Source organism: Methylobacterium sp. WL12 (assembly GCF_008039475.1).
Classification (GTDB): domain Bacteria; phylum Pseudomonadota; class Alphaproteobacteria; order Rhizobiales; family Beijerinckiaceae; genus Methylobacterium; species Methylobacterium cerastii.
Map to the genome: position 1 here is coordinate 56,686 of NZ_VRUW01000011.1, position 46,533 is coordinate 103,218.

Here is a 46,533-nt window from a genome sequence, read left to right on the forward strand (position 1 = left end):
CCCGCGTCCAGAGCCTGGCGATCCAGGGCGACATCATCGCCGGCGCCATCGCCTCGTCCGCCTCGGTCGACACCGGGACGATCCGCATCGACCCCGACAAGCTGCTCCAGCAGCAGGCCGGCGAGGGCAACGGCACCGAGGAGGAATCCTCGCCGCTGGCCTTCTCGCTCAACCCGGAGCAGGTGGCGCCGCTGCTGCGCCGGCTCGTCACCCCGACCGGCAACCGCGCGCGGGTGTTCGACAGCGAGGGCGGCCTGCTGTTCGACACGCGCTCGCTGTTCAACCGGCCCGAGGGCGGGGCCGGCACCGCGCAGGTCCGCAAGCGCTCCCTGCTCGAGCGCGCCTTCGAGGTCGCGCAGGCCTGGAGCTTCGGCCTGTTCGGCGAGCGGGTGAAGCCGCAGGAGGAGGTCGGGCCGACGAACGGCCATTCGCTGCGCGAGGTCCAGACCGCGCTGAACGGTGCCCGCGGCAGCCTCGTGCGCCGCAACGAGCTCGGCGAGACCACGGTCTCGGTCGCCGTGCCGATCCAGCGCTCGGGGGCGGTGCGCGGCGCGCTGCTGCTCTCGACGCAAGGGGACGCGATCGACCGGGTCATCGCCTCGGAGCGCTTCGGCCTGTTCCAGGTCTTCCTCGTCGCCGCGATGGTGATGGTGGTGCTCTCGATCCTGCTGGCCGGCGCCATCGCCGGGCCGGTGCGGCGCCTGGCGGAGGCCGCCGAGAAGGTGCGGATGGGAATCAAGACCCGCGAGGAGATCCCCGACTTCACCAGCCGCACCGACGAGATCGGCCACCTCTCCGGCGCCCTGCGGGACATGACCCAGGCGCTCTACAGGCGCATCGACGCGATCGAGAGCTTCGCCGCCGACGTCAGCCACGAGCTGAAGAACCCGCTGACTTCGCTCCGCAGCGCGGTCGAGACCCTGCCGCTCGCCCGCAACGACGATTCGCGCAGCCGCCTGATGGCGATCATCCAGCACGACGTGAAGCGCCTCGACCGCCTGATCAGCGACATCGCCGACGCCTCGCGGCTCGATGCCGAGCTCGCCCGCGCCGAGGCGCGACGGGTCGACCTGCGCAAGCTCCTGTCCACGGTCGTCTCGGTGGCCAACGAGCGCAAGCGCCCGAAGGACTGCGTGATCCAGCTCGACGTCGACGCGCCCGCCGGCGACCAGGACGCGCCGTTCGCGATCATCGGGCACGACAGCCGCCTGGGCCAGGTGGTCAACAACCTCCTCGACAACGCCCGCTCGTTCTCGCCGACGGAGGCGAAGGTCCGCGTCGCCCTGCGGCGGGTGCGCGGCGACATCGAGCTGATCTGCGAGGACGAGGGGCCGGGCATCCCCGAGCACGCCCTGGAGCGGATCTTCGAGCGCTTCTACACCGACCGCCCCGAGCAGGGCTTCGGCCAGAACTCGGGCCTCGGCCTCTCGATCTCCCGCCAGATCGTCCAGGCGCATCGCGGCTCGATCCGCGCCGAGAACCGCCCCGGCCCGGCCGACGAGGACGGCGAGCCGACGGTCCGCGGCGCCCGCTTCATCGTCCGCATCCCGGCGGCCCCGCGGCAGATGTCGGCGGCGTGACGGGGGTGGCGCGGCAACGGTCCGACCGAGGGCGACCGCTCCGCCTCCCTACCAAAGGCTCCGGCAAAAGCGCGGGTCCCTTCTCCCAGGGGGAGAAGGACAGGATGAGGGGCGTGACATGTCCTGAGAGGGCACGCCCCTCCCCCCTCGGAGCGACCAGGTTCACGCCTGTCGGCGCGCCCGAACCGGACGGATCGCGCGAAACGCGGCGCGCCGGGCACGACCTTGCCATGACGGCGTTCGACGATGCCTGACCCGACAAGCCGACGAGACCGGCCGGGCTTCCCAGATGCTCCGGCGGCCGACCTACGCGAAACCGTCCACGCCACCTGCGTCGTCGTCGGCGAGGCGGGCGTGCTGATCCGGGGCGAATCGCGGGCCGGCAAGTCGAGCCTCGCCCTGGCGCTGATCGAGTGGTGCACCCTTCAGGGCGGCTTCGCGGCGCTGGTCGGCGACGACCGGGTCCGCGTCGAAGCCCGTCACGGGCGCGTCGTGGCGCGCCCGCACCCGGCCATCGCCGGCCTGATCGAGGTCCGCGGCCACGGGATCGTCGCGGTGGACCACGTCCCGGCCTGCATCCTGCGTCTCGTCGTCGACCTCGTGGCGCCCGGGCCGCGCCTGCCCGAACCGCAGGAGCCGGAGGTCGCGATCGTCGGCGTCGCCCTCCCCTGCCTGCGGATCGACCGGGCGGCGCGGAACGTCGGCCTCGCGCCGGGGCTCGTCCTCGCGAAGCTGCTCGCGGCGACGCCTGGCGTGTCTTCGCAGTCGCACACGCCGCCTCGTTGCGGCGAGGCGCCCGCACCCCATAGCGCGGGTGCGGCAGGCGTGGCATGATTGGGACGACGGGCGATCAAAACGTCGCGACGCCTTGAGCCTGTGCGTGCAATGCACAAATTGGCGGACTCGTTCACAGGACACCGGAATACGTGTCGATGATTGGCATGGTGCTCGTCACCCACGGACTGCTCGCGACCGAATTCCGGGCAGCGCTGGAGCACGTGGTCGGCCCTCAGAAGCAGATCGAGACCATCACGATCGGGCCGGAAGACGATATGGAGCTGCGGCGGCGGGACATCATGTCCGCGGTCGGCCGCGTCGACACCGGCACGGGCGTCGTCGTGCTCACCGACATGTTCGGCGGCACGCCGTCGAACCTGGCCCTGTCCTGCATGAACGGCGGCGCCGTCGAGGTGGTGGCGGGCATCAACCTACCGATGCTGATCAAGCTCGCCAGCGTGCGCGACGCGGAATCGCTCGGCGACGCGGTGCTTCACGCCCAGGAAGCCGGCCGCAAGTACATCAACGTCGCCTCGCGCGTGCTCGCCGGCAAATAGTCTTCCCCCCGATCTTGCCGTCCCGACCGCCGACCCGTTACGCACGGTGACGGCCGCGCCGTGCGCGTGCCGGAACAGGCTCGCGCTGCCTACGGCGCGGCGACGGACAGGGAAGCGCGCCGGCGGATGGACGACCTCTTCGAGCCGGACGACGAGCCCCCGACCGTTCCGGAGGGCGGTTTCCTGCGGCGCCTGCCGATCATCAACCGGCGCGGCCTGCATGCGCGGGCCTCGGCCAAGTTCGTCCAGACCGTCGAGCGCTTCGACGCGCAGGTCACCGTCACGCGCGCCGGGGAGACGGTGGGCGGCCGCTCGATCATGGGCCTGCTGACGCTCGGCGCGGCGCAGGGCACCCACGTGACGGTCACCGCCGTCGGCGCCGACGCCGAGGCCTGCCTCGATGCGATCGAAGCCCTGCTCGCCAACAAGTTCGGCGAGGACGAGTAGCGGATCGGACCAAATCCGGTCGATCCCTCCGGGGTGGCGGATCTGGGCTTCGCTCGAGCGCCGCGCGGGCTTGCCCGATACGGCCTCCGCTTGATCGCGCGGCGGCCTATCAGGCCCGGGCCGCGCGGCGCCAGACCACCGCCCGGGCGCCCGCGCCGAGGTGGAGCGTGCCGGCGACCAGCTCGCCGGCGCGGCGTGCGAGCTCGATCCGCATCTGCCCGCGGCGCCCGAACAGGCGCGTCACCACCCGCACCATCGACGCCTCCGACGGGTCGGCGATGATCGGGCGCGCCGCGTGGCGCGCATCGAGCGCCAGGAATTCCTCGACCGCAGCCGGGATCAGGGCCGAGTCGGAGACGTGTTCGACGTCGGCCGCCGCGTCCTCGGCGGACAGGACGCCGACGACGCAATCGGCCGGAACCGTCCGGCGCCCGTCCGCGCGGGCGGCGAGGACCGGGCGGAGGGCCGCGCCGCCCATCGGCAGGCGGGCCGGCGCCGCGAGCCGCATGGGCCGCCGCAGGCCGGCGAGCCGCCCGCGGATCGCGGCCTCGACCTGTTCCGCCCGCGGGCCGTCGATCAGGGCGGCGGCCGGATGCTGCAGGCTCGGCGGCTGCCACAGCTCGGCCCGCGCCCGCCCCCAGATCGCATGCGGCATCGCCATCGGCATCACGCCGCGCAATGCCTCGCGGCCGCTCCCGTCCCGGTCCCAGGCCAGGGCGAAGGCGATGGCCCGGCCGCCGGACTGATGCCGGGCCGCGCTCAGCAGGTAATCCGGGTCGACCCGCGGATCGGTGATCGCGTTGCGCGTCATCAGCGCCCGCCAGGCGGCGACCGCGCCGTCGTCGACGGTGCCGGCGAGGCGCAGGTCCACCCGCCAACCTTCGGTGGCCGCCTCGGTGCCGGTCGAAACCGGGTGGACGTCCACCGCCGCGTCGGGCTGGGCCTGTCCGCCCTGGATCACCGTGAAGCCGTGCGTCATGGCACCTGCGTCCCGCCTTGGCTACGAATCGTCCCGATCCGGGACGTTCGGGCCCCCTCGGGCGCCCTTCGACAGGCTGGTTTCAAGGATGGTGCCGCGGGCTCCGTCATACCAAATCCGGTCGATCCCTTCGGGATGGCGGATTTGGGCTTCGCTCAAGCGCCGCGCGGGCTTGCCTGACACGGCCTCCGCTTCGATTGCGCGGAGGCCGTATCAGCCGCCGGGAATCGCCAGCGGGTTGTTCGTCAGCGCCGCCGCATCCGGCGCGTCGATCCGCGGGCGGCCGAGGAAGGCGTCCCAGAGGCTGACGACGAAGGCCGGATCGAGGTCGCGGACGATCAGCACCAGGCGTGAGGTGCGGTCGTCGTCGGGCCAGGCCGGCAGGGTGACGGGGGCGTGCACCACGTGCTGGACGCCGTGGACCACCACCGGCCGGTCGGGGTCGTCGGCGATCGCGACGAGGCCCTTGAGGCGCAGGAGCTTCGGGCCGTGCCCGCCCCGCAGCAGATCCAGGAACATCTCGAACGCCGGGCGCGGCACCGGCGCGTCGCTGGTCAGCGAGAAGGCGCGGATCGCCGCGTCGTGCCGATTCACGTCGTGGGCGTGGCCGTCCGTCTCGGGCACCGCGCCGAGCCAGGCGCGCACGTCGGCGGCCTTGCCGTCGAGGCCGAAGAAGCCGCCGAGCAGCGTCGCCGCCGGCACGTCGGGCGGATCGATCGGCGCGGACGGGTTGAGGGCGGCCAGCCGCGCCCGCAGAGGCGCGGTGTCCCCGGCCAGATCGGCTTTCGCGAGCACGATCCGGTCGGCCACCGCGGCCTGTCGCATCGCTTCCGGGTGGTCGTCGAACGTCGCGGACCCGTTGACGGCGTCGACGACGGTGACGACGCCCTGGAGCCGGTACCGCATCACGAGATAGGGATGGTAGATCAGCGCGTGCAGGATCGGCGCCGGGTCGGCGAGCCCGGTGGTCTCGATCACCACCCGGCGGAACGGCGTGATCCGGCCGTTGTCGCGCTTGCGCAGCAGGTCTTCCAGCGTCGCGATCAGGTCGCCGCGCACGGTGCAGCACAGGCAGCCGGCGCCGAGGAGGACCATGTCCTCGGTGACGCCCTCGATCAGCAGGTGGTCGAGCCCGATCTCGCCGAACTCGTTGACGATGACGACGGTGTCGGCGAGCGCCGGGTCCCGCAGCATCCGGTTGAGCAGCGTGGTCTTGCCGGCTCCGAGGAAGCCGGTGAGCACGGTGAGCGGGATCGGGTCCGGTCGGCGGGGGGCGTCGGTCATGCGCCCGGCCTAGCGCGGCCGGGCGGCGGGCTCAATCGCTGAGGCCGATCACTCGTCCGCGGTCGCAGCAGACTTCGCAGCGGACGACTTGGCAGCGGACGACTTGGCAGCGGACGACTTGGCAGCGGACGACTTGGCAGCGGACGACTTGGCAGCGGACGACTTGGCAGCGGACGACTTGGCAGCGGACTTTGCCCCGCCGGGCTTGGCCTTCGCCGTCGGCTTGGCGGGCGTCACCTTGGCAGATGTCGGCTTGGCCGGCGCAGGTTTGCCGCCCTTCTGGGTCGCCGTCGTCGCCGGCTTGGTGTGGGCCGGCGTATGCTTGGCCTCCGGCATGCCGGAGGCGTCCACCGCGGTGTAGGCGCTGGCCGAGCGGGGCACGCCGCCGGCGACGGCGGGCTTCGCCTTCCCCTGCGACTTGGCCTGCGCCTTGGCCTCCACGGCCGCGGCCCGCTTCTGCTTGGCCGCCTCCAGCGCCGCCTCGCGCTTGGCCTTGGCGGCCTCGAGCTTCGCGGTGCGGCTCGAGGCGGCGGCGGCCTTCTCGGCCTCGGCCTGCTCGTTGAGCATAATCTGCCCCTCGGCCGGGTCGCGACCGATCCAGACCAGGATCGGCTGCAGCGGCGCGCGCGGCGGCAGGGTCCGGTTCCGCGCGGCCGCGCCGTTCAGCGTCGCCAGGGTCAGCGCGGACGAGGACAGGCCGGCGGCCCCAAGGAACTGCGCGCCGGCGCTGTCGGCCGCGCCGGCGATGGCGCCCGGGCCTTCGTCGATCGGCATCGGCTTCTTGCGGTCGCAGATGTAGGGCCGCATGTCGGGCGGCGCGCCGATCGGCGAGGCCGGCATCGCGTCGAGGGTCTGCGCGGTCCAGCCGGCGGACTGGCCGAAGCCGTAATCGAACAGGTCGGCGGCCTTGAGGTCGCGCTCGCGCGCGCTCGGGCTGCCCATCACGATGGTGAGGATGCGCCGACCGTTGCGGTTGGCGCTCGCCACCACGTTGAAGCCGCCCGCGCAGATGAAGCCGGTCTTCATCCCGTCGACGCCGGCGTAGCGCCCGAGCAGGCCGTTGTGGTTGGCCATCACCGAGCGGCCGAACTGGATCGCCGAGATCGAGAACAGGTCGTGCGAATCGGGGAAGTCGCGCAGCAGCGCGCGGCCGAGCACCGCCATGTCGCGGGCCGAGGTCCATTGCCGGGGATCGGGCAGACCGTTCGGGTTGTACCAGCGGCTCTCGCGCATGCCGATCTTGCGCGCGGTCTCGTTCATCATGTCGGCGAAGCCGTCGACCGTGCCGCCGAGCGTCTCGCCGATCGCGAAGGCCACGTCGTTGGCCGACTTGACCATGATGATCTTCAAAGCGTTGTCGAGGGTGAGCTGCGTGCCCGGCTTGAAGCCCATCTTCGAGGGCGGCTCGGCGGCGGCGGCGGCCGAGATCGTGATCATCGAATCGAGCGAGACTTTGCCCTGCCGCACCAGGTCGAGGGCGACGTAGGTGGTCATCAGCTTGGTGATCGAGGCCGGGTACCAGGGGTCGGTCGCCCCTTGCGCGTAGAGCACCTTGCCGGAATCGACCTCCACCACGAGCACGGGTGCGGTCACGGCGTCGGCCGCCTGCGCACCGAGGAGGCCGGCGAGCGTGGCGAGCCCCAGGGAGAGGCGCCTCAGAAAACGGTTCGACATCGACCCCGACTCAAAGCAATGGAACGCCGCGCCGGCACCGGGCCCGGTGCCGTCCCTCTCGCGGCTGCGAACAAGGGCCCATGGATCGCCGGCCGTTCAACGCGGGCACCGTGGCAAGAGCATGGCGGAGCCTCAGCGTCTCGGCAGGCCCATGGCTGAGCTTCGCGCCTCGGGACACCGATGTGGCGTTGCGGCACGCGGACGCCTATGTGCTGTCGCTCGACGACCTTTTGGAACGGGACGGGGGCCGCGCCGACGGCGCGCGGGCACGGCGGGGCGATGGCGTACGCGGTCAAGGAACTCTTCCACACGCTTCAGGGCGAGGGTGCGCAGGCCGGGCGGGCGTCCGTGTTCTGCCGGTTCGCCGGCTGCAACCTGTGGTCCGGCCGCGAGGCCGACCGGGCCGAGGCGGTCTGCCGGTTCTGCGACACCGCCTTCGTCGGCACCGACGGCGAGGGCGGGGGCAAGTTCGCCACCGCCGACGACCTGGCAGACCGGATCGCGCAGACCTGGGAGGGCGGTCCGCACGGGCACTACGTCGTCTTCACCGGCGGCGAGCCGCTGCTGCAGCTCGATCCCGCCCTGATCGCGGCGGTCCACGCCCGCGGCTTCGCCATCGCGGTGGAGACCAACGGAACGCTGGCGGCGCCCGAGGGGATCGATTGGATCTGCGTCAGCCCCAAGGCCGGCGCCCCCCTGGTGCAGCGGCACGGCGACGAGTTGAAGCTGGTCTTCCCGCAGGCCGGCCTCGCGCCGGAAACCGTCGCCGACCTCGACTTCCACCATCGCTGGCTTCAGCCGATGGACGGCCCGGACCGGGTCGCCAACACCGGCGCGGCGGTCGCCTATTGCCGGGCGGATGCGCGCTGGCGGCTCTCGCTCCAGACGCACAAGATGATCGGGATTCCGTAGCGGGCGCTCTGGAGCCGCGAAAGGTCCTTGCGACTTGACAGCCCCCCGGAATGCTTGGAAGCCCGCTCGATGCGTCCGAGGCGGACGCCGTCGCGTGGGCGACGGTGCGGTCGGGCGCTGAGCGCAGCACCATCGGAGAGCGTGCGATGGACGTGATCGAGACCCGGCTCGCCGGGGTGATGCGGGTGAAGCCGAAGCGCTTCGGCGACGCCCGCGGCTGGTTCTCGGAGACGTTCCGCGTCGACGCGCTGGCGCGGGCCGGCATCACCTGCGCGTTCGTGCAGGACAACCAGTCGTTCTCCGTGCCCAAGGGAACGATCCGCGGCTTGCACTTCCAGGTCGCGCCGCAGCCGCAGGCCAAGCTCGTGCGGGTGCTCTCCGGGGCGATCCTCGATGTGGCGGTCGATCTCCGCCGCGATTCTGCCACCTACGGTCAGCATGTGACGGTGACGTTGGATGCGGAGGGCGGCGAGCAGCTGTTCATCCCGCACGGCTTCGCCCACGGGTTCTGCACCCTGACGCCCGACACGATGGTGGCCTACAAGGTGGACGCGTACTACAGCCCGGCCCACGACCGCGCCCTGGTCTGGAACGACCCCAAGGTCGGCATCGACTGGCCGGTCTCGGCGGCGGAGGCGATCCTGTCGGACAAGGACAAGGCGGCGCCGCGCCTGTCGGACCTCGGACCGGTGTTCTGAGGACCCGGCTTGCGACGACCGTCGACGCATTCAAGGAAAGGCCTGCCATGCGCATTCTGGTGACCGGAGGTTGCGGCTTCATCGGCTCCGCTCTCGTGCTCCATCTCGTGCGCGACCTCGGCCACGACGTGCTGACGCTGGACGCGCTGACCTACGCGGCCAACCCGGTGTCGCTGGACAGCCTCGCCGAGGATTCCCGCCACCGCCTTGTCGAGGCCGACATCTGCGACGCCGACGCGGTGCGCGCGGCCTTCGCAGACTTTGCGCCGGAGGCGGTGATGCACCTGGCGGCGGAAAGCCACGTCGACCGCTCGATCACCGATCCGGGCGCCTTCATCCAGACCAACGTCATCGGCACGCAGGTGATGCTGGATGCCGCGCGCGGCCACTACGAAGCACTGCCAGCGGAGGCGAAGGCGCGGTTCCGCTTCCTCCACGTCTCGACGGACGAGGTCTACGGCTCGCTGCCGCCGGACGCGTTCTTCACCGAGGACAGCCGCTACGATCCGCGCTCGCCCTACTCCGCCTCGAAGGCAGCCTCGGACCACCTGGCGCGGGCGTGGCACGAGACCTACGGCCTGCCGGTGCTGGTGACGAACTGCTCGAACAATTACGGGCCGCGCCACTTCCCGGAGAAGCTGATCCCGCTGATGATCCTCAACGCGCTCGAAGGCCGCAAGCTGCCGGTCTACGGCGACGGCCTGAACGAGCGCGATTGGATCCATGTCGAGGACCACGCGCGCGGCCTCGTGGCGGTGCTGGAGCGCGGCCGGGTCGGCGAGACCTATCTGCTCGGCGGCCGCGCGGTACGCAACAACCTCGCCGTGGTGAAGGCGCTCTGCGCCGCCTTCGACCGGCTTCGGCCCGAGGGCGCCCCGCACGAAAACCTGATCAGCTTCGTCGCCGACCGTCCCGGACACGACCGGCGCTACGCGATCGATCCGAGCAAGGCGGAGGCCGAAGTCGGCTGGGCGCCGTCCAAGACCTTCGAGCAGGCCTTGGAGGAGACCGTGCGCTGGTACCTCGACAACGAGGCCTGGTGGCGCCCGATCCGCGAGGGCCGCTACACCGGCGAGCGCCTCGGCCTCGCGCCGAGCGAGGGCGCGCCCACGACAGGCAAGGGCGCCTGAATGGACATCCTCGTTCTCGGCGGCGCCGGGCAGGTCGGCACCGAGCTGCAGGCCTACGCCTGGCCTGACGGCGTCACGGTGCACGCCCCCGACCGCGGAGCCCTCGACATCACCGACGCCGATGCCGTCGCCCGCCTGCTGGCGGAACGTCGCTTCGCGGCGGTGATCAACACGGCCGCCTACACCGCGGTCGACAAGGCCGAATCCGAGCCGGTTTCGGCCTGGCGCCTCAACGCGCTGGCGCCGGCGATCCTGGCCGCCGAGACGGCGCGCCACGCGATCCCGCTGGTGCACGTCTCCACCGACTACGTCTTCGACGGCACGCGCCCCGGCGCCTACCGGCCCGACGACCCCATCGCCCCGCGCAGCGTCTACGGCGCGAGCAAGGCCGGCGGCGAGCTGGCGGTGCGGGCCGGCAACCCGCGCCACGCGATCCTGCGCACCGCCTGGGTGGTGAGCCCGCACCGGGGCAACTTCGTGAAGACGATGCTGCGGCTCGCGGCCGAACGCGACCGGCTCACCGTGGTCGACGACCAGCACGGCTGCCCGACCTCCGCCGCCGACCTCGCCGCGGCGCTCGCCGTGGTCGCCCTGCGCATGGCGGACGACGCGAACGCGCCGACCGGGACCTTCCACTGCGTCAACGCCGGGACGACCACCTGGCACGGCTTTGCGCAAGCCGTCGTCGCCGGCAGCGTGGCGCGCGGCGGGCGCGAGGTGCCGGTCGCCGGCATCCCGACCAGCGCCTACCCGACGCCGGCGCGGCGCCCGGCCAATTCCGAACTGTCCACCGAGAGCCTGCACGCAGCCTACGGCATCGCGATGCGACCGTGGCAACAGGCTCTCGACACCATCCTCGACCGCCTGATCGGGCCGGTCCCAACGGAGGCGTCCCGATGAAGGGCATCATCCTGGCCGGCGGCTCCGGCACGCGGCTTCACCCGGCCACGCTGTCGATCAACAAGCAGCTGCTGCCGGTCTACGACAAGCCGATGATCTACTATCCGGTCTCGGTGCTGATGCTGGCCGGCATCCGCGAGATCCTGATCATCTCGAGCCCGGAACACCTCGACAACTACAAGCGCCTGTTCGGCACCGGCGAGCAGTTCGGCTTACGCTTCTCCTACGCGGTCCAGCCGAAGCCCGAGGGGCTGGCCCAGGCCTTCATCATCGGCCGCGACTTCGTCGGCGACGACGACGTGGCGCTGATCCTCGGCGACAACCTGTTCTTCGGCGCCGGCATGAGCGACCTGCTGGCGCGCGCCGCCGAGCGCAAGGCCGGCGCGACGGTGTTCGCCTACCACGTCGAGAACCCGCAGGCCTACGGCGTCGTCACCCTGGACGCGGCCGGGCGCCCGTTGCGCCTGGTCGAGAAGCCGACCGAGCCGGAATCGACCTGGGCGGTCACCGGCCTGTACTTCTACGACAACCAGGTGCTCGACATCGCCGCCGCGGTGAAGCCGTCGCCGCGCGGCGAGCTCGAGATTACCTCGGTCAACGAGGCCTACCTCGAGCTGAGCCAGCTCCACGTCGAGAAGATGTCCCGCGGCTACGCCTGGCTCGACACCGGCACCCACGACAGCCTGCTCGAAGCCTCCGAGTTCGTGCGCACGATCCAGAACCGTCAGGGCCTCCAGGTCGCATGCCTGGAGGAGATCGCGTTCGAGCGCGGCTTCATCGGTCGCGACCAGCTCGTCGCCCGCGGCGAGCTGTTCAAGAAGACCGCCTACGGGCAGAACCTCCTCAGGCTGGCGCGCGAACACGCGGCAGAATGAACCGCCGCCCGGGCGGGCGCTATTTCGGGCTGCAGCCGATGCAGATGCCGCGCATGAGCTGGTCGTCCTGCTTCTCGTTCGGCGTGCGCGTCCGGCGGTCGTCGGCGGTGGCCGCGCCGGCCCCGGTCGAGGGCGGCATGGTCCGGCCGACGCGCGAGGTGTTCGGCGCCGTCACCGTCGAGGCCGCGCCGCCGCCGGTCCCGGTCTCGGCCTGGGCGAGGGCTTGCCCCGCGAGGAAGCCTTGCCCCGGGAGGAAGCCTTGCCCCGGGAGGGACGACGCCAGAGCGGCGGCGAGGACGAAGACGGAAATCGGGCGGGTTCTGGACATCGTGCGCTCCTTGGTCCCGGCGTAACGCGGCTCGCGGCGCGGCGGTTCGACCTGTCGTGCGCCTCGTTCGCGTCCAACCTTTGCAGTCGGGCCTGCGCCGCCGTATCAGGACCCGCCTTCGCTGCGTCGCGAAGCGCCGACGCCCGCCGAGCCCGCACGCCGAACTTCCGGAGCCGACACCGCGATGCGGGAACCGAACGCGATCGACTTCTGGCGGGGGCTCGCCCTCGTCACGATCTTCATCAACCACGTCCCCGGCAACACCTTCGAGCGCTACACCTACTCGCAATACGGCATCTCGGACGCGGCCGAGCTGTTCGTGTTCCTGGCCGGCTGGTCGATCGGCATCGCCACCCGCGGCCGCGACGGCACGCCCGAGCCGCGCCTGCGCTCGGTCCTGCGCCTGCTGTCGCGCACCATCGAGGTCTACCGGGCGCAGCTCGCCGTGATGGTGATCGCGCTGGCGATGATCGCCGGCACCGCGCTGGTGTTCGACAACCCGCTCATCCTCGAATGGCACAATGCCGGCGGGTTCTTCGCCGACCCGATCCAGACCGTCGTCGGCATGGTCCTGCTGACCCACCAGCTCGGGTTCTTCAACATCCTGCCGCTCTACGTGGTGCTGCTCGGGATTGCCCCGGTCTTCGTGCTGATCGCCCGGCTGAACCGGCTCCTGGCGCTGGGGCTCTCGGTCGGGCTCTATCTCGCCAGCCTGGTCGAGGAGTGGAACCTGCAATCCTGGCCCGGCCAGGGCGACTGGTTCTTCGATCCGTGGTGCTGGCAGCTGCTGCTCGTGCTCGGCTTCGTGCTGCAGGACTGGAACCGCACCTCGGGCACGCTCCGGCTCTGGTCGCGTCGGCTGTTCCCCCTCGGGATCGCGATCGTCGTGCTCGGGATCGTGCTCTCCGTGCTGGAGATCCGGCCCGATCCGATGCTGGTGCCGGACCCGCGACTGCTGTTCACCTTCGACAAGACCTACCTGACGCCGGCACGCCTGTTACATTTCGTGGGCGTCCTTCTCGCGTTCGGCCCGGTCTACGGTATCATCGCGCCTCGGATCCCCTTGATTGTCGGGTATCTTGCGGGCTTGGGCCGGAATTCCCTGGCCGTGTTCTCCATGGGATCGATCTTGAGCCTCGGCGGCCAGCTCTTGCGGTTTCGGACCGGCGGCGGATTGGTCGTCGACATGATCGTGCTCGCCGTCGGCATCGTCGGCCTCGGCGCGACGGCGTGGTTCGTGGAATGGCGCGGCCGCAAGCCCCGGGTGGCGTCGTGAGGACAAGCGCGATGCACCGGATCGCCGTCGCATGGCTTATCGCCCTGCTCGCGGCTTGGCCGGTCGCGCCTTGGCCGGTCGCAGCTCAGGAGGCGCCCCGTGCGCCGGGCGTCCCGATGGTGGTGTCGCCGCCCTCCGGGGCCGGGAGCAAGGAGGCGGAGCCGGGCGATCCGAGCCTGTCGCCGGAATGCCGCGTCCCGGGCTCGCAGCTCTACACCCTGTCCCAGCTTCCGGCGGTGAAGGCGGCGTTGCAGAAGAACCGCCCGGTGCGGGTGCTCGCCATCGGCGGCAACGCCGCGCCCGGGGCCTCGGCGACCTATCCGGTCAAGCTCGAGACGGCGCTGGAGCGCGCGATGCCCAACGTCGACGTGGTGATGGAATATCGCGGCCTCCAGGGCGAGATCGCCTCGGGCGCGGCCGAGCGGCTGCGCAGCATGGTCGCCGACGTGGAGCCGGACCTCGTGATCTGGCAGGTCGGCACCCACGACGCCCTCGCCCGGGTCGAGCTCGACGCCTTCACCGACGCCCTCACCGAGACCGTGAAGTGGATCAAGTCGCACGACATCGACGTGGTGCTGGTCGACCCGCTCTACACCGCGAGCCTCGCGGCGGACGCCTACTACACCAGCATCGTCCAGTCGGTGCGCACCGTGGCGACGCAGGAGAAGGTGCCGCTGGTGCTGCGCTACGACGCGATGCGCTACCTCGCCGGGCGTAGCGACAAGGGCGAGGGCCACATGCTCGGCCAGCAGTTCCGCCTCAACGACCTCGGCCTGCGCTGCATGGCCGAACACGTCAGCCGCGCGATCACGCTGTCGCTGCAGCAGCCCGAGGCCACCGGAACCGCGGGAGCGACGGCGCCGAAGCCCACCGGTACCGCGGGGGCGACGGCGGTGCCGGCGAGGCCCTGAGGCCGGCAAAGCCGTGACGTTGGTAAGACCCCGACGTTGGTAAGACCCTGACGTTGGTAAGACCCTGACGTTGGTAAGACCCTGACCCTGCCCCATTAACCCCGCCGCAACGGCGGCCGGGTTAGGGCTCGGGGCCGATCCGCGCGGGATCGAGGAGGCGGACATGGCGGCGGCGACCCTCGGCTCGGCCGTCCACCGCCTGCGCGCCGCCGCGACCGGCCCCGCCCGCACCGCCCTCGACGTGTTCGCGATCCGCATCGCCTCGGCCGGCTTCGCCTACGGCGCGCAGGTGCTCACCGCCCGGCTGATGGGCTGGCAGGAATACGGCATCTTCGCCACGGTCTGGGTCTGGACCGCGATGATCGGCCATTCGGTCACGCTCGGCCTGTCGCAGGGCGCCTGCCGCTTCCTGCCGGTCGACCAGGCCCGCGGCGACCTCGACCACGCCCGCGGCTACCTCGTGGCCGGCGCCGTCGCGATCGGCGCGGCGGCCCTCCTCGTCGCCGGGCTCGGCGCCGCGATCCTGACGCTGCGGCCGGATTGGGTCGCCGGGCCCTACCGGGCGCCCCTCCTCGTCGCCGCGCTGGTGCTGCCGCTGTTCGCGCTCCAGGACTTCCTGGAAGGCCTCGCCCGCAGCCAGAACTGGGCGGTGCTGGCGATCGCCCCGCCCTACCTCGTGCGCCAGACCGTGATGATGGTCGCGATGGTCGCCGCGATCCTGCTCGGGGCGCCCGCCCACGCCTGGGTCGCGATGGCCTGCATGCTCGCCGCCGCGATCCTGTCGGTGGCGATCCAGGCGACGATCGTGATCGCGCGGATGGCGCGCACCCTGCCCAAGGGCCCGCGCCGCTACCGCTGGCGCCACTGGCTCGGCGCCAGCCTGCCGATCGCGCTGATCGACCTGGCCAACGCCGGCTTCACCTTCGTCGACGTGGTGGTGCTCGGCTTCCTGATGCCGCCCTCGGCGGTCGGCCTGTACTTCGCCGCGACCCGCATCCAGCAATTCGTGGTGTTCGTGCACTTCGCCGCCGTCGCCGCCACCGCGCAGCGCTTCAGCGCGGCGCATGCGGTCGGCGACCGGGCGACGCTGGCCTGGCTCGTGCGCCTGCAGGGCCGCGGCACCCTGGCGGCCACCGCCCTCGTCGCGCTCGCCGTCGTCGCCGCCAGCCCGCTGCTCCTGGCGATGTTCGGCCCGCAATTCTCCGACAGCATCCCGATCCTCGCCGTGCTCGCCGCCGGCAGCGTCGCCGCGAGCCTGTTCGGCCCGGGCGAGGATTTGCTGACCATGCTCGGCGGTGAGCGGCTCTGCGCCGGCATCACCCTGGCGATGCTGGCGGTGGCCGTCGGCGCCTGCCTGCTCCTCGTGCCGCATCTCGGGGTGATCGGCGCGGCGCTCGGGATGGCGCTGACCACGATCCTGCGCGCCGGCATCCTGGCGCTGGCGGCGCACCGCGTCCACGGCCTCTCGACCCCGGTCTGGACCGGCCTTTTCACGGCGAACCCGCGATGATCCCCGCCGTCCACATGCCCGCGATCGAGGCCGGCCCGTCCGACGCGCCGGATGCGGCCGAATGGGACGACCTGTTCGCGCGGGCGCGGGCGCCGCATCCGCACTACGCCCGCCACGTCGTCGCCGCGCATCAGCGCGCCGGCCTCGCCCCCGAGGCCCTGCGCTTCGTCAAAATCCGCCGCGCAGGACGGCTCGAAGCCGCCCTGCCCTACCAGCTCGCGCGCGACGTCAGCGCGCTCGGGGGCCGAGTCGCGCGGCCCTTCCTCTCGCCCTTCGTCACCGCGACCGCGCCCCTCGTCGCCGACGGCCCGGCACGCGACGCCGTGCTCGACGCCCTCGTCGCGGGCCTCGCAGCCGCCTCCGGCGGCCGGGCCTGGCGCTGGCCGCTGCTGCCCCTCGACGGCCCGGCCGGCGCCGGCCTCGTCGCAGCGATGGACCGCGCCGGCTGGCGGCGCGCCACGGTGGCCGCGTTCGCGCGCCCGGTGCTCGACCGGCGTGCGAGCCACGACGCGTTCCTGGAGGGCCACCCGCACAAGGGCCGCCTGAAGGACCTGCGCCGCCGCGCCAAGCGCCTCGGCGAGGCCGGCGCGGTGACCTTCGCGACCGCGACCGCCGGCCCCAACCTCGACCAAGCGGTCGCGGCCTTCCTCGCGCTGGAGCGCGCGGGCTGGAAGGGCGCGGCCGGCACGGCGATGGCCTGCCGGCCGGAGCACGCGGCCTTCGCGCGCGCGCTGTTCGGGCAGAAGAAAGGGCCGGCGCAGGGGCCGGTCGGCGCCCGCGCGGACATCCTGGCGCTGGACGGCCGGCCGGTGGCGATCAGCCTCGCGCTCGTCGGCGGCGGCGTCGCGACGCTTCTGAAGACCGCCTACGACGAGGTACAGCGCGCCTGCGCCCCGGGGCTGCTGCTGGAGGCCGAGATCGTGCGCGCCTGCCACCACGACGCCTTCGCCGACAGGCTCGATTCGGCGACGCTCGCGGGCTCGGCCCTCGAAGGCCTCTACCGCGAGCGCGAGACCGTGGCCGAGATCATCGCGATGCCGCCGGGGCGCGACGCGCTCTCGCTGGAGCGCCGGGTCGCCCTCGCCCGCTTCGAGCATCGAGCCCGCGACGAGGCCAGGCGGCGGCTCGGCCGCTGACGCGTTTTATGGAAAATCGCGCCGCCGTCACGCGCGCCGGCGGCGCCAGCCGTCGAAGAAGGCGGGGTCCGTGAGCCCCGCGGCGAGCACGCCGAACAGCCCGAGATGCAGGCCGAGCGCCGCGAGCCCGACCCCGTGCAGCGACCACAGGGCGACGGCCCCGCCCAGCATCGACGGCGGCCCCGCCACGTAGGCGAATCTGCGCCAGCCCGCGGCCGGCCGCCCGAGGCGCCAGAGGCAGGCCGCGAGCGCGGCCAACGCCAGACCGCCCTTGATCAGGGCCATGCAGCGGATCACCCGGACGAGATCCGGATCGATCGCAACAGCAGGCGCCCGCACGACCCCGACCGTCCCGGCGACGAGCGCGACGGCGGCGGCCACGACCAGCACCGGGCGCGGCCCGAGCCCGATCGCGACGCGTGCGGGAAACACCGTCGCGTCCGGGGCGAAAGCTGTGGGGACCCGCATCGATGCCTCCGCGTGCGTCCAGGATCGGCTTTGGGCTACCCCCGGCTGGGGTCGCGTCTCAGTGTGAACGTCGGGCAGGCGGTGTGCAACGCATGCATCTCTGCCGGTCCGCTTCGAGCCGAAAAGATCATCGCGCAGGCCCAGGCGGCCCCCACGATCGGACGTTCCACCCGGGCGATCCGATTGGATCGCAGCGCCACCCTCATGCGAGGATGGACGACGGAAGGCGTACCGTGAACGTCGTGCCCTGGGCGTTGGTCGCGGTCGCGAGAATGCCGTCGATCTGGCGCACGAAGGCTTCGACGAAGCGCGAGCCGAGTCCCGAGCCGGATGGCCCACCGCCGGTGACCACGAGACCGGCGCCGTTGTCGCTGACGGTCAGGGCGACCTCACCCTCACGCCGGTCGAACCCGAGGACGATCTGACCTTTCCCGTCAGGGAACGCGTACTTGACCGCATTCGTCGCGAGCTCGTTGACGATCAGTCCGATCGTCACCGCGTGATCGGGATCGATCGACAGCGGCTCCGCGGAGACGGAGATGGTGACGTGCGAGCCCTCCCCCAGAAGACTGGCGCGCAAGCTCGTGGCGATGCCGGTGAGGTAGGTGTCCATCGGGACCGGGCCGAGCGCGGCGGAGCGCGCGATGACATCGTACAGCTGGGCGACCGCACCGATCCGAGCCTGCATGGCCCGGTAGCCTTCCCGGCACGGTTCGGCCGCCCGGCGGGCCTCGTAGGATACGAAGGAGGTGATGACCGTCAGGCTGTTCTTGATCCGATGGGCCAGCTCGGTCGACAGCATCTCGCGATGCCGTTCGAGCATCCGCGCCTCGGTCACGTCCTCGAACACCACCAGCATCCGGGTGACGTGATCGCCGGGGCGGAACACCTTGCGGGCGTTCAGCTTGAAGATTCGTCTTCCGAGGCCCGGAAATTCGTCCTCGATCTCGAAGCCGTCGAAGGCCTCCTCGTCCGGGACCACGCGCGCCAACAGCGCCTGCAGCTTCCCGATCTTCCATTGCCCCTGCGACAGGTCGTGAAGCTTGTGGCCGATCACGGCTTCGGCGGGCACGTCGAAGAGCTGCAGGAAGGCGCGGCTCGCGGTGGTCACCCGCATGTCGCCTTCGAGGATCAGGAGCGGATCCCGAATGGTATCGACGACGTTCTGGGCAAGTTCCCAGGTGCGTTCGCTTTCGCGTCGCGCTTCGCGCGCCTCCGTCACGTCCTCGATGGCCAGCAGAAGCCGCTCTGTGCCGTCGCCCGGGCGGTAGACCTTGCGGGCGTTGAGAAGCATGACCTTGCGACCGATCCCGGGAAAGTCGTGCTCGACCTCGTAGGCCTCGACGACCTGGTCATCGGGGATGATCGTGCCGAGCAGGTCTCGGAGAGCCGGAATGTCCCACTGGTCGTTGCCGAGCTCGAACAATCGCTGCCCGATGGTGTCCTCGACCGTCACGCCGAAGGTGCGGCAGAACGCGCGATTGGCCGACCGGACGCGCAGATCCCCGTCGAGCACCAGAAGACCGGTCGGGATGGTTTCGACGATGTCGTTGGCGCTGATGGCGTTCATGCCAGCCCATCCATCCGGATCTCCGCCGTCTTCCTGCATGGCGGTCGTCCCCGAGTCGTTATGGCTCTTCAAGCAGTAGACCGCGACGGACCGACATCATAGATCCTTCGGCAGACAGCCCCGACGCCAGCCGACATTCCCGATGCCCAGCGCGCGAACGTCGGCCTTTTGCATCCTACAGGTCGATCGCTACGCCACGATCGGGTCGAGACCAGCCGGTCGAGCAGGCTCGCGTTTCAATCCGAGGCTCGACGCCGAGGACAAATTCGCCCCCCCGGCCGGCGCCGCTCGTCCCGCTCAGCCCGGCGGGATCACCTCGATCTGCAGGCCGCCGTAATAGGCCGCGAGGTTGGCGATGTCGGCATCCGACAGGTCTTTGGCCACGACCGACATCACCGGGTTCTGCCGGGTGCCGTCGCGGTACTCGGTGAGCGCCTTCACGAGGTAGACCTCGACCTGGCCGGCGAGGTTCGGCGCCTCGGGTAGCTTCGAGAGCCCGTCCATCCCGTGGCAGGTCTGGCAGGCGGTGGCGCGCTTCCGGCCCGCCGCCGCGTCGCCGGCCTGGGCGAGGGCGGGCGCGAGGGCGAGGATCAGGGCGAAGGCGGCGAGGCGGATCATGCGGGGACCGGGCGGGTGCGAGCCTGTGGACGTTCGAGAATGCGCATCGCCCGCACGCCGCCGAGCCCGGGATCGGCACCCCGGCCGCACGCGCCGGGCGAGCCCGGCGCGTGCGTGTGCAGGTGACTGTGCAAGTGGTTTTGCAAGTGGTTTTGAAAGTGATCCTGGAAGTGATCGTGCAAGTGGCCGTTCAGGTGTCGGTGCGTGTGGCTGTACCGATGGAAGTGTGTTCTATTTCGCGTCGTTTTCGTACGAAATCCGGTAGATCGCGCCGGCCGAGTCGTCGGAGACCAGGAGCGAGCCGTCGAGCAGCACCGCGACGTCCACGGGGCGGCCGAGATACTCGCCGTCGCCGGTCAGCCAGCCTTCCGCGAAGGGCTTCGGCTGGCCGACCTTGCCGTCGACGACGGGCGCGAACATGACGCGCGCGCCGACCGGCTCGGTGCGGTTCCACGAGCCGTGCTCGGCGATGAAGATGCCGCCGCGATAGGCCTGCGGGAACTGGCGGCCGTTGTAGAAGGTCAGCCCGAGGTCGGCCGCGTGCGGCGCCAGCTCGGCCACCGGGGCGACGACGCCGGCCGGCGGGGTCTGGTCCTTGTACTCGACGGTGCGGACGGCGCCGCCGCCGAACCACGGGAAGCCGAAGTTCTCGCCGGCCTTGGTGGCGTGGTTGAGCTCGCCCGGCGGCTTGTCGTCGCCCATGCCGTCGACCTGGTTGTCGGTGAACCACAACGACTTGTCGGCGGCGAAGTCGATGCCGACGGAGTTGCGGATGCCGGTGGCGTAGACCTCGCGGTTCTTGCCGTTGGCGTCCATGCGCACGATCCCGCCGATGCCGTGCGTGCGGTAGAGATCCATCTTCTCGGGCGCCGGCACGTTGTAGGGCTGGCCGAGCGCGATGTAGGTCTTGCCGTCCGGGCCGACGCGGCAGACGCGGGCGGTGTGGTTGTAGCTCTCCTCCGAGGCCGGGATCAGCTCGCCCTGCTTGACCACGATTCCGGCGGCGACGTCCGGGTTCTCGTAGAAGAACTCGGCCGCGGGGAAGGACAGCACCCGGTTCTGCTCGACAACCGTGAGCACGCCGTCCTTCGAGAAGCAGACGCCGTTGGGGATCTTGAAGTCGATGCCCGGCGCGAAGGCGCGGACCTCGTCGGCGACGCGGTCCTTGTCGCGGTCGGTGACGGTGTAGACCTTGGTCTTGCGGGTGCCGACGAACAGCACGCCGGCATTGGGGCCGACGGCGATCGCGCGGGCGTCCGGCACGATCGCGTAGAGGTCGATCTTGAAGCCCTCGGGGAGCTTGATCTTGGCGAGCGTCTTGCGGATCGCGTCGGCCTTGCGGCCGGTCTGCGGGATTTCGGGGGCGGGCGCCGTGTTGGTGCTCTGCATGCCCTGGAGCTTGACCAAGTCGTCCACCTTGGCCTTGGTCTCGGCGGGCGGCGCGCCCTGGGCGAGGGCGGACGTGACGAGGGCGGCGCTGGACAGAAGCGCGGCGAGGAACACCGGACGCATGGGGCTGATCTCCCGAGACCGCCCTTGAGACCGGGCGTTGGCGGGGAGTGTATGCCGCGGGCGGGCGCCGGCAAGGCCGCGTCGTAACGCGGCCCGGCCTCTGTCGCCTCAGGCGACCTTGCGCGGCACCAGCCGCTCGCTGGCGAGGGCGTGCTCCGCGCCGGAGACGCCGGCCTCGGTGTACTCGGCGTCCTCGTTGACCCGCCAGACGTCGTGGCGGCGTTTGCCCGCGACGATGTTCTCGACGGTGAGCATCGCCGTCATCATCGCATGGTCCTGATTGTTGTACTTGTGCATGCCGTTGCGCCCCACAAGATGCAACGTAGGGTAGTCCATCTCCAGCTCGATCCGCACCAGCGCGACGTTCTCGGCATAGGTCTCGTCGTAGACCGGATAGGCCTTGGGCTGGCGCACGACGCAGGCGTCGATCACGTCGGCCGGGTCGATCAGGCCGATCTGCCCGATCTCGCGCTTGGCCAGCGCCACGAGGTCGGCGTCGCTCGCGGTCCAGAGGCCGTCGCCCTCGAAGCAGAAATATTCGAGTCCGAGGCAGGTGTGGGCCTCGTCGGGCACCATCTCCGGCGACCACGAGCGGAAGTTCTGCACCCGGCCGACCTGGACGGACGGGTCGTGGATGTAGATCCAGTTGTCCGGGAAGTACTCCTGCGACTTGGCGATCAGCGCCACCGTGACGAAGTCGCGGTACTGCAGCGCCCGCGCCTGGAATGTGCTGATCGGGCGCGGCGTGATCGCGTCCACGAGCTCGCGCACGGGCGCCGACGAGATCACGTGGCGCGCGGTGAAGGTCTCGCGCGTGCCGTCGCCGCGCAGGGCCGAGACGCGCCACAGGCCGGCGGCGGCGTCGAACGAGAGGCCGTCGACGCCGCGGTCGAGCAGCACCTTTCCGCCCTGCGCGGCGATCTTGTCGGCGGCCGCCTCCCACATCATGCCGGGGCCGCGGCGGGGATAGCGGAACGACTCGATCAGCGTCTTGATCACCGGCTCGCCGGCCTTGCGCTTGGCCTTGATCCCGAGCGATCGCTTCAGCGCGTCGCGGATGGCGGCGCCGAGGTCGAGGCCCTTGATGCGCTGCGCGGCCCAATCGGCCGAGATCGCGTCGCAGGACATGCCCCAGACCTTCTCGGTGTAGGTCTTGAAGAAGATCGAGAACAGCTTCTCGCCGAACTGGTTGCGGACCCAGCCGTGGAAGTGCTTGGGCTCATGGATCGGCTTGGCGCGGGCGTAGAGGTAGGACAGCACGCAGGCGGTGCTGGTGAGGATCCCAAGGTTGCGCAGGGCCTCGAACGCCTTCAACGGGTAGGCGTAGTACTTGCCCTGGTAATAGATCCGCGATAGGCGCGGACGCTCGATGAAGTCGTTGGGCAGGATCTCGTCCCAGAGGTCGACCACGGCCTTCGACTTCGAGAAGAAGCGGTGCCCGCCGATGTCGAACAGGTAGCCGTTGTGGCTCACCGTGCGCGAGATGCCGCCGACCTGATCCGGGTCGCGCTCCAGCACGGTGACGTCGCGGCCCTGCTTCGACAGCAGGTAGGCCGCCGTCAGCCCGGCGGGTCCGCCGCCGATCACCAGCGTCTCGGTGTGGTGACTCATCCGCTGCCCCGGCCTGCCTTCGCGTCGTCGGACCTTGCTCCCGGCGTGGTTAAGGAAACCTGCCAAGCCGGCGGCCTTGACCGCCCGTTAAGCGCGTTCGCGGCAAGGTCGCGCCAGCACGACGAGATCCGTCGCGGCCGGACCCTCCGGCGGACAACCGGAGAGGCGCGATGGCGGCCACAGCTTCGTTTCCGGCCGCGCCGCCGGCGGGCCTCCATGCGCGCAAGCTCCTGTGGCTGCTGGTCCTATTCTGCGTCGTCACGCTGTATCCGCCGGGCGACGTGATCGAGACGATCCGGCACCTGCGCGTGCCCGACACCGACGACGCCATGCGCCTGGTCGAGGCCCGCGACCTCGCCGCCGGCCAGGGCTGGTACGACAACGTGCAGTACCGCTTCCTGCCGCCGGACGGCGTGCCGAGCCACTGGTCGCGCCTGCTCGACGCGCCGCTGGCCTGCCTGCTGCTCGTGCTGACGCCGTGGGTCGGCTCCGGTCTGGCGGAGGGGCTCGTCGCGGCGTTCTGGCCGCCGCTGCTGCTCGCGGTCTACGCGACCGCGCTTTTTTCCGGCGTCCGGACGAGCTTCGGCCCGCGGGCGGCGGTGCTGGCGGTGCTCGCCGCGACGCAGACCTTCGGCGTCACCGTGCAATTCGCCGCCGGCCGCGTCGACCACCACGACGTGCAGATGATCGCGATCCTCGGGATGGCGACGGCCCTGATCCGCGGCGGCGCGCGGGCCGGGGTGGCGGCCGGGGCACTCGCGGCCTTCTCCCTGGCGATCGGCCTCGAAGGCCTGCCCTCCGTCGCGCTCGGGGCGCTGTTCGTGGTCGGCGACTGGGTCTTTCGCGGCCGGCCGGCCCTGCCCTGCTTCCTCGGCTTCGGCCTCGGGCTCGGGCTCGCGGCGCCGCTCCTGTTCGGGGCCCAGACCGCGCCGCATCTCTGGACCGCGACCGCCTGCGACGCGCTCTCGCCGCCCTGGCTCTGGCTCGCGTGCGGCGGGGGCGCGGCCGCGCTCGTCTGCGCCGGGCTCGACCGGCGGCTCGGCTCGATCGGGGCGCGCATCGCCGTCGTCGCGGCGATCGGCGCGGTCCTCGTCGGCGGCTTCGCCCTGCTGTTTCCGATCTGCCTCGTCGGCCCGTTCCCGGGGATGACGCTGCTGGTCCGAGACCGCTGGCTGCTCATGGTCAACGAGATGACCTCGGTGCCGAAGTTCGTCGCCCGCCGGCAGTGGGAGATGCTGGTCTACTATCCCGTCCTGGCGCTGGCGGCTTTCGCCGCCTCCTGGGCGGCGTTCCGCGGGGCGCCCGAACATCGGCGCGCCTACGGCGTCGCCGCCGTCCTCCTCTGGCCGGGCCTCGTCATCGGCTGGTTCCAGTTCCGTGGGATCTACGTCGCCTCCGGGCTGATCCCGTTGGTGGCCGGGCCGGTGCTCGACCGCGCACTCGCGCTGGCGGGCGACCGCGCTGCCGCGCCGCGCCGGCGGGCCGGCCTCGCCGCCCTCGGCATCGCGATGATCAGCACCGCCTGGATGGCCCCGGCGGCCCTCGCCGGCTTGTTCGAAGAAAGCGGGGCCGCCGCGGCGAGCGCCGAGGCCTTCGCCTGCCAGGCCGACGGCGCGGTGAAGCCGCTCGCCGCGCTTCCCGCCGGAACGGTGCTCGCGCCGGTCGTCATGGGTCCGTCGATCCTGATGCGGACGCCGCATGCGGTGGTCGCGGCGCCGTATCACCGGGCGATCCCAGGGCTCACCGCCGCGATCGAAGGTCTCGGCGGCAGCGAGGCCGACCTGCGCCGGCACGTGGCGGCGCACGGCGTCCGCTACGTCGTCGTCTGCCGTGCGCGGCCGAGCCCAGGCCTCGACGGGCCCGCCTTCGCCACGCGCCTCGCCCGCGGCGAAGTCCAGGCCGACTGGCTCGAACCGCTGCCCCTCGACGGCGACGTGCTGAAGGTTTGGCGGGTGCGGTAGCGCGGATCGCGACCGGGTCGCGCCGCCTCGCTCACGATGTCGTAAAGGTCGCGATGCGAAGGCGCGCCTCCGGCTGCCTACTTCACAACCCGGTCGAGCTTGTTGTTGACGAAGAAGTACAGCTCCTTCGCCCCGGGCTCGGTGTAGAGCACTTGCACCTCACGACCCGCGCGGCCTTCACCCACCAGCACGTCCACCGGCGGGCGGCCCTTCAGGCGCACGAGGTCGCACTCGCCGATCCCGAGTTCGATCGCGGCGGCGCTCGTCGGGACCGGCCCGGTGCAGGACCCGTCCGGCGCGAGCACCGGACCGGTGAAGGTCGGCGCCGCGGCCACGCGCGGCGGGATCGGGACGATCTCGGAAGGGGCCGGCGGCGGCGTCCGCTCGGTCACGGTGCAGGCGCCGAGGAGGGCTGCCGCGAACAGGGTGCCGCTGGCGAGCGTTCGCAGGTCGGGCAACGTCACGGCGCCTCCTTGCGCTCCAAGTTGGGTGCGGTGCCCTCGCGGGCCTTCAGCGCGGCGGCGTAAAGGGCCGAGACGTCGCGCTTGAACGCCGCCCGCGCATCGGGGCGGGAATAGAACATGTGCCCGCCAGGGTACACCGCGAGCGACAGCCGCGGCTCAGGCCCATAGGACGGGATTTGGTCGATCAGCAGTTTGGAGGCGAAGTACGGCGTCACCAGGTCGGTGAAGCCGTGCGCCACCAGCACCCGGACGTTGCCGTCGAGCGCCAGCACCCCGCGAAGCGCTCCGACCGCCTCGGGCGCGGAGCGGCCGCCGCCCCAACTCCAGCTGCGGTTCACGGCGGTGTTCAGAAGCTCGTAGCGCAGGTTCGTCACCCGCCAGTTCAGCTTCTTCGCGTAGAGGTCGATCATCGCGCTGGTGAGCGGCGCCTGCAAAGCGGTGAGCAGCGGGTCGTCGAAGCCGGAATGCGCCGCGGTCGGGTCCGGGTCCCAGCCGCTGACGCCGGTGTCGTAGGCGCTGGCGACGCGGCCCGTGGCGCGGTCGACTTCGCGCTGGACGCTGTTCGACGACAGCCGCCCGCCCTGTGCCTTGACGAATGCCGGATCGAGCCCTGTCAGCGCGGCGACGCGCTCGGTGAGGCGCGCCACCGCCGGCGCGTCGTTCGGCCCCTTCAACAGGTCGGCCAGGTAGGCGCCGGTGGCGTAGCGCTCGGTGTCGGCGAGCGTGTCGCGGGTCGGCACGGTGCCGGCCCGCTCGAGGGCGCCGGCCGCATACGAGGGCAGCCGCAGGATGTTGCCCCACGGGTTGGACCGCGGCGGCGACAGGGTGCCGAAATCGAGGACCGGCGAGAGCAGCACGAGGCCCGACAGGCCGACGCCGACATCCTCCTGGAGCTTGGCGGCGATCAGCGGCCCGCGGAAGCCGCCGTAGCTCTCGCCGACGTAGAACTTCGGGTCGCCCATGCGGGTGTTGACGCGCAGGTAGCGGGCGATCGCCGCCGACAGCACCGAGGCATCCGAGTCGACGCTCCAATACGCCTTGCCGTCGCCGTCGGCGGCGCGGCTGTAGCCGGTGCCGACCGGATCGATGAAGACGAGGTCGGTGAAGTCGAGCCAGGTGCCGTCGTTCGGCACCAGCGCCACCGAACGTGACGGGCTGATGCTCGACCCGTCGGCCGGCAGGCGCCACGGGCCGATCGCGCCGACGTTCAGGTAGGCCGACGCCGCGCCGGGGCCGCCGTTGATCGCGAAGGTGATCGGCCGCGCCGTCCCGGCCGCCGCGGGGCGAGTGTAGGCGACGAAGGCGATCTCGGCCTGCAGCTTGCCGGACTCGTCGACCAGCGGCAGGCTGCCGGCGGTGGCGGTGAAGTCGAGCTTCTGGCCGTTGGGGAGCGTGACGCTCTGCTCGGTGGTGGAATCGGGCGGAAGCTTGCGGCCCTCGGCCGGCCGCGATTCGGAGGGGCCGCGCTGCGGCGCCTGGGCGATGGCCGGAAGCGGGGCGAAAGCCATCAGGAGCGCAAACCCGAACGCGCATGCCCTCCCCCCCCTGCGGGAGAGGGTTTGCCTCGCGTCGGCGAGGCTCGGGAGAGGGGTGCGCGTTATCCGGCACTGTCGCTCCCCCCTCCCGGCCCGCTGAGCGGGCAACCTTCTCCCGCAGAGGGGGGAGGGAAGCGCGCGGAGCGCGGCCTCGATCGCATTGTCAAACAAGCGCATGGCGAATCCTGAAATCCGGTCGGGTGCGCGAGGGAACGTCACGCCTTCTTCAGCCAGCGGCCGTCGTCGTCCTGCTGCCAGTAGGCGACCGCGTGGCCGGCGGCCTTGGCCGCCTTCCACTGCTCGCGGGCGCGCAGGAGCGCATCCTGGTCGGTGCCGTCGAACAGCACGCAGATGCGCTGGTAGTCGCCGACATCCGGCGGCAGGTCGGCGCCCTCGACGAGGAAGCGGATGGCGGCGGCGTTGGGGTTGGTCTCGCGCAGCGTCAGCACCACCGGCTGGCTCGCCGCATCCGGCTCGCGATCGGTGCCGTGGGGCAGGAAGCTGTCGTCGCGGAAGGTCCAGAGGTGGTCGTCGAGCGCCTGCAGCCGCTCCTCGGTCGCCGCCTGGATCGCCGCCTGCCAGCCGCGCTCGCGCGACTTCTCGACGAGGTTCGGCAGCACCGCTTCGAGCGGCTGGTTCTGGAGGTGGTAGAAGAGGATGTCCGTCACGTCCGCTCAGATAGGCCGTCGCGCGCGCCTTGCACAGCGCGTCATCGGCGCACTCACCCCGGCAGGATCACGTGCGGGACGAACAGGGCCGCGTTCGTTGTGATCGGCCCATCCGACTCGCGCAGGCACAGCCCGACGCAGTCGTCGCCGACGATCCAGGCGCCGACGAGGGCGTGGCGCCCGTCGAAGCACGGCAGCTCGGCGAGCGCCTGGCGGACGTGACCGCCTGCGCCGTAGGGGCCGTGGTCCTGGGCCAGCACGGCGCCGTCGCACACCATCAGCACGTTGGCGCCCTCGCGCGAGAACAGCGGCTTCTTGACGAAAGAGGTACCGAGCCGCGCCTTCTGGGGGTCGTCCTCGAAATAGGCCGGCAGCAGGTTCGGATGGCCCGGCTCGCGGGCGAACAGGTGCGGCAGCAGCCCCTTGTTCGACAGCACCGCCTTCCACGGCGGTTCGAGGAAGCGCGTCGGCGTCGCGGACAAGGCCGCGCCGAACGCATCCGCGAACGCCCATTCCCACGGATAGAGCTTGAACAGGGTCGTGATCGGCGTCAGCGCCCGGTCGACGAAGCGGCCGTCGGCGGCGAGCCCGATGTCGCCGAGGTCGAGGAAGCGGGTCGCGAGGCCGGCCTGGCGCGCGCAATCCTCGATGTAGGCGACGGTGCCGCGGTCCTCGGGCGCGTCGGCGTAGGCCGTCAGCGCCAGCGACGCGCCGCCGACCGCGCGGAAGCGGGCGATCAGGCACTCGTGCACGGTGTTGAACTGGTCCGACCCGGCCGGCAGCCGGCCGAGCCGCAGCAGGTCCTCGAGCCACAGCCACTGGAACACCGCCGCCTCGTAGAGCGCCGTCGGCGTGTCGGCGTTGTATTCCAAGAGCTTGGCCGGGCCGGTGCCGTCGCCGCCATAGGCGAGGTCGAGCCGGCCGTAGAGCGTGGGGTCGCCGCGGCGCCAGCTGTCACGCACCACGTCCCAGGCGGCTTCCGGGATCGCGAGCGAGGCGAGGATGCGCGCGTCCTCGACCGCGTCGGCGACGAAGTCGAGGCACAGGGCGTGGAGCTCGGTGCCCGGCCCCTCGATGTCGCGCTCGATCTCTTCGAGGGTGAAGGCGTAGGCGTGGCTTTCGTCCCAATAAGGTGCGCCGTCGAGGGTGTGGAAGGTGAAGCCGTTGGCCTGCGCGCTCGCGCGCCAGTCCGGCCGCTCGCCCAACGCGATGCGGCGCATCAGCCGCCGCCCCCGTGGCCCGCCGTCCCGTGCGCGGCGAAGCTGCGGCCCGTGGCGCCGAACCCGCCGAAGGCGGCCGGACGCACCGCGGCCGACGAGACCCGCGCGCTCGACGACGCGCCACCGCTGCCGGTGACGACGCGCCCGCCCCAGCTCGTGCAGTAGCCGCCTCCACCCGCGCCGGACGATGCGATGCCGGCTTGATCGGGGCGATGATCATACAGCGGCTGCGGCGCGAGGGCCTGCTCGGCCAATCGGCCGACCGCGTAGCCGGCGAGCATCGGCACGAAGCTCCCGGCGGCGCTCGCCGCGACGGCGGTACCGTCCACGCAGTGCCCGGCGCCATGATGCCCCTCGCAATCGACGCGTGAGGGATAGCGCGGCGCGCCTTCCGGGTAGGCGGCCAGGGCCGTGGCGTAGGCGCTCCGGCAATCGTTCTCCGTGCGGAGCCCGCCGCGGATGCAGGCGTCGGGATCGCGGTAGACCAGCACGTCCTCCTCGCGCTGCGAGGGGTCGCAGCGGCCGAGCGCGAAGGCCGTGGCCCCTGCGCCGGCGACGAGGACGAGCGCGACGGTGGTCGAGCGCTTCGAAGACCGTTCGATCGGCGAGGACATGATCGTTCGGACCGTCTCGGACGGCCCGGCTCCTGGACGGCAGAATGCCGCAAGGCCGAGACGTAAGAACTCCGGCCGCGCTTGAGAAGGTCGCAGGCCGACGATCGGACGGCCGCGACCGGCCGCGTTCAGTAGGTCATGGACGCGGCGTCGATCACACCGCCAGCGAGCGAGGCGGCGGCCAGCAGGATCGCGGCGGCGCTTTCCCCATCTGCGATCCGCCGCGACAGGTCCGGCAGGACGAGCCGGACCAGGAAGTAGATCAGGATCTGCACGACCAGCGCCACGAGGCCCCAAATCACGCAGTCGAGGACAGACTGCGCGTTGTAGATCGCCACGGCGAGCGGCAGTGCGTAGCCGACCAGGCTGCCGCCCAGCGCGATCGCGGCGGCGACGTTGTTCGCCCGGATCAGCGCGATCTCGCGGTGCGCGGTCGCCGTCAAGTAGACGCCGAGGTAGAGCGCCACCAGCCCGCAGGCGACGGCGCCGTAGCCGAGGAAGGCGGGCAGCCCGGAGATCGACGTCATCGCGGGCACCGCCGCCTCACACCAGGCGGCTCTGCTCGATCGCGGCGCCGACGAACCCCTCGAACAGCGGATGCGGCGCGAACGGGCGCGACTTCAGCTCGGGATGGAACTGGACGCCGATGAACCACGGGTGGCCGACATGCTCCACCGTCTCCGGCAGCAGCCCGTCCGGCGACAGGCCGGAGAAGCGTAGGCCCTTGGCCTCGAGCCGCTCACGGTAGGCCATGTTGACCTCGTAGCGGTGCCGGTGGCGCTCGGAGATGTCGGTGCTACCGTAGATCGCAGCGATCTTGGTGTCGGGGTGGAGCGTCGCGCCGTAGGCGCCGAGCCGCATGGTGCCGCCGAGGTCTCCGGCGGCCGCCCGCTGTTCCAGCTCGTTGCCGCGCAGCCACTCGGTGAGGAGGCCGACGACAGGCTCGGGCGTGTCGCCGAACTCGGTGGAGTTGGCGTCGGGCACGCCGGCGAGCGACCGGGCCGCCTCGATCACCGCCATCTGCATCCCGAAGCAGATCCCGAAATACGGGATCTTGCGCTCGCGCGCGAAGCGGGCCGCGCGGATCTTGCCCTCGGCGCCGCGCTGGCCGAACCCGCCCGGCACCAGGATGCCGTTGATCCCCTCCAGGAACGGGGCCGGGTCCTCGCGCTCGAACACCTCCGCCTCGATCCATTCGAGGTTCACCCGGCAGCGATGGCTGATGCCGCCGTGGGTCAGCGCCTCGGTGAGCGACTTGTAGGCGTCCTTCAGCCCCGTGTACTTGCCGACGATGGCGATGGTGACCTCGCCCTCGGGGTTCCGCACCCGCTCCGAGATCGTGCGCCAGCGCGTCAGGTCCGGCTCGCCGTCGTGGGCGAGCCCGAAATGCGCTAGCACCTCGCGGTCGAGGCCGGCCTCGCGGTAGGACAGCGGCACGTCGTAGATCGAGGCGACGTCGCGCGCCTCGATCACCGCGGTCTCGCGCACGTTGCAGAACAGCCCGAGCTTGCGCCGCTCGTCGGCCGGGATCGGCCGGTCGCAGCGGCATAGCAGGATGTCGGGCTGGATGCCGATCGAGCGCAGCTCCTTCACCGAGTGCTGCGTCGGCTTGGTCTTCAGCTCGCCCGCGGACGGGATGTAGGGCAGCAACGTGAGGTGCACGAAGGCGGTCGAGCCGCGCGGCAGGTCGTTGCCGAGCTGGCGGATCGCCTCGAAGAACGGCAGGCCCTCGATGTCGCCGACCGTGCCGCCGATCTCGACGAGCACGAAGTCGAAGGCGTCGTTGCCGTCGCGGACGAAGTCCTTGATCGCGTTGGTGACGTGCGGGATCACCTGGATCGTCGCGCCGAGGTAGTCGCCGCGGCGCTCCTTGGCGATGATGTCCTGGTAGATCCGGCCCGTGGTGATGTTGTCGGCCCGGGTCGCCGGCACGCCGGTGAAGCGCTCGTAATGCCCGAGGTCGAGGTCGGTCTCGGCGCCGTCGTCGGTGACGAAGACCTCGCCGTGCTGGGTCGGGCTCATCGTGCCCGGATCGACGTTGAGATAGGGGTCGAGCTTGCGCAGGCGCACCGTGTAGCCGCGCGCCTGGAGCAGCGCTGCGAGCGCCGCAGAGGCCAAACCCTTGCCGAGCGAGGAGACCACGCCGCCGGTGATGAAAACGTACCGCGTCATGGGCCTCGGTCCATAGAGAAGGCTGGGCGATTCGCCAAACGGCATGACACCCGCATCGCGCGATCCCCACGGAAATCGCGCAACGCTGGATTGGGCAGGCCTAGGGCGGGAGCGTTAAGTTTCTTTTGTCCGATCGAACGGCGCGGCTGCGCCGTCCAGGGTGCGACGCGGCGTTCAACGCGACTGCGGCGCGTCCGGAACGGCAGGCTGAGCCGGAGCGGGAGCCGGAGCGGCGGGCGCCGTCGGAGTGCCCTCGGCCGGGGCGTTGTTCTGGCGGCGCAGAGTGTCGAGCAGGTTGTCGGCGCCCGCGGGCTGGCCGGTCGGCTGCGCGGTGCCGCCGGCGCCGTCGAGGATCGACTTCGGCGCGGCGGAGCGGTGCGACATCACCGCCAGAGTCAGGCTGGTGACGAAGAAGAGGGCGGCGAGGATCGCGGTCGCCCGCGTCAGCGCGTTGGCCTGGCCGCGCCCGGTCATGAAGCCGGAGACGCCGCCGCCGCTGCTGCCCGCACCGAGGCCGAGGCCGCCCTCGGAGCGCTGCAGCAGCACGACGCCGATCAGCGACAACACGATGATGAGGTGGACGACGATCAGGACGGTCTGCATCGGGTTTCCGGAATCGTTTTCAGTGCGTGCGCCGGTCCCGCGAGCCGCCCGCTGGGGTGGGAACCGGACGCGGCGGCCGGCGCTGCGTCGCACCGGCTGCCCATCTGGCGGGGGCATACACCACAAGCGGGCGGGCGCCAAACATGACGATCGCCGACGCGATGTCAGCCGTCCGCCTCGCCGCACGTGGGCTCCGCATGCTCAAAGACGGCGTCGGAACCTGGCGCGGCCAACGCGCCCCGACCGGATCGGAAGGAAGACGCCATGCCCATCGCACGCCGCCCCCTGCTCGCTCTCGCTCTCGCCGCAGCCCTCCTCGCCTCCAACCCTGCAGCATCCGCCGGCGCGGAGGCCGAGGTGGAGGCGGCGGTCGACGCCCTGACCGCCGCCCTGCTCGCACCGGACGCCGCCGCCCTGGACGCGCTGGTGCTCGACGGCCTGAGCTACGGCCATTCCGGCGGCGCGGTGCAGGACAAGGCCGCCTTCGTCGACGAGCTGACGAGCCGGCGCTCCGCCTTCCCGAGCATCGTCCTGTCGGACCGCTCGGTCTCGGTCGTCGGGGAGGACGCCATCGCCCGGCACGTCTTCAGCGGCGAGACGACCTCCGGCGGCAAGACCGTGCCGGTGCGCATCGGCGTGATGCAGGTCTGGCACCGCGACGGCGGCCGCTGGCGGCTGCTCGCCCGGCAGGCCTACAAGATCTGAGCGAGGCGCCGCTCAGGCGTAGGCCGCGCAGATCCCCAGAAAGTCCTCGGCGACGAGGCTCGCGCCGCCGACGAGCGCGCCGTCGACGTTCTCCACCGAGAGCAGCTCGCGGGCGTTGCCGGGCTTGACCGAGCCGCCGTAGAGGATGCGGATCTTGGCCGCCTCCTCGCCGACGAGCTTGTCGAGCATCTCGCGCAGGGAGGCGTGGACCTCGGCGATCTCGCGCGCCGTCGGCGTGCGGCCCGAGCCGATCGCCCAGACCGGCTCGTAGGCGATCACGGTGTCGGCCGCGGTGGCGCCCTTCGGCGTGCCGATCGCGAGCTGCGCGCGCACGATGTCCAGCGCCCGGCCCTGCTCGCGCTCCTCCATGGTCTCGCCGACGCAGATGATGCCGCACAGGCCCGCGCGCCGGGCGCCGAGCGCCTTGGCGTGGACGCCGTCGTCGGTCTCGTGGTGGTAGGCCCGGCGCTCGGAATGGCCCACGATGACGTAGGTGGCGCCGAGGTCGGCCAGCATCTCGGCGGAGATCGAGCCGGTGAAGGCGCCGCTCGGCTTGGCGTGCAGGTTCTGGCCGCCGATGGCGATCGGCGAATCGTAGGTCGCGGCCACGCAGGCCGAGATCAGCGTCGAGGGCGGGCAGATCAGCAGGTCGATGGTCTCGGCGAGCGCCGGCGACAGCCCGGTCCGCACCGCGTCGACCACGGGGATCGAGGCCCGCGTCCCGTTCATCTTCCAGTTGCCCGCAACCAGGGGCCGCCGTCCCGAACGCATCATCGATGTCCCTGCCGTCCCTTGCGCCGCCCGTCGCATGCGGGGGCCGGGGCTACCAGAGCCCGCCCGAGGGCGCAAACCGGATCGGCGCCCGCGTGAGACGATCGCAGGCGAAGATCATGCGACGCTCGCTGTGAGCCAAAGCAGCCCGAAAGGGGCGCATCGGGAAATGGCCCGCGAACCGCGCGGAATGCCGTCCAGGCGACGGGGCATTAGGCCCGAAAAGACTACACTATGTTAGACTGGCCTTAATTCCTGCCGTGCCATGACAGGGCATGCGCGGTGCACGGCAATTGCTACAGGGTCGAAGTGGGGCGACGGCGGTCGAGTTCGCCCTCGTGGCGCCGATGCTGCTGTTGACGATCACGTTCGTCATGGTCGCCGCCCTGGTTCTGTTCGTCAACCAGCGGCTGGATTACGCCACGAGCCAGGCCGCGCGTCAGGTCATGACCGGCAAAGCCCAGTTCGGGTCCACGGATCAGGCCACCTTCAAGACCGCGCTCTGCAGCAAGCTTCCGAGCGTGATGTCGTGCGCGAACGTCGTGGTGAACCTCTACATCGTCCCGCTGCCTTCCGCGGGCGGATACTACAATTTCGTCAAGCCGGACGGCAGCGGATTGCAGATCCCGTCGCAGAGCAGCGGCCCGGGCCAATACAATCTCGGGAATGCCGGCGACTACCAGTACCTGCAGGTGATCTATCCGATCCCCGTCCTGCCCGCGGCCTTCGCGTCCATGCTCGGGAACGGCGGCACCAAGAGCTACCTCGCGGTCTCGACCGCGGCGTTCCGCAACGAGAAGTTCTGATGGCGCGCGGCCCGACAGTTCTGGCGCGACGCTTTCGTGACGACGGACGCGGCGTGTCGATCGTCGAGTTCGCGATCGTCTTCCCGATCCTGCTCATGCTGATGCTGGGCGGCATCCAGGTCATCACCTACGTCAACGCGACGCGAAAGGTCGAGCTCGTCGCGCAATCGATCAGCCAGATGATTTCCCAGGCCGTACCGCCGCAGGGCTCCACCATCGCGACGGTCAACGCGACCGACCTGCATTTCAGCTTCGACGCGGCGCTCGTCCTGTTCCCCTACGTGATGAAGGACGCCCAGCGGCAAGGTCTGCTGTGGTGGCAGGACATCCTCATCAACTACACCAGCGTTGCCTTCTCTCAGAAGTCTGCCGGTTGCACCAACAGCGCCGACATGAGCGCCTGCTACAACGCCAACGTCGTCTGGACGAGCACGGGGACCTACGGCGGCAACAAGCGGCTTTGCAGCACTCCGCTGCAGCCCGCCGACAACACGGCGGCGCCGAGCACCGGCACCCTTCCACGCTCGGTCTACGGCCCAGGCTCGCTCATCGTCATCGACGTGGTCTTCACGTTCAAGCCGACCTTCGGCGCGAAGTTCTTCCCGGCCAGCCAGATCGCCCGCTCGGTCTACGTCCAGCCGCGCTACGCCGACCTCATCAACTACGACACCACGAACAACGACGGGATCGGCTCGAAATGTCCTGGCTACTGACGAACCTTCGCCGGGTCGGCCGCCCCTCCGCCTCGCGCCCGAGCTTCGCTGCGGCGCGTGACGGCAACATCGCGATGATCTTCGGCCTCAGCCTGATCCCGATGATCGGCCTCATCGGGCTCGGGGTCGATTACGGCGTCTCGATGACCAACAAGACCAAGCTCGACAACGCAGCGGATGCCGCCGCGGTCGCGGCCGTGGCGACCGCCAAGGCCTACATCGCCGCCAATCAGGGCCAAGCCAACCTCACCGCCAAGGCGATCGCGGCGGGCATCAACCAAGCCACCAACATCTTCAACGTGAACGCGGGCACCGTCCCCTACGCCACCTACACGCTCCAGACGCCGCAGCTGGTATCGAGCGGCCAGACCCTGACCTCGACGGTCGCCTACACGGCCACGGTGACGAACAACTTCGGCCGGATTTTCCGCGCGCCGACGACGAATCTCGCCAACACCGTCACGGCCTCGACCGACCTCGCGAGCTACCTCGACTTCTATCTGATGGTCGATGTCTCAGGGTCGATGGGGCTACCGACCTCGACAAAAGACATGAAGCGGCTTGCCGACATAAACATCGAGTCCGACTCCTCACAGGGTTGCATGTTCGCCTGCCACTTCCCCTCAAAAAACGGATGGAACAAGGCAGTGAATGCCAAGCCGCAGATCCAGTTGCGTTCGGACTCGGTCAACAACGCCGTCTGCCTGCTCCTTCAGCGCGCCGCGAACCAGTTGGTCCCGAACCAGTATCGGGTCGGCATCTATCCGTTCATCAACCAGTTGGCGACACTCTCCCCGCTCTCCAGCAATCTCGCCACCGCAAGCACCGCGGCCGACTGCGCGAAAACATGGCCGATGGCGCTCACGAACCTCCTTGATACCAACACCACCCAGCTCTCGATAAACGGCGATCCAAGCACCGGCACGGGGAGCGGCGGAACGCATTTCGAGGTCGCCCTACCTCAAATGAAGTCGGCGATCTCGGCCTTCGGGGACGGCTCGTCCACTGGCAATCCCAAGCCGTTCCTGTTTCTCATCACGGACGGCATGCAGAACGGTCAACATTATTACGTTTCGAAGAACGGCAAGTATACGTATCCCGGCAATCCGTCCAAATTTTCTGGTTACGCGAACGCCGACTGGGATGGCTCGAGCCCAGCCAAGATCGACCCTGCAAATTGCAGCGCGCTGAAGACTGCGGGCGCGACGATTTCGATCCTATACATTCCTTATATCTTCATCAACTCTCCGGACGACGGTAGCTATACGGCCGGTGAAAACACCCGGGTAAACGGCATCAGCCCAACACTCGCGACGCCCCTGAAGAGCTGTGCCTCGCCGGGTTACTTCTTCACCGCCAACACCTCGGACGATATCGCCACCGCGCTAAGCACGATGTTCGACCGCGCCGTGAAGATGACCCGCCTGACGCAGTAGGCGGTCGCGCGCCCGCCTTTGCCTGCCGGGGCGGACTAGGCTATCGCGGGCGGATCGAAGGACGGCGCCTCGCGGCGCCCGCCCCGGCGATCCGAGCGCGCGCGAGCCTGCAAGAGAGTCAAGCCACCAGCATGCTGCAGAACATCCGCAACGCCAGCCAGCACTGGCTCGGCAAGATCGTGCTGACGGTGATCTTCACGTTCCTGATCGCGGGCGTCGCGGTCTTCGGCGTGGAGGAGTTCTTCCGCGGCGGCTCCTCGACCCCGGTGGCCACGGTCGGCAAGACGCCGATCACCGCCGAGGCCGTGCGCACCGCCTACCAGAACCAGCTGCAGCGCTACCAGACGCAGATGCGGCGCACGCTGACCCCGGACCAGGCCCGCGCCCTCGGCGTCGACCGGCAGGTGCTGTCGCAGCTCGTCACCGAGGCGTCGCTGGACCAGAAGACCCACGACCTCGGCCTCGCGGTGCCCGACACCTCGGTGATCCGGGCGATCCACGACGAGAAGAGCTTCCAGAACGCGCAAGGCCAGTTCGAGTCGGCGCTGTTCTACCAGACCCTCCAGCGCGCCGGCCTGAACGAGGCGATGTTCGTGCGCGAGCAGCGCGCCGTCATCGCCCGGCTGCAGCTCGCCGAGGCGGTCTCCGCCGACCTGCACGTGCCGGAGGCGATGCGCTTGGCTGTGCACCGCTACGCCACCGAGCGCCGCAAGGCCGCCTACCTGATGCTGCCGCCGTCCGCCGCCGGCGACATCGCGGCGCCGAGCGAGGATGCGCTGAAGGCCTATTACGAGGGCAATCGCTCGGCCTACCGTGCGCCGGAATACCGCGCCGCGACCCTGCTGGTCCTCGACCCGACGGCGATGGCCAAGCCCGACGCCGTCACGGCCGAGGAGGTGCAGAAGGTCTACGACCAGGAGAAGGCGCGCTTCGGCTCGCCCGAGAAGCGCACGATCCAGCAGATCGTGTTCCCCGACGCCGCCGCCGCCGAGGCGGCGCGCAAGGCGATCACGGAGGGCAAGGGCTTCGATGCGGTGGCGCAGGAGCGCGGTGCCGACGGCAAGGACCTGACGCTGGGGACGCTGACCCGGGCCGAGCTGTTCGACCCGGCGGTGGCCGACGCCGCCTTCGGCCTTGAGAAGGACGGCACCAGCCAGCCCGTGAAGGGCCGCTTCGGCACGGTGCTCCTCCACGTCACCGCGATCGAGCCGGCGACGGTGAAGACGCTGGCCGAGGTCGAGCCGGAGATCCGCAAGCAGATCGCCCTGGCGCGTGCCCGCGAAGGCGTCGACAAGATCCACGACGCGATCGAGGACCAGCGCGCCGGCGCCAAGCCCCTCGCCGACATCGCGAAGGAGCGCGACCTGCCGATCGTGACGATCCCGGCGGTCAACGCGCAGGGGAAAGACCCGGCGGGCCAGACGGTCTCCGGCATCCCCGATTCCGAGACGACGCTGCCGGCGCTCTACCGCGCCGAGATCGGCGGGGACAACGAGCCGCTGCGGACCAAGGCCGGCGGCTACGTCTGGTACGACGTGACCAAGATCGACGCCGCACACGACAAGCCCCTCGACGAGGTCCGCGACGCGGTCGCCGCCGGCTGGCGCGAGGCCGAGGTGTCGCGCATGCTCCAGGTCAAGGGCAAGGCGCTGGCCGAACGGCTCGACAAGGGCGAGACCATCGAGGCGCTCGGCACCGAGGTCGGCGTCAACCCGCAGGACGGCGAGGACCTCGCCCGCAACCAGGCCAAGGACGCACTGACCGTGGACGTGGTCAACCGCATCTTCGCCACCGCCGTCGGCAAGGCCGGCTCGGCGGCGGCGGGCGAGTCGCGCGCGGTCTACAAGGTCGAGGCCGCGACGATGCCGGCCTTCGTCGCCGGCAGCCCGGCGGACAAGACGATCGAGGGCAACTTCCGCACGGCGCTCGCCGACGACGTGCTCGGCGAATACATCGCCGAGGTGCAGAAGAACGCCGGTGTCAGCGTCAACCAGGCGGCCCTGCGGCGCGCGATCGGCGGCGAGTCCTAAGGCCGGTGGCGGACGCGTCCGACTACGCCGCCTACGAGGCGGCCTACGAGGCCGGACGGCCGGTCCTCCTCGACCTGACGCTGGTGGCCGACCTCGAGACGCCGGTCGCCGCGTTCCTCAAGCTCCGCGCCCGCCATCCCGGCCCCGCCTTCCTGCTCGAGTCGGTCGAGGGCGGCGTGGTGCGCGGGCGCTACTCGATGATCGGCCTCGATCCCGACCTCGCCTGGCGCTGCCGCGACGGCCGGGCGGCGCTGGCCCGCGGCGACCTCGCCGACTTCGCCGACGACGACCGGGCGCCCCTCGATTCCCTGCGCGCGCTGATTGCCGAAAGCGCGATCGTGGAGCGCGAGGGGCCCGAGCTACCGCCGATGGCCGCCGGCCTGTTCGGCTATCTCGGCTACGACATGGTTCGCGCCATGGAGCGGCTGCCCGAGCCCAATCCCGACCCGCTCGGCGTGCCCGACGCCATCCTCGTGCGCCCGCGGGTGATGGTGGTGTTCGACTCCGTGCGCGACCTGATCACGGTCGTCTGCCCGGTGCGGCCGGCCGCGGGCGTGATGGCGCGGGCCGCCTACGAGGCGGCGCTCGCCCGCCTCGACCGGATCGCCGAGGCGCTGGAAGGGCCGCTGCCGATCGAGGCGCGGATCGACCTTGCAGCGGTGGCGCATCCCGAGCCGGTCTCGAACACGACGCCGGAGGCCTACCTCGCGATGGTGGCCAAGGCGAAGGAGTACATCGTCGCCGGCGACGTGTTCCAGGTGGTGCTGTCGCAGCGCTTCGAGGCGCCGTTCACCCTGCCCGCGATCGCGCTGTACCGCTCGCTCCGGCGCACGAACCCGGCGCCGTTCCTGTGCTACCTCGACTTCTGCGACTTCCAGGTGGTCTGTTCGAGCCCCGAGATCCTGGTGCGGGTACGCGACGACAAGGTCACGATCCGCCCGATCGCCGGCACCCGCCCGCGCGGCGCGACGCCGGCCGCGGACCGGGCCCTGGCCGAGGAGCTCCTGGCCGACCCGAAGGAGCGCTCCGAGCACCTGATGCTGCTCGACCTCGGCCGCAACGACGTCGGCCGCGTCGCCAAGCTCGGCACTGTCACGGTCACCGGCTCATTCTTCCTCGAATACTACAGCCACGTGATGCACATCGTCTCGAACGTCGAGGGCGACCTCGACCCGCGTCACGACACCCTCGCGGCTCTGGCGGCCGGGTTCCCGGCCGGCACGGTCTCGGGCGCGCCGAAGGTGCGGGCGATGGAGATCATCGACGAGCTGGAGCGCGAGAAGCGCGGACCGTACGGCGGCTGCATCGGCTATTTCGGCGCGCAGGGCGAGATGGACACCTGCATCGTCCTGCGCACCGCGATCGTGAAGGACGGTCGCATGCACGTCCAGGCCGGCGCCGGCATCGTCTACGACTCGAACCCGGCCTCCGAGCAACAGGAATGCGTGAACAAGGCCCGCGCCCTGTTCCGCGCCGCCGAGGACGCGGTGCGTTTCGCGGCCCAGGCGAAGCGCGGGCAGTAGGTCCGGCCGACGCGCGGGCCGCCTCAGGCGAGCGCGCGCAAGCCCGTCCGCAGCATGTCGGCGTCGACGCCGCCGAGCGTCGCCTCGACGGCCGCGTGCGTCGCGCGCCAGACCGGAACCGCGGCCGCGAGGCCTGCGCGGCCGGCCTCGGTCAAGGACAGACGCCGCCCGCGCCGGTCCTCCGGGTCCACCGCCACCGTCGCGAGGCCGCGCCGCTCCAGCACCTTCAGGGCCGCGGTCAGCGTGGTCCGGTCCATGGCGAGGAGGCGCGCCACCGCGGACATCGCGGCGGGCTCGGGCCGGTTCAGCGCCATCAGCAGCGAGAACTGGCCGCTCGTCAGCCCGAGGGGCCGAAGCGCGTCGTCGAACCGGCGGCCGAGCGCGCGGGCGGCCCGTTGCGCGTGCAGGCAGAGGCAGGCGTCGCGGATGTGGGCGGTGGTCGCGAAGGAGACGGCCGTTGACATGAATCGATCTACGTTGATATCAACATAGATCGCAATGCGACAAACCGGCCCGTGCAAAGGATCGAAGGCGATGGCGGATCACGCGGGCACCTTCGTCTGGTACGAGCTGACCACCCCCGACGTCGCGGCGGCGCAGGCCTTCTACGGCGCGGTCGCCGGCTGGGCGATCGTCGATGCGGGGATGCCCGGCATCGACTACCGCCTCGCGACGGTCGGCGACGTGCGCATCTGCGGGATGATGGCGTCGGCCGGATGCGAGGCGCCCGCCGGCACGCGGCACGGATGGCTCGGCTATGTCGGCGTCGCCGACGTCGACGCCTCCGCCGAGCGCGTCACGGCGGCCGGCGGGCGCATCACCTTCGCGCCGCGGGACATCCCCGGGGTCGGCCGGTTCTGCATGGCCGCCGACCCGCAGGGCGCGGCCTTCGCGCTCTTCCGCGGCGACGGCCCCCCGCCACCGATGCCGCCGCGGGGCACGCCCGGCCCCTTCGCCTGGCACGAGTTGCACGCCCGCGACTGGGAGCCGGCCTTCGCTTTCTATGCCGGGCTGTTCGGCTGGGAGACATCCATGGCCGTCGACATGGGGCCGATGGGCACCTACCAGGTCTTCGCCCGTTACGGCGTGGACCTCGGCGGCATGATGAGCGCGCCGCTTCCGACGGCCCCGTCCTGGTTGTTCTACATCGCCGTCGAGGCGATCGACGCCGCGGCCGAGCGCGTCGCGGCGGCAGGCGGCACGGTCCTGCAGGGTCCTCACCCGGTGCCCGGCGGCGACTGGATCGTCCAGGCCCAGGACCCGCAGGGCACGCCGTTCGCCCTGGTCGGGCCGAAACCGGCGGCCTGATCCGCGACGCGAAGGGGGACGCTCGCGGCGTCTTGACCGACGCGGCCCGCCGGGCCAGATCGTCGGCCATGAGCCCTGCGCCGACGCCCTCCGTCCTCGTCATCGACAACTACGATTCCTTCACCTGGAACCTCGTCCACCTGATCGGCCCGCTCAGCGGCGCGATCGAGGTGGTGCGCAACGACCAGGTGACGGTGGACGAGATCCGCGCGCGCGCGCCCGACGCCCTGGTGCTGTCGCCCGGCCCCTGCACCCCGAACGAGGCCGGCATCTGCCTCGACGCGGTGCGCCAGCTCTCGGGCGAGATCCCGATCTTCGGGGTCTGCCTCGGCCTCCAGGCGATCGGGCAGGCCTTCGGCGGCGACGTGGTGCGGGCGCCTTCGCCGATGCACGGCAAGGTCTCGACCATCCGCCACGGCGCGACGGGCATCTTCCGCGGGCTCAACGACAGCTTCGACGCCACGCGCTACCATTCTCTCGTGGTCGACCGCGCCGGCTGCCCCGAGGCCCTGACCGTGACCGCCGAGGCCGACGGCCTGATCATGGGCCTGGAGCACGCGCACCTGCCGGTGCACGGGGTGCAGTTCCACCCCGAGAGCATCCTCTCGCATCACGGAACGCGCATCCTGCAGAACTTCCTCGACATCGCGACGGCGTGGAACCAGGCGCACGGCCGCGGGCGAAACCCGGCAGGTGACAAGGCCCGCCCCGGCGTGCATTGACGCGGCATCCCGCGAACGCGCCGCCCGTCGAGCCGATGGAATCCTTCAAGCCCCATCTCGCCAAGGTCGCCGCCGGGTTCTCCCTCGACCGGGCCGAGGCTCGCGCGGCCTTCGACGACCTGCTTTCCGGGGAGGTCACCCCGGTCCAGGCCGGGGCCTTCCTCGTCGGCCTGAAGGTCCGCGGCGAGACGCCGGAGGAGATCGTCGGCGCCGTCGAGGCGATGCGCGCCCGCATGGTCCGGGTCGAGGCGCCCACCGGCAGCGTCGACGTGGTCGGCACCGGCGGCGACCATTCGGGCAGCTACAACGTCTCCACGCTGGCCGCGATCCTCACCGCGGCCTGCGGCGTGCCGGTGGCCAAGCACGGCAACCGCGCCGCGACCTCGCGCTCGGGCGCGGCCGACGTGCTGGCAGCGCTCGGCGTCAAGCTCGGCCTCGACCCCGCGGGCCTGAGCCGGTGCCTCACCCAAGCCGGACTGTGCTTCATGTTCGCCCAGACTCACCACGGCGCGATGCGGCACGTGGCGGCGGTGCGCTCGGAATTGCCGGTCCGCACCATCTTCAACCTGCTCGGGCCGCTCTCGAACCCCGCCGGCGTCGAATGCCAGCTCCTGGGCGTCTCGCAGGGCGCCTGGGCCGAGCCGCTGACGCGCGTCCTCGCGGAACTCGGCAGCCGCCGGGTCTGGACCGTCCACGGTTCGGACGGCCTCGACGAGATCACCGTCACCGGCCCGACCCAGGTCGTCGCGCTGGAGGACGGGCGGACCTCGACCTTCGCGATCGACCCGCGCGACGTCGGCCTGCCGCTGCACGATCTCGAGGCGCTCCGCGGCGGCGACCCCGAGCACAATGCGCAGGCGCTCGGCCAGGTGCTCTCGGGCGCGCGCAACGCCTACCGCGACATCGCGGTTCTCAATGCGGGCGCCGCGCTCGTGGTCGCAGGTTCGGCGCATGCCCTCGCCGACGGCGTCGCGCGGGCGCAGGATGCGATCGATTCGGGGGCGGCCCGCGCGACGCTGGCCCGCCTCGTCGCGGTCTCGAACGGATAAGGGATACCGATGGCCACCGACGCCCTCGCCGAGCCGCCGCCTCCGACCGAGCCGCCGGCCACCGACCGTTCGAGCGTGCTCGCGCGCATCGAGGCCTACAAGCGCCGCGAGATCGCCGAGGCGAAGCTGCGGGTGCCGCTGACCAAGCTGGAGACGCGGGCCGCCAAGGCCTCGCCGCCGCGGGGTTTCGCCGACGCGATCCGCGCGCACGTGGCGGAAGGCCGCCCGGCCCTGATCGCCGAGGTGAAGAAGGCATCGCCGTCGAAGGGCCTGATCCGCGCGGATTTCGACCCGGCGACGCTCGCCGCGGCCTACGAGAAGGGCGGGGCCACCTGCCTTTCGGTGCTCACCGACGAGCCCTCGTTCCAGGGCCGGCCCGAATACCTGACCCAGGCGCGGGACGCCTGCGGGCTTCCGGTGCTGCGCAAGGACTTCCTGTTCGAGCCCTACCAGGTCTACGAGGCGCGGGCCTGGGGCGCCGACTGCATCCTGGCGATCATGGCCTGCCTCGACGACGACGAGGCTTTGGCCCTGGTCGAGACCGCGAAGGAACTCGGCATGGACGTGCTGGTCGAGGTCCACGACGCCGCCGAGCTCGCCCGCGCGATCCCCCTCGGCACCGCCTTGATCGGCGTCAACAACCGCAACCTGAAGACCTTCGAGGTCTCGTTCGAGACCGCGATCAAGCTCGGCGCCGCGATCCCGCCCGACCGCATCGCGGTGGCCGAGAGCGGCATCGGCGGACACGACGACGTGGCGCGGCTCGGCCGGCACGGGCTCAACGTGGTCCTCGTCGGCGAGAGCCTGATGCGCCAGCCGGACGTGACGGCGGCGACGCACGCGCTGCTGTTCGGCGGCAAGCCTTTCAACGCCAAGCCCGCGAAGAAGGCGAAGGCGTGAGCGTGGACGAACCTCGCCTCACCCACCTCGACGCCAGCGGCGCGGCCAACATGGTCGACGTCGGCGACAAGCCCGCGACCACCCGCACCGCCCGCGCCGAGGGGCGGGTGGTGATGCTGCCGGCGACCCTCGCGCTGATCCGCGAGGGCGACGCCAAGAAGGGCGACGTGGTCGGCACCGCGCGGCTCGCCGGCATCATGGCGGCCAAGCGCACCCACGAGCTGATCCCGCTCTGCCACCCGCTCCTCCTTACAAAGGTGCGCGTCGAGTGCGAGATCGACGACGCGCTGCCGGGCCTGCGTCTCACCGCGGAGGTCCGCGTACAGGGGCCGACCGGCGTCGAGATGGAGGCGCTCACCGCCGTCTCGGTGGCCTGCCTCACGGTCTACGACATGGTGAAGGCGGCTGACCGCGGCATGCGGATCGAGGGCATCCGCCTGCTCGCCAAGGACGGCGGCCGCTCCGGCGCCTACCGGGCGGAGGACGCGGCGTGATCGGGCGCCAAGTGACCGGGCACGCTAAATGAGCGGACTGATCCCCGTCGCCGAGGCGCTGGCGCGCATCCTCGCAAGCGTTCCCGGCGCGACCGCGGCCGAGGACGTGCCGCTGGCCTCCGCCGTCGGGCGGACGCTGGCGGTCGACGTCGTCGCCACCCGGACGCAGCCGCCCTTCCCCGCCTCCGCCATGGACGGCTACGCCGTGCGCGCCGCCGACGCGACCGGGGGTACTCGCCTGCGCCTCGTCGGCACGAGCGCCGCCGGCCACGGCTTCTCGGGGACGATCGGCCCCGGCGAGACGGTGCGGATCTTCACCGGGGCCCCGGTCCCCGAGGGCGCCGACGGGATCCTGATCCAGGAGAACGCACGCGCCGAAGGCCCGACGATCCACGCTCTCGAAGCGGTGACGCCCCACAGATTCGTCCGCCGCGCCGGCCTCGACTTCTCGGAAGGCGACGTGCTCCTGACGGAGGGAGACACCCTGGACGCGCGCCGCCTGGCCCTCGCCGCCGCGGCAGGCCGCGGCCGGGTCGCGGTTCGGCGCAAGCCCCGCGTCGCGATCCTCGCCACCGGCGACGAGCTGGTGCAGCCCGGCGAAATCCCGGCCTGGGACCAGATCGTCGCCTCGAACGCGCTGGCGCTCGCCGCCCTGGTGAACGGCGCCGGCGGCGAGCCGATCGACCTCGGCATCGCCGGCGACACGCTCCCGGCGCTGGAGTCGGCGTTCGCGCGGGCGCGTTCGGCCGAGGCCGACCTGCTGGTGACCCTCGGCGGCGCCTCGGTCGGCGACCACGACCTCGTCCAGACCGCGCTCGCCGCCGAAGGGCTGGAGCTCGGGTTCTGGCGCGTAGCGCTGCGCCCCGGCAAGCCGCTGATGCACGGGCATCTCGGGGACATGCTGGTGATCGGGCTCCCGGGAAACCCGGTCTCCTCCATCGTCTGCGGGCTGCTCTTCGTCGTGCCGGCAATCCGTGCGCTGCTCGGCGATCCCCGCGCCGGGGCCGACCGCAGCGAGCCCGCCACCCTCGGCCGGGACCTCGACGCCAACGACGGGCGCCAGGACTACATGCGCGCCGTGCTCGACACCGCCCCCGACCGGCTGCCGGTGGCGCACCCGGAATCGCGACAGGATTCGTCGATGCTGGCGGTGCTGGGCCGAGCCGAGGCGCTGCTGGTCCGCGCACCGCACGCGCCGGCCGCGCGCGCCGGCGCCCCGTGTCGGATCATCCGGCTCGACCGGGCTTTGATTTAGGTCACCGCGAGGACCGAATGGACTTCCACATCGACCACGTCCACCTGCGCAGCCGCGACGCGGCGGCCGCGGCCGCCTTCTACGTCGACACGCTCGCTGCGCGGGAGATCCGCCGCGAGGGCACGCCGCTCAGTCGGGTCGTGCTCGACCTCGGCGGCCTGAGGGTGTTCATCGAGCAGGCGCCGGCCGACCTCGCGCCGCCCGCGACAGCACCGCATCTCGGCATCGAACATATCGGGCTCGGCGTCGCCGACATCGACGCGACGATGGCCGACCTGCGGGCGCGCGGCGTGACGGTGCTCGTCGAGACGACGGTGATGCGGCCGGGCCTGCGGGTCGCCTTCATCGACGGGCCGGACGGCGTCCGCATCGAGATCCTGGAACGCCGCGACGTCTGATACCAGACCTCGATGAGCCCGACTCATCGAGGTCTGGCCCCCGCGACTGCGGGGCGGCGGCAATCCGCCGGACCTCATGGGTCCTGACCCATGAGACTTAGTATGAACGCCGCCTACGGCCGCCCGGTCTGCTTCAGCCGCTCCATCACGGCGTCCGGTGTGGCGTAGGCTTCCTGGCGCACGGCGCTCCAGTAGCGCAGGTCGTCGAGCAGGATCGGCACGCCGGTGGTGGCGCAACGCACGAAGGCGCCGGGCTTCACCACGCGCATCGTGCCGTCGCCGTAGGCGACCACCGCCTCGCCCCCCGCTCCGCGCTCGTACCGGCCCAGCATCGTCGTCCTCGGGTGATGAATTCCTGGCGACGGTTCTAGAACGTGCCCCCGGCAAGGGAAAGCCGGCGCCGCACCCGCATGCGCCGCCCCGCGCCCCCCTC

At 71.3% G+C, this 46,533-nt stretch carries 47 protein-coding genes (1 of these 47 only partly in view); 27 read left to right on the forward strand and 20 right to left on the reverse strand.

Features of this window, described 5'->3' with window-relative positions:
• The 4 genes from FV226_RS06915 to FV226_RS06930 form a co-directional block, all read left to right on the forward strand.
• Window positions 1–1,580: the 3' portion of a sensor histidine kinase gene (locus FV226_RS06915; RefSeq protein ID WP_187273633.1), read on the forward strand. 190 nt of this gene lie to the left of the window's left edge; the window shows 1,580 of its 1,770 coding nt (coding positions 191–1,770); its start codon lies off the left edge, out of view; the stop codon is at window positions 1,578–1,580.
• Window positions 1,581–1,826: 246 nt separating this feature from the next.
• Window positions 1,827–2,414 (forward strand): hypothetical protein, encoded by a 588-nt coding sequence (locus FV226_RS06920; RefSeq protein WP_147762314.1) that lies wholly within the window; start codon window positions 1,827–1,829, stop codon window positions 2,412–2,414.
• A gap of 98 nt (window positions 2,415–2,512) precedes the next feature.
• Window positions 2,513–2,914: a PTS sugar transporter subunit IIA gene (locus FV226_RS06925; RefSeq protein ID WP_147751901.1), complete on the forward strand. Its 402-nt coding sequence runs from the start codon at window positions 2,513–2,515 to the stop codon at window positions 2,912–2,914.
• Window positions 2,915–3,040: 126 nt separating this feature from the next.
• Entirely contained in the window at window positions 3,041–3,361 is a 321-nt protein-coding gene (locus FV226_RS06930; protein WP_147751899.1) for an HPr family phosphocarrier protein, read from the forward strand.
• 109 nt (window positions 3,362–3,470) lie between these two features.
• Here FV226_RS06930 and FV226_RS06935 read toward each other — a convergent pair whose 3' ends face one another.
• The 3 genes from FV226_RS06935 to FV226_RS06945 form a co-directional block, all read right to left on the reverse strand.
• Window positions 3,471–4,340, reverse strand: a complete 870-nt coding sequence (locus tag FV226_RS06935) for a hypothetical protein (RefSeq protein ID WP_147762315.1) — start codon at window positions 4,338–4,340, stop codon at window positions 3,471–3,473.
• Between the two features lie 213 nt (window positions 4,341–4,553).
• On the reverse strand, window positions 4,554–5,624 hold the full coding sequence (locus tag FV226_RS06940; protein WP_147762316.1) for a GTP-binding protein: 1,071 nt from the start codon (window positions 5,622–5,624) through the stop codon (window positions 4,554–4,556).
• A 48-nt stretch (window positions 5,625–5,672) separates the two neighbouring features.
• Complete coding sequence (locus tag FV226_RS06945; RefSeq protein WP_147762317.1) at window positions 5,673–7,298, reverse strand: D-alanyl-D-alanine carboxypeptidase family protein; 1,626 nt, start codon at window positions 7,296–7,298, stop codon at window positions 5,673–5,675.
• A 279-nt stretch (window positions 7,299–7,577) separates the two neighbouring features.
• Between FV226_RS06945 and queE the strand changes: the two genes are divergently transcribed.
• The 5 genes from queE (at window position 7,578) to rfbA (ending at window position 11,813) form a co-directional block, all read left to right on the forward strand.
• Complete coding sequence (gene queE / locus FV226_RS06950; RefSeq protein ID WP_147762318.1) at window positions 7,578–8,210, forward strand: 7-carboxy-7-deazaguanine synthase; 633 nt, start codon at window positions 7,578–7,580, stop codon at window positions 8,208–8,210.
• A gap of 146 nt (window positions 8,211–8,356) precedes the next feature.
• Window positions 8,357–8,908: a dTDP-4-dehydrorhamnose 3,5-epimerase gene (gene rfbC, locus FV226_RS06955; RefSeq protein ID WP_147762319.1), complete on the forward strand. Its 552-nt coding sequence runs from the start codon at window positions 8,357–8,359 to the stop codon at window positions 8,906–8,908.
• Window positions 8,909–8,955: 47 nt separating this feature from the next.
• On the forward strand, window positions 8,956–10,038 hold the full coding sequence (rfbB, locus tag FV226_RS06960) for a dTDP-glucose 4,6-dehydratase (protein WP_147762320.1): 1,083 nt from the start codon (window positions 8,956–8,958) through the stop codon (window positions 10,036–10,038).
• Window positions 10,039–10,938: a dTDP-4-dehydrorhamnose reductase gene (gene rfbD, locus FV226_RS06965; RefSeq protein WP_147762321.1), complete on the forward strand. Its 900-nt coding sequence runs from the start codon at window positions 10,039–10,041 to the stop codon at window positions 10,936–10,938.
• Window positions 10,935–11,813, forward strand: a complete 879-nt coding sequence (gene rfbA, locus FV226_RS06970) for a glucose-1-phosphate thymidylyltransferase RfbA (protein ID WP_147762322.1) — start codon at window positions 10,935–10,937, stop codon at window positions 11,811–11,813. The genes rfbD and rfbA overlap by 4 nt, the downstream gene beginning before the upstream one ends.
• 19 nt (window positions 11,814–11,832) lie before the next feature.
• Here the strand turns inward: rfbA and FV226_RS06975 are convergent, their stop codons facing one another.
• Window positions 11,833–12,141 (reverse strand): hypothetical protein, encoded by a 309-nt coding sequence (locus FV226_RS06975; protein ID WP_246685554.1) that lies wholly within the window; start codon window positions 12,139–12,141, stop codon window positions 11,833–11,835.
• Between the two features lie 184 nt (window positions 12,142–12,325).
• Between FV226_RS06975 and FV226_RS06980 the strand changes: the two genes are divergently transcribed.
• The 4 genes from FV226_RS06980 (at window position 12,326) to FV226_RS06995 (ending at window position 16,974) form a co-directional block, all read left to right on the forward strand.
• Window positions 12,326–13,417, forward strand: coding sequence for an OpgC domain-containing protein (locus FV226_RS06980; protein WP_147762323.1), 1,092 nt, complete (start codon window positions 12,326–12,328; stop codon window positions 13,415–13,417).
• A 116-nt stretch (window positions 13,418–13,533) separates the two neighbouring features.
• Window positions 13,534–14,328, forward strand: a complete 795-nt coding sequence (locus FV226_RS06985; RefSeq protein ID WP_246685555.1) for a GDSL-type esterase/lipase family protein — start codon at window positions 13,534–13,536, stop codon at window positions 14,326–14,328.
• A gap of 163 nt (window positions 14,329–14,491) precedes the next feature.
• Window positions 14,492–15,838 carry an oligosaccharide flippase family protein gene (locus FV226_RS06990; RefSeq protein WP_147762325.1) on the forward strand — a complete coding sequence of 449 codons (1,347 nt, stop codon included), beginning with the start codon at window positions 14,492–14,494 and terminating at the stop codon, window positions 15,836–15,838.
• The gene (locus tag FV226_RS06995) at window positions 15,835–16,974 is read left to right on the forward strand and encodes a GNAT family N-acetyltransferase (RefSeq protein WP_246691517.1); all 1,140 of its coding nucleotides are present in this window, start codon (window positions 15,835–15,837) and stop codon (window positions 16,972–16,974) included. Before FV226_RS06990 ends, FV226_RS06995 begins: the two co-directional genes overlap by 4 nt.
• Window positions 16,975–17,001: 27 nt before the next feature.
• On the opposite strand, the gene FV226_RS07000 is transcribed toward FV226_RS06995, so the two are convergent.
• The 5 genes from FV226_RS07000 to FV226_RS07020 form a co-directional block, all read right to left on the reverse strand.
• Window positions 17,002–17,442 (reverse strand): hypothetical protein, encoded by a 441-nt coding sequence (locus tag FV226_RS07000; protein ID WP_246691518.1) that lies wholly within the window; start codon window positions 17,440–17,442, stop codon window positions 17,002–17,004.
• 202 nt (window positions 17,443–17,644) lie between these two features.
• Window positions 17,645–19,051, reverse strand: a complete 1,407-nt coding sequence (locus tag FV226_RS07005) for a PAS domain-containing protein (protein ID WP_246686155.1) — start codon at window positions 19,049–19,051, stop codon at window positions 17,645–17,647.
• A gap of 258 nt (window positions 19,052–19,309) precedes the next feature.
• The gene (locus tag FV226_RS07010) at window positions 19,310–19,630 is read right to left on the reverse strand and encodes a cytochrome c (protein WP_147751373.1); all 321 of its coding nucleotides are present in this window, start codon (window positions 19,628–19,630) and stop codon (window positions 19,310–19,312) included.
• Window positions 19,631–19,861: 231 nt separating this feature from the next.
• Window positions 19,862–21,142 carry a PQQ-dependent sugar dehydrogenase gene (locus FV226_RS07015; RefSeq protein WP_147762326.1) on the reverse strand — a complete coding sequence of 427 codons (1,281 nt, stop codon included), beginning with the start codon at window positions 21,140–21,142 and terminating at the stop codon, window positions 19,862–19,864.
• A 108-nt stretch (window positions 21,143–21,250) separates the two neighbouring features.
• Window positions 21,251–22,753, reverse strand: a complete 1,503-nt coding sequence (locus FV226_RS07020; RefSeq protein ID WP_147762327.1) for an NAD(P)/FAD-dependent oxidoreductase — start codon at window positions 22,751–22,753, stop codon at window positions 21,251–21,253.
• Window positions 22,754–22,923: 170 nt separating this feature from the next.
• Here FV226_RS07020 and FV226_RS07025 point away from each other — a divergent pair, with 170 nt between their 5' ends.
• Window positions 22,924–24,714, forward strand: coding sequence for a hypothetical protein (locus tag FV226_RS07025; protein ID WP_147762328.1), 1,791 nt, complete (start codon window positions 22,924–22,926; stop codon window positions 24,712–24,714).
• Between the two features lie 77 nt (window positions 24,715–24,791).
• On the opposite strand, the gene FV226_RS07030 is transcribed toward FV226_RS07025, so the two are convergent.
• The 8 genes from FV226_RS07030 to secG form a co-directional block, all read right to left on the reverse strand.
• Complete coding sequence (locus tag FV226_RS07030; protein ID WP_246685529.1) at window positions 24,792–25,106, reverse strand: hypothetical protein; 315 nt, start codon at window positions 25,104–25,106, stop codon at window positions 24,792–24,794.
• A gap of 68 nt (window positions 25,107–25,174) precedes the next feature.
• On the reverse strand, window positions 25,175–26,686 hold the full coding sequence (locus FV226_RS07035) for a peptidase S10 (RefSeq protein WP_147762330.1): 1,512 nt from the start codon (window positions 26,684–26,686) through the stop codon (window positions 25,175–25,177).
• A gap of 242 nt (window positions 26,687–26,928) precedes the next feature.
• Entirely contained in the window at window positions 26,929–27,381 is a 453-nt protein-coding gene (locus tag FV226_RS07040) for a DNA polymerase III subunit chi (protein ID WP_147762331.1), read from the reverse strand.
• Between the two features lie 53 nt (window positions 27,382–27,434).
• The gene (locus tag FV226_RS07045) at window positions 27,435–28,601 is read right to left on the reverse strand and encodes a glutathionylspermidine synthase family protein (protein WP_147762332.1); all 1,167 of its coding nucleotides are present in this window, start codon (window positions 28,599–28,601) and stop codon (window positions 27,435–27,437) included.
• On the reverse strand, window positions 28,601–29,215 hold the full coding sequence (locus FV226_RS07050; RefSeq protein WP_147762333.1) for a DUF1190 domain-containing protein: 615 nt from the start codon (window positions 29,213–29,215) through the stop codon (window positions 28,601–28,603). Before FV226_RS07050 ends, FV226_RS07045 begins: the two co-directional genes overlap by 1 nt.
• A 128-nt stretch (window positions 29,216–29,343) precedes the next feature.
• The gene (locus tag FV226_RS07055; protein WP_147751382.1) at window positions 29,344–29,742 is read right to left on the reverse strand and encodes a DUF350 domain-containing protein; all 399 of its coding nucleotides are present in this window, start codon (window positions 29,740–29,742) and stop codon (window positions 29,344–29,346) included.
• A 16-nt stretch (window positions 29,743–29,758) separates the two neighbouring features.
• On the reverse strand, window positions 29,759–31,387 hold the full coding sequence (locus FV226_RS07060) for a CTP synthase (RefSeq protein WP_147751383.1): 1,629 nt from the start codon (window positions 31,385–31,387) through the stop codon (window positions 29,759–29,761).
• A gap of 174 nt (window positions 31,388–31,561) precedes the next feature.
• Window positions 31,562–31,990 carry a preprotein translocase subunit SecG gene (gene secG / locus FV226_RS07065; protein ID WP_147762334.1) on the reverse strand — a complete coding sequence of 143 codons (429 nt, stop codon included), beginning with the start codon at window positions 31,988–31,990 and terminating at the stop codon, window positions 31,562–31,564.
• Between the two features lie 264 nt (window positions 31,991–32,254).
• Here secG and FV226_RS07070 point away from each other — a divergent pair, with 264 nt between their 5' ends.
• Window positions 32,255–32,695: a nuclear transport factor 2 family protein gene (locus FV226_RS07070; RefSeq protein WP_147762335.1), complete on the forward strand. Its 441-nt coding sequence runs from the start codon at window positions 32,255–32,257 to the stop codon at window positions 32,693–32,695.
• Between the two features lie 12 nt (window positions 32,696–32,707).
• Here FV226_RS07070 and tpiA read toward each other — a convergent pair whose 3' ends face one another.
• Window positions 32,708–33,469, reverse strand: a complete 762-nt coding sequence (tpiA, locus tag FV226_RS07075) for a triose-phosphate isomerase (RefSeq protein ID WP_147762336.1) — start codon at window positions 33,467–33,469, stop codon at window positions 32,708–32,710.
• A 272-nt stretch (window positions 33,470–33,741) separates the two neighbouring features.
• Between tpiA and FV226_RS07080 the strand changes: the two genes are divergently transcribed.
• The 5 genes from FV226_RS07080 (at window position 33,742) to trpE (ending at window position 39,974) form a co-directional block, all read left to right on the forward strand.
• Complete coding sequence (locus tag FV226_RS07080; RefSeq protein ID WP_147762337.1) at window positions 33,742–34,272, forward strand: TadE/TadG family type IV pilus assembly protein; 531 nt, start codon at window positions 33,742–33,744, stop codon at window positions 34,270–34,272.
• 53 nt (window positions 34,273–34,325) lie between these two features.
• Complete coding sequence (locus FV226_RS07085) at window positions 34,326–34,985, forward strand: TadE family protein (protein ID WP_246685379.1); 660 nt, start codon at window positions 34,326–34,328, stop codon at window positions 34,983–34,985.
• A complete protein-coding gene (locus FV226_RS07090; protein WP_147762339.1) occupies window positions 34,970–36,421 on the forward strand; it encodes a pilus assembly protein TadG-related protein in 1,452 nt (483 codons plus the stop codon). Before FV226_RS07085 ends, FV226_RS07090 begins: the two co-directional genes overlap by 16 nt.
• A 131-nt stretch (window positions 36,422–36,552) precedes the next feature.
• Window positions 36,553–38,451 (forward strand): peptidylprolyl isomerase, encoded by a 1,899-nt coding sequence (locus FV226_RS07095; protein WP_147762340.1) that lies wholly within the window; start codon window positions 36,553–36,555, stop codon window positions 38,449–38,451.
• Between the two features lie 5 nt (window positions 38,452–38,456).
• Window positions 38,457–39,974, forward strand: a complete 1,518-nt coding sequence (trpE, locus tag FV226_RS07100; RefSeq protein WP_147762341.1) for an anthranilate synthase component I — start codon at window positions 38,457–38,459, stop codon at window positions 39,972–39,974.
• Between the two features lie 23 nt (window positions 39,975–39,997).
• Here trpE and FV226_RS07105 read toward each other — a convergent pair whose 3' ends face one another.
• Window positions 39,998–40,438, reverse strand: coding sequence for a MarR family transcriptional regulator (locus FV226_RS07105; protein WP_147762342.1), 441 nt, complete (start codon window positions 40,436–40,438; stop codon window positions 39,998–40,000).
• A gap of 70 nt (window positions 40,439–40,508) precedes the next feature.
• On the opposite strand from FV226_RS07105, the gene FV226_RS07110 reads away from it, so the two are divergent.
• The 7 genes from FV226_RS07110 to FV226_RS07140 all read left to right on the forward strand — a co-directional run bounded on the left by FV226_RS07110 (window position 40,509) and on the right by FV226_RS07140 (window position 46,100).
• Entirely contained in the window at window positions 40,509–41,282 is a 774-nt protein-coding gene (locus tag FV226_RS07110; RefSeq protein ID WP_147762343.1) for a VOC family protein, read from the forward strand.
• A 68-nt stretch (window positions 41,283–41,350) separates the two neighbouring features.
• A complete protein-coding gene (locus FV226_RS07115) occupies window positions 41,351–42,004 on the forward strand; it encodes an aminodeoxychorismate/anthranilate synthase component II (protein WP_147762344.1) in 654 nt (217 codons plus the stop codon).
• Between the two features lie 35 nt (window positions 42,005–42,039).
• Complete coding sequence (gene trpD / locus FV226_RS07120) at window positions 42,040–43,053, forward strand: anthranilate phosphoribosyltransferase (protein ID WP_147762345.1); 1,014 nt, start codon at window positions 42,040–42,042, stop codon at window positions 43,051–43,053.
• A 9-nt stretch (window positions 43,054–43,062) separates the two neighbouring features.
• On the forward strand, window positions 43,063–43,953 hold the full coding sequence (trpC, locus tag FV226_RS07125) for an indole-3-glycerol phosphate synthase TrpC (protein WP_147762346.1): 891 nt from the start codon (window positions 43,063–43,065) through the stop codon (window positions 43,951–43,953).
• 2 nt (window positions 43,954–43,955) lie between these two features.
• Entirely contained in the window at window positions 43,956–44,447 is a 492-nt protein-coding gene (gene moaC, locus FV226_RS07130) for a cyclic pyranopterin monophosphate synthase MoaC (RefSeq protein ID WP_147762347.1), read from the forward strand.
• A gap of 28 nt (window positions 44,448–44,475) precedes the next feature.
• Window positions 44,476–45,702: a gephyrin-like molybdotransferase Glp gene (gene glp, locus FV226_RS07135; protein WP_147762348.1), complete on the forward strand. Its 1,227-nt coding sequence runs from the start codon at window positions 44,476–44,478 to the stop codon at window positions 45,700–45,702.
• 17 nt (window positions 45,703–45,719) lie between these two features.
• Window positions 45,720–46,100 (forward strand): VOC family protein, encoded by a 381-nt coding sequence (locus tag FV226_RS07140; protein ID WP_147751398.1) that lies wholly within the window; start codon window positions 45,720–45,722, stop codon window positions 46,098–46,100.
• 113 nt (window positions 46,101–46,213) lie between these two features.
• On the opposite strand, the gene FV226_RS07145 is transcribed toward FV226_RS07140, so the two are convergent.
• Window positions 46,214–46,432 (reverse strand): DUF2093 domain-containing protein, encoded by a 219-nt coding sequence (locus FV226_RS07145; RefSeq protein WP_147751399.1) that lies wholly within the window; start codon window positions 46,430–46,432, stop codon window positions 46,214–46,216.
• Between the last annotated feature and the right edge of the window lie 101 nt (window positions 46,433–46,533).

Coding starts and splice junctions, on each gene's coding strand:
- tpiA (WP_147762336.1), bottom strand. CDS start 33,469: ATGATGCGTTCGGGACGGCGGCCCCTGGTTGCGGGCAACTGGAAGATG.
- FV226_RS06980 (WP_147762323.1), top strand. CDS start 12,326: ATGCGGGAACCGAACGCGATCGACTTCTGGCGGGGGCTCGCCCTCGTC.
- FV226_RS07070 (WP_147762335.1), top strand. CDS start 32,255: ATGCCCATCGCACGCCGCCCCCTGCTCGCTCTCGCTCTCGCCGCAGCC.
- FV226_RS07145 (WP_147751399.1), bottom strand. CDS start 46,432: ATGCTGGGCCGGTACGAGCGCGGAGCGGGGGGCGAGGCGGTGGTCGCC.
- FV226_RS07035 (WP_147762330.1), bottom strand. CDS start 26,686: ATGGCTTTCGCCCCGCTTCCGGCCATCGCCCAGGCGCCGCAGCGCGGC.
- FV226_RS07095 (WP_147762340.1), top strand. CDS start 36,553: ATGCTGCAGAACATCCGCAACGCCAGCCAGCACTGGCTCGGCAAGATC.
- FV226_RS07055 (WP_147751382.1), bottom strand. CDS start 29,742: ATGACGTCGATCTCCGGGCTGCCCGCCTTCCTCGGCTACGGCGCCGTC.
- FV226_RS07010 (WP_147751373.1), bottom strand. CDS start 19,630: ATGATCCGCCTCGCCGCCTTCGCCCTGATCCTCGCCCTCGCGCCCGCC.
- FV226_RS07105 (WP_147762342.1), bottom strand. CDS start 40,438: ATGTCAACGGCCGTCTCCTTCGCGACCACCGCCCACATCCGCGACGCC.
- FV226_RS07140 (WP_147751398.1), top strand. CDS start 45,720: ATGGACTTCCACATCGACCACGTCCACCTGCGCAGCCGCGACGCGGCG.
- trpC (WP_147762346.1), top strand. CDS start 43,063: ATGGCCACCGACGCCCTCGCCGAGCCGCCGCCTCCGACCGAGCCGCCG.
- rfbB (WP_147762320.1), top strand. CDS start 8,956: ATGCGCATTCTGGTGACCGGAGGTTGCGGCTTCATCGGCTCCGCTCTC.
- FV226_RS06985 (WP_246685555.1), top strand. CDS start 13,534: ATGGTGGTGTCGCCGCCCTCCGGGGCCGGGAGCAAGGAGGCGGAGCCG.
- FV226_RS07050 (WP_147762333.1), bottom strand. CDS start 29,215: ATGTCCTCGCCGATCGAACGGTCTTCGAAGCGCTCGACCACCGTCGCG.
- FV226_RS06920 (WP_147762314.1), top strand. CDS start 1,827: ATGCCTGACCCGACAAGCCGACGAGACCGGCCGGGCTTCCCAGATGCT.
- FV226_RS07020 (WP_147762327.1), bottom strand. CDS start 22,753: ATGAGTCACCACACCGAGACGCTGGTGATCGGCGGCGGACCCGCCGGG.
- trpD (WP_147762345.1), top strand. CDS start 42,040: ATGGAATCCTTCAAGCCCCATCTCGCCAAGGTCGCCGCCGGGTTCTCC.
- FV226_RS07000 (WP_246691518.1), bottom strand. CDS start 17,442: ATGCGGGTCCCCACAGCTTTCGCCCCGGACGCGACGGTGTTTCCCGCA.
- FV226_RS06975 (WP_246685554.1), bottom strand. CDS start 12,141: ATGTCCAGAACCCGCCCGATTTCCGTCTTCGTCCTCGCCGCCGCTCTG.
- FV226_RS07115 (WP_147762344.1), top strand. CDS start 41,351: ATGAGCCCTGCGCCGACGCCCTCCGTCCTCGTCATCGACAACTACGAT.
- secG (WP_147762334.1), bottom strand. CDS start 31,990: ATGCAGACCGTCCTGATCGTCGTCCACCTCATCATCGTGTTGTCGCTG.
- FV226_RS07005 (WP_246686155.1), bottom strand. CDS start 19,051: ATGCAGGAAGACGGCGGAGATCCGGATGGATGGGCTGGCATGAACGCC.
- FV226_RS06940 (WP_147762316.1), bottom strand. CDS start 5,624: ATGACCGACGCCCCCCGCCGACCGGACCCGATCCCGCTCACCGTGCTC.
- FV226_RS07110 (WP_147762343.1), top strand. CDS start 40,509: ATGGCGGATCACGCGGGCACCTTCGTCTGGTACGAGCTGACCACCCCC.
- FV226_RS07080 (WP_147762337.1), top strand. CDS start 33,742: ATGCGCGGTGCACGGCAATTGCTACAGGGTCGAAGTGGGGCGACGGCG.
- FV226_RS06995 (WP_246691517.1), top strand. CDS start 15,835: ATGATCCCCGCCGTCCACATGCCCGCGATCGAGGCCGGCCCGTCCGAC.
- FV226_RS07045 (WP_147762332.1), bottom strand. CDS start 28,601: ATGCGCCGCATCGCGTTGGGCGAGCGGCCGGACTGGCGCGCGAGCGCG.
- FV226_RS06925 (WP_147751901.1), top strand. CDS start 2,513: ATGATTGGCATGGTGCTCGTCACCCACGGACTGCTCGCGACCGAATTC.
- FV226_RS07015 (WP_147762326.1), bottom strand. CDS start 21,142: ATGCGTCCGGTGTTCCTCGCCGCGCTTCTGTCCAGCGCCGCCCTCGTC.
- FV226_RS06990 (WP_147762325.1), top strand. CDS start 14,492: ATGGCGGCGGCGACCCTCGGCTCGGCCGTCCACCGCCTGCGCGCCGCC.
- FV226_RS06935 (WP_147762315.1), bottom strand. CDS start 4,340: ATGACGCACGGCTTCACGGTGATCCAGGGCGGACAGGCCCAGCCCGAC.
- FV226_RS06945 (WP_147762317.1), bottom strand. CDS start 7,298: ATGTCGAACCGTTTTCTGAGGCGCCTCTCCCTGGGGCTCGCCACGCTC.
- FV226_RS06930 (WP_147751899.1), top strand. CDS start 3,041: ATGGACGACCTCTTCGAGCCGGACGACGAGCCCCCGACCGTTCCGGAG.
- FV226_RS07060 (WP_147751383.1), bottom strand. CDS start 31,387: ATGACGCGGTACGTTTTCATCACCGGCGGCGTGGTCTCCTCGCTCGGC.
- glp (WP_147762348.1), top strand. CDS start 44,476: ATGAGCGGACTGATCCCCGTCGCCGAGGCGCTGGCGCGCATCCTCGCA.
- rfbD (WP_147762321.1), top strand. CDS start 10,039: ATGGACATCCTCGTTCTCGGCGGCGCCGGGCAGGTCGGCACCGAGCTG.
- rfbC (WP_147762319.1), top strand. CDS start 8,357: ATGGACGTGATCGAGACCCGGCTCGCCGGGGTGATGCGGGTGAAGCCG.
- rfbA (WP_147762322.1), top strand. CDS start 10,935: ATGAAGGGCATCATCCTGGCCGGCGGCTCCGGCACGCGGCTTCACCCG.
- FV226_RS07090 (WP_147762339.1), top strand. CDS start 34,970: ATGTCCTGGCTACTGACGAACCTTCGCCGGGTCGGCCGCCCCTCCGCC.
- queE (WP_147762318.1), top strand. CDS start 7,578: ATGGCGTACGCGGTCAAGGAACTCTTCCACACGCTTCAGGGCGAGGGT.
- FV226_RS07025 (WP_147762328.1), top strand. CDS start 22,924: ATGGCGGCCACAGCTTCGTTTCCGGCCGCGCCGCCGGCGGGCCTCCAT.